Source organism: Streptomyces sp. NPDC052701 (assembly GCF_040678355.1).
Lineage (GTDB): Bacteria > Actinomycetota > Actinomycetes > Streptomycetales > Streptomycetaceae > Streptomyces.
The window spans coordinates 1-57671 of record NZ_JBFATO010000009.1 but is presented as its reverse complement, the minus strand read 5'-3'; the positions used below and the strand labels follow the sequence as shown (position 1 = coordinate 57671).

Genomic DNA, 57671 nt, shown 5'->3' with positions numbered 1-57671 from the left:
CCATTCCCCGGCACGGGCCGGCACGCCCGAGTCCGCGAGCATCCCCAGATGCGACGGGGTGAGCTTGACGAAGGCCAGGCCCGTGTCGGACTCGGCGCAGGCGCGCAGGCCCTGGCCCGGTGTGCCGGCGTCGTCGGCGAACAGCAGCCGCCGGCCCGCCAGCAGCGGTGCGAACAGGCTCGTCACGGTCAGGTCGAAGGACAGCGAGGAGTGCACCGGGACGGCGCCGTCGGCCTCCGGCGGCAGGAACGTCTCGACGGCCCACAGCAGGTAGTTGGCGACCTGGCGGTGGGAGAGCATGGCGCCCTTGGGCCCGCCCGTCGAACCGGAGGTGTACATCAGGTACATCAGGTCGTCGGGGCGGAAGTCGCCCTCCGGCGGGGTCCCGGCCTCCTCCCGGGGCGCCCCGTCCGGGTCCAGCGTGACCACCGAGGAGCCCTCGCCCGGCGCCAGGTTCCGCAGGCTCGCGTCGGTGACCAGCAGCCGGGCCCCGCTGTCGCGCAGCATGTGGTCGAGCCGGGCCTTGGGGTGGGCCGGGTCGAGCGCCAGGTAGGCGGCACCGCTCTTCAGCACGGCGAGCAGCGCGATCGCCGCCTCGGGCGCGCGCGGCAGCAGCACCGCGACCACGCCGCCGGGCCCCGCGCCGAGGCCCCGCAGCCGGTGGGCGAGCCCGTTGGCGCGGCGATCCAGGTCCCGGTACGTCAGGTCGGGGCGGCCCGCCGCGGACACGGCGACCGCCTCGGGGGTGGCCCGGGCCCGCTCGGCGAAGAGCCGCTCCACACGGACGTCCGCGGGGCGGGGCACCGGGGTGCCGGTCCCCTCGCGCAGCGCCTCCCGCGTCTCCTCGGCCGTCAGCAGCGGCAGGGCGCCGACCGGTGCCGCGGGGTCGGCGGGCACGGCGGAGAGCAGCACGCTCAGCGAGCGGGCCAGCCGCTCGCCGGTGGCGGCGTCGAACAGGTCCGCGGAGTGGATGAGCCGGCACTCCAGGCCGGCGTCGGTCTCCCAGACGTTCAGGTCGAGATCGAAGCGGGCGGCGTCGTGGTCGAGGTGGTCGAGCGGGGTGAGGGTGATCCCGCCCGGGAGGGTTCCGACCGCGCGCGGCGGGGTGTTGTGCAGGGTGAAGTTGACCTGGTAGACGGGGTTGCGGCCGGGAGTGCGCTCCGGGTGCAGCCGCCGGGCTACCAGGTCCAGGGGGACGTCCTGGTTCTCGTACGCCTCCAGGCAGGTGGTGCGGACCTCGGCGAGGACGTCCTCGAAGGATGCCTCCGGGCGGATCCGGGACCGCAGCGCGACCGAGTTGGCGAAGAATCCGACCAGGTCGTGGAAGCCCCGGTAGCGGCGGTTGGCGACGGGCGTGCCGACCACCACGTCGTCGTGGCCGCCGTAGCGGGCGAGCACGGTCTGGAACGCGGCGAGCAGCACCATGAACAGCGTGCTGCCGGTCCTCGCCGACAGTCGCCGCAGCTCGTCGCTCACCTCGGCGGGAACCGTGAACACGGTGGACGCGGCGCGGCCCGTGGGGTGCTCGGGCCAGGGGCGGTCGGCGGGCAGCGGCATCGGGTCCGGGGCACCGGCCAGGCGCCGCTCCCAGTAGTCCAGCTGGCTGGCGGCCTCGGCGCCCTGGGCCCATTCGTGCTGCCAGCGGGCGTATTCGGCGTACTCGACGGTGGGGGCGGGCAGTTCGGGCGCCCGGCCGTCGAGGCGGGCTCCGTAGGCGGTGCCCAGGTCCCTCAGGAAGACGCCGAGCGACCAGCCGTCGATGACCGCGTGGTGGAAGACGAGCACCAGGATCGCGTCGTCCTCGGCCAGGCGCAGCAGCCGGAACCGCACCAGTGGCCCCGTGGCCAGGTCGAATCGTCTCCCGGCGTCCGCCAGGGCGAGGCGCTCGGCCTCCGGGAGGCGGTCGCGCTCGGCGAGCGCGGTCAGGTCGACGACGGGCAGGGCCCGTCGCCGGTGCGGGAGGACCCGCTGGACGGTGCGGTCCTCCCTGACCGGGAGGACCGTGCGCAGGACGGCGTGGTGCCGCAGGAGGTCGTCGAGGGCGTCTTCGAGGGCCTTGTCGTCCAGCGGCCCGGTGAGCCGGTGGACCACGGGGCTGTGGTAGGCGGGGCTGTCCGGGTCGAGCCCGGACAGGAACGCCATCCGGCGCTGGGTGAAGGACGCGGGGGCCTCGCCGTCCTCGTCCAGGGCCGGCAGGCCGGTGGCGGCGCCCTTCTCCCACATGCGCTGGCGCAGCAGGGCCCGCTGCTCGGCGGGGAGCCGTTCGATCCTGTCGCGCAGGCCGGCGTCGATCGTGCCGGACGTCCTCGTCGTGTACGTCATGCTGCTCCCCCGCTCATCCCTCGGCGCGCCGGGTCTCGGCGAGCCGCTCCAGTTCGGCCACCAGGCCGTCGAGTAGGTCCGGGTCGTCGGCCGGACCGCTCCGGGTCCGTCCGGCCGTCGCCTCGCCGCCGGCGCGTTCGATCTCCGCGGCCAGTCCCGCGATGGTGGGCAGGTCGAACAGTGTCCGCAGCGGCAGGGCGACGCCGAGCCGTTCGCGGACCGCGGTGCGCACCACCGAGGCGAGCAGCGAGTGGCCGCCGATCAGGAAGAAACTGTCGTGGACCCCGAAGGCCCGCACGTTCAGGGCGTCGGCCCAGATGTCCCACAGGGCGCGTTCCGTCGCGGTCCTGGGCGGCACGGTGTCCGCGCCGGGCGGGCCGGCGTCGTCCTCGGTGATGCCGGGCAGCGCCCGCGTGTCGGTCTTGCCGCTGGGCGTCGTGGGCAGGGCGTCGAGCAGGACGACGTGGCCGGGCACCATGGGGGACGGCAGCCGGTCCCGCAGCCCGCCCAGCAGTTCGGCCGGGGAGGGCGGGCGCCCGGGCCCCGGGACGACGTAGGCGACCAGCCGCCGGTCTCCGGCGACGTCGACCGCTCGGACCACGCATTCGCGCACGTCGCCGCGGTCCAGCAGCGCCGCCTCGATCTCGCCCGGCTCGATCCGGTAACCGCGGATCTTCACCTGCTGGTCGGCTCGGCCGAGGAAGTCCAGCACCCCCTCCGGCAGCCACCGCACCAGGTCGCCGGTGCGGTACATCAACGCCCCCGGCCGGGTGGCGAAGGGGTCGGGCAGGAAACGTTCCGCCGTGAGGTCCGGGCGGCGCAGGTAGCCGCGGGCGACTCCCAGCCCGCCGACGTGGAGTTCGCCGGCCACCCCGAGCGGCACCGGCCGCAGGTCCTGGTCCAGCACGTACAGGGTGGTGTTGGTGATGGCGGTGCCGATGGGCACGCTCACCGCGTCGTCGGGCAGCCGGTCCACGAGGTGGGTCGTGGAGAACGTGGCGTTCTCGCTGGGGCCGTAGCCGTTGTGGAGGTGCGCGGGCGGTGCGCCGCCGCGCAGCACCGCGCGGGTGCGGCGGGGGTCCATCACCTCTCCGACGACGAACAGGTGGCGCAGCCCGCCGAAGGCCCGTGGGTCGATGTCGGCGACGCGGTTGAAGAGGGTGCCGGTGAGGGAGACGATCGTGGGCCGCAGTTCGCGCAGCGCGGCCAGCACCTCGTCGGGTCCGAGCGGCTCGTCGCCGGGCAGTACGGCGACCCGGGCGCCGTTGCAGAGCGCGCCCCACACCTCGAACGCGGTGATGTCGAAGGCGGGGTCGCCCAGGTGCAGCAGGACGTCGTCGGGGCCGATGGTCACGTAGTCGGTCGCGGTGATCAGCCGGACGACGGCGCGGTGGGGTATGCCCAGGCCCTTGGGGCGACCGGTCGAGCCGGAGGTGTGGACGACGGTGGCGAGGCTGTCGGGGTGGCTGCGCGGCGGCGGCAGCGTCCCGTCCGGGCCGTTCTCGGCGTCGGCGAGCCGGAGCACGGGCACGCCCAGGCCGCGCAGCCAGGCGGGCGGGTCGTCGCGGCTCAGCACGGCCGAGACCCCGGTGTCGTCGGCCATGGACCGCAACCGCTCGACGGGGTGGCCGGGGTCCAGGACGAGGTGCGCGCCGCCGGCGATGAGGACTCCCAGCATGCCCGCGACGAGGTCGGCGGAGCGCGTCATGTGCAGGGCGACGGGGTCGTCAGTGGTGACGCCCGCCTCGGTCAGCGACCGTGCGACGGCGGCGGCCCGGCGCGCGAGCGTGGCGTAGGTCCAGCTGCCGGTGCGGTCCGTGAGGGCGACGGCCTGCGGGGTCCGGGCCGCGCACGCCCGGAAGAGGCCGTCCACGGTGGCGGGTTCGGGCAGGGGCCGGCCGGTGGCGTTCCAGGCGTCGATCAGGGCCCGGTCCTCGGGCGGCAGCAGGGGGATGTCGCCGATCCGGCGGTCGGGGGTGTCGGCCAGGGCGGTGAGCAGCGCGTGGAAGGCCGAGGCCATGCGGTCCGCCGAGCGCGGCAGCCACAGGTCGGACGACAGGCGCAGCTCCACGCCGAGGCCGTCGCGCCCTTCGGGGTCTTCGGTGACCGTGCACAGCAGGTCGTACAGGAGGGTGTCGTCGTCCGGTTCGAGCGGGGACGTGGTGCAGCCCGCCGCGGTGAAGCCCGTCCGGGGCGGCCCGGTGGTGCGGAAGACGGCCTGGCAGAGCGGATGACGGCGCAGGTCCCGCTCCGGGTCGAGGAGCGTGACGAGCCGTGCGAAGGGGATGCCGGCGTGCCGGTGCGCCTCGTCCCGCGTCCGTCCCGTCCGGCGCAGCGCTTCCCGGAGGGAGGGGCGGCCCGTCAGGTCGGTCCGCAGGACGAGCAGGTCCTCGTACGGACCGAAGGCCGTCCGCGCGTCCGCCGGCGGGCGGCGGTCCACGGGGATGCCGAAGGCCACGTCGGACCGGCCCGTCCAGCGCGCGAGCAGGACGGCGAAGGCGAGCGCCGGCACGGTCCCGGCGGCGACGCCCTCCTCGCGGGCCAGTCGTCGCAGGCCCTGGGCGTGCCGGGCCTCGACGTGCAGCCGGCGGACGGTGCCGCGGTGGGCCGTGGCCCTCGGCCGGGGCCGGTCGGCCGGCAGGTCGAGCGGCTGGAGTTCGCGCAGCCGCCGCTGCCAGTACGGCAGGCCGTCGTCCCGATCCTCGCGCTCCCGGGCCGCCCGGTCCGCGTACGCGGGCGGCGTCTTCGCCCCCGCGGCGGCCGGTTGCGCGTAGTACCGGGCGAGTTCGCTCTCCAGCAGGGTGAGCGAGGTCCGGTCGGCGATGATGCGGTGTGCCGTGAGCAACAGGACGGAGCGCTCCTCGCCGGCCCGCACCAGGACCGCGCGCAGCGCGGGCGCGGCGTCCAGGGCGAACGGGCGGGCGCTCTCCTCGGCGAGGGCGCGGCGCAGCGCCGCCTGAGGCACGGGCGCGGGACCCAGGTCCACCTGGCGCAGCGGCAGTTCGGGGCCGGGGTGGACGATGCCGTACGGGGCCTCGTCCCGGGTGCTGAAGGTGGTGCGCAGGAGGTCGTGGCGGGCCGCGCAGATCCGCAGGGCCGCCGCCAGGCGCTCCGCGTCGAGGGGGCCTTCGACGAGGGTGGCGGAGGAGAGGTGGTGGACGGGGTCGCCGGCGGTGATCTGCTCCAGGTACCACAGCCGTTCCTGGCCGTGGGAGAGCGGCTGCCGGACCGTTTGCCCCGACAGGGCCACCGGTGGTGTTTCCAGGTCGTCGTGCACGAGTGCCTCCCCTGGTTCGCGGTGCGGCGGTGCGGTGGCGCGGCGGTGCGGTGGCGCGGCGGTGCGGTGACGGATGGAGGGCTCAACCCGCGCGGTCGGTGTCCCGGGCCGCCGGTCCGGCCTGTCCGCCCGGCTCCAGGCGGCGGCGCAGGCTCAGCGGGCGCATGTCGGTCCACACGTCCTTGATGTGGGCGAGGCAGTCGCTCTTCGGGCCGGTCCTGCCCGCGTCCGACCAGCCGGCGGGGTTGTCCCGGTCGGCGGGCCAGATGGAGTACTGCTCCTCGTGGTTGACCACGACCTTGTACAGCCGGTCGTCGTCGGGCTTCGGCGTCATCCCGGTGACTCCTTCCTCGGTGGTGTCGGCTCGGTCCGTGGTGGGTGTGCGGGCTATACGGCGGTGCGCTCCGGGTGGTGCTGCCGGATCGGCGTGAAGGCGGCCGCGACGGCGACGGCCAGGAAGACCAGGGCCACGCCGGTCAGCGGGCCGCGCGTGCCCAGCCGCCCGACCAGGACGGTCAGCAGGGCCGCGCCGAGGGGTGCCAGGCTGCCGTGGATCGTCCAGAACGCGGAGGTGACGCGTCCGAGCAGGTGGTCGGGGGTGACTTCCTGCCGCAGGGACATCGAGCAGACGCCGGCCAGCGCCATGCCGAAGGAGTAGAGGAAGATCGTCGCGGCTGCCACGGACACCTGCCCGAAAGCGCCGAGGACCAGCGTCGCCACCGAGCACAGGGCCATCGAGCCGAGCCAGCAGCGGCCGAACCCCCAGGAGCGGCGCAGCCGGGCGGTGGCGGCGGCGGCCACGCAGGTGCCCACGCCGGCCAGGGCGAGGACGTAGCCGACCGTGCGTTCGTCCTGCCCCAGGCCGTGACGCAGGTGGTAGATGAAGACGTCGGTCATGCCCAGGCTGAGGAACGTGGTGATCGTCAGCAGCACGGTCAGCGCCCGCAGCACCGGCGTACGCCACAGGAAGGCGGCGCCGGTGCGGAAGCCGGTGCGCAGATCGTGCGCGCGCGTCGTGGCGCCGGCCGGGCCGCCGTCCGAAGGCCGCTCGACGGGCCTGAGCCTGATGAGGGCCAGCCCGAGGAGGGAGACCCCGAAGCTGCCCGCGTTGATCGCCACCGCGGCCGTGGGCCCGAAGAACCCGGAGACCACACCGGCCAGGGCGGGCCCGGCGATGTAGGCGATCGCGTTGGTGGCCTCCAGCCGGCCGTTCGCCGCGACGATCTGGTCCTTGTCGACGAGGTTCGGCACGGCGGTGACGTACGTGATCCTGAACAGCATCTCGAAGACCGAGGCCAGGCCCATGACCACGTACAGCAGCCAGATCTGCGGGCTCAGCGCCCAGCAGACCGGGATCGCCCCGTAGAGCGCCAGGCGGGCCGCGTCGCACAGCATCAGCAGCCGCCGCCGGTCCACACGGTCGGCCCAGGCGCCGCCCACGAGACCGGTGAGCAGGGCCGCGGCGCCGGCGACGGCGGTGAGCAGCCCCATCTGCGCCACCGAGCCGGTGGTGTGCAGCACCAGGAGCGGAACGGCCACCAGCGAGAAGGCGTTGCCGACCTCGGACAGCGCCTGTACGGCCCAGAAGACGGAGAAGTCCCGGTTGGACCGGAGCGAACGCGCGGGCATGGGAGAGTCTTCCGTCCGGGGGTTCATCGATGCGCGGTGTACGGCTCCGCCATGGCGACCGCGATCCGGCGCGGCCCGGTGAACGGTTCGCGGCCGTGGCAGACCAGCATGTTGTCGATCACCAGGACGTCGTCCGCACGGTAGTCGAAGCGGGTCGAGGCGGCCCGGTAGCACGCCCGGAGGTGGTCCATGACGTCGGCCGGGACCGCCTCCCCGTCGCCGTAGTACGTCTGGCTGGGCAGGTTCTCCTCGCCCAGCATCTCCAGCAGCCCCAGCCGGACACTGGCCGGCAGGGTGCTGACGTGGAAGACGGTCGCGTGGTTGAACCACACCGGCTCGCCCGTCACCGGATGCCGGTGCACGGCGTCCCGCACCGCCCGGGTGCGCAGCCCTCCGCCGGGCAGCCACTCGGTCTCGATGCCCTGGTCACGGCAGTAGCGATCGACGCCGGCGGGGTCGGTGGTGTTGAACGCCTCCTGCCAGGGCAGGCCGACGAGGTCGCCGTAGTTGCGGACCACCATCCAGCGGCGCCGCGTGAACTCCCGGCGCACCTCCTCGTCGACGGCGGCGAGCACCCGGCGGGTGTCGGCCAGCGGGGTGGCGCCCCCGGTCAGCGGCGGCCGGACGCAGTGGAAGAACAGTGTCAGCGGCCAACTCGCCTGGTAGGAGTTCTCGTTGTGCAGGAAGATCTCTTCGCCGGGCGGGTAGTCGGTGGACGTGTAGACGTTCCCTTTGATCACGCTGCGCGGTGAGGATCGCTCGGTGTACCGCAGGGGCTCGCCGGACAGCGCGCGGACGATGTCGGCGAAGCCGTCGGGGCCGTCGACGTCGAAGCCGCGCAGCAGCAGCGCGCCCCGTTCGCGCAGCGCCGTGCGCAGTTCCTCCCGGTCGGCGCGCAGCCGTTCGGCGGCCGGAACGCCGTCCGGCTCGACGAGGAGCGGAAACAGCGGGGTCCCGGCGGTCATCGCGGCGCCTGTGTCAGCAGCGGAAGCAGACGCCGGGCGCCGGCCGCGGTGGGCTCCGCCCGGGGCGGCTCCTCCGGTTCGCCGTCCGCTCCGGTCAGCACCAGGCTCATCACGCGGCCGTTCTCCGTGAACAGGAACCGCTGTTCACGGAGGTGGTCCAGGCGCCGCCGCAGGTCGTCCGGGCCCTCCGGCCAGTCCCGGGCCAGTTGGTCGGGCTTGGCCGGGGACGCCAGGCGGCGCAGCAGCCGGGCGGTCACGGCGTCGACCGGGTGCACCCGCAGGGCACCGGAGCGGGAGTCGCGGACGGCGAGCCCGCTGTCGTCGGTGTCGGCCAGGCGCAGCTCGCGGCGGGGCCCGGCGGACTCGCCGTACCGGGCGGTGCGCCACTCGGCGATCAGCCGGCTCAGCTCGTCGTGCCACTCGACCGCGTTGAGCGTGTAGGGGGCGAGGTTCCGGTCCGCGAAGAAGTACGCGAGGTCGGCCAGCGCGTCCGCGTCGAAGGGGTAGGTGAGCGCGTAGTAGTCCACCGGTGTGAGGTCGAGGCCGTACTCCTCGCTCCGCTTGAAGTACGGGCTGAAGCGGTCGAAGCGCACCATGTACACGCCGTGCGGCGGTACGAGGTGGACGAAGTCGCGCAGTTCCTCGACGTACTTGTGGTAGACGGCCGGGTCCTCACCGGGGAAGCCGATCAGCAGGTTCCACTCCGGCTTGATGCCGAACTCCTCGCAGTTCTTGAGGAACTGCAGGTTCTGGAAGGCCGTGGTGCCCTTGCCCATGAGCTTGAGCGTGGACGACGCCAGCGCCTCGATGCCGGGCTGGACGACGGTCACGCCGGCCTTCGTCATGGCCCGCAGGTCCTGGCGGCTCAGGGGCAGCTTGACCTCGTAGAAGATCGACGTGCCGTCCGGTGGTTCGAGCCGTGGGAAGACCTCACGCGGGTAATTGCGCGGCATGACGTTGTCGGTGCAGAAGAGCGAGGTGTATTCGGGCGCGAACTCGAAAAGCCAGGTGAACTGCCGGACGGCGAGGTCGGGATTCATGGCCCGGAAGTCCATGCTTTCGCCGTTCAGCCCGCAGAAGGTGCAGTGCGAACGCTGCCCCCACCAGCAGCCGCGGGACGTCTCGAAGAACAGCATCGGCTCGCTGGTGCCTGTGCGGCGCAGTTCCGGATGACTGTCCAGGGCGGCGAAAAAGCTGTCGTAGTCGGGCAGGAAGAAATCGTCGATGTTCCGTTCCGTGCCGATGGCCTTGCGGAAGCGGGGATCCCGGCAGTTGCGGCGGGAGAGTATGCCGGGGATGGTGTCGATGCGTTCCGGTTCGCCGTCCAGCACGCACTGGAGGAATTCCCCGAAGGTGTTCAGCGCGGGCCCGGAGAAGACGAAGTCGACCGCCGGGACGTGCTCGGCGACCACCGCGCCCATGGGTGCCTCGCAGTTCGCGCCGCCGAGCACGACGAGGGTCCCCGGGCTGCGCTCCTTGATCAGCCGCGCCAGGGCCATGCTGGGCACGTGCTGGGCGAACATGGAGCTGAAGCCCACGATGTCGGCCTCGTCGAGCCGGTACCGGTCGATCAGCTCCTCGCAGAACCGCAGCAGCCCGTCGCGGGCCCGCAGGATCTCGGCCCGGAAGTCCTCCCAGCGGGCGCCCCGGTAATATCGCTGGAAGTATTCCGTGGCGGTGTCGGGCGTGCCCGGAAAGGCGAGGTGCCGGAACAGCCAGTCCCCGATACCCGTGTCGACGTGGTCGTGACTCACCGACAGGGATTCGTAGAGACGTGTTCCGAAATACTCGGCCATGTCCTGGTTGAGGTAGCACACGTGCGCCTGCGCCCGGCCGTTGAACTCCCGGTGTACGAGAGTCGACAACTGCCCCAAGGCGAATGATGGACGGTTCCAGTCGGCAAAAGGCATGTTCACCAGGGCGACACGCAACAACAACGACCTCCCGTGATCACTAAATGAAGCCTAAACCGAAATCCGCGCGCTCGGCAGAGGAGTTCTGGCCAACGGGAAATCATGATTCCGCATGCACGGGGTCCGGTCCCCCGGCGTTCCCGCTCGCTCCCGCGGGATGCGTTCGCCGTGGTCGGCCGATCCTTGACAGGAGATTCCGGAGGCCTGCCCGCACCGCTGCGCGGGCGGTGGGGGCGACCACCCCTACGTGGCCGGTTCCAAACGGTCACACCCGGGGCGACGGCGCCGGCGCGCGTCATGGGATCCGGCGGGGCCGGACAGGGGCCGTTCGGTCCCGACGTGACGCTCCTGGTCCAGCACGGCACCGTGGCGGGGCGGAGCCTCGCCGCCCCGCGCGCCACCCGGCCAAGGCGTTCACCGCGCCCGACGCCGCCCCTCCGTCCGAGGCCGCCCGTCGGCTGCTCACCGAGTGCCTGGACCTGATCACGCAGCCGGTGATCTTCGACGTGGAGGACCGCGAGCCGGCCGCCCTCGCCCGGCTCCGCGCCGCCGACGAAGCCCTGCGCACCCAGCGCGAGGACCGGCACCGGGCCGGCGCCCTGCACGCACTCACCGCCACGCTGGCCAGCAACTACGCGAACCGATGATCAACCAGCAGGGGCGAGCGGTTCGCCGGTGCGGGTTTCGTCCACCTCGAGCAGCCCGGCGGACACCCGGAGCGTCGAACGAGCGTCACGACCACGCCCCTCAGTGTCTGCCGCCGGGCCGCACCGGGCGGACGGCGGCCACGGCTCCTCGCCGGCCTCCACCACGTCCTGCCGGCAGGCAACCGCCGGCAGCATCGCCACGACTTGAAGGTCACCGGCTCCCGTGATCCTCCACCAGGTTGCCGATGAGCGAGCGCAGGGCGTCGGCCCGGTGCCGGTCCTCGCGCTGGGCGCGCAGGGCCTCGTCGGCGGCCCGCAGGCGGGCCAGTGCGGCCGGGGCCCCGTCCTCCACGTCGTGGATCACCGGTTCGGTGATCAGGTCCAGGCACTCGGTGAGCAGCCGTCGGGTGGCGTCGGACGGCGGGCCGGGGTCGGGCGTGGCGTACCCGGTGGTCAGGTAGCGCACGGGATCCGTGAGGCTCCAGCCGACGACGGTGCCGTGCTGGACGAGGAGCGCCACGTCGGGGGCGATGCCGACGCGAGCCTCCAGCGGCTCGTCGAGGACGTCGAGGTCGCGCAGCGCGGTCAGCACGGCGTCTCCGGGAGCGCGGCAGAGCACCGTGCACATCTCCAGCCGGAAGTTCCGCTCCTCGTCCGTGCGCAGCCCGCCCGGGCGCACCGCGGGGGCCTCGGGGACGCGGGCCGAGTCCTCGGCGGAGGCGGACTCGTAGGGCAGGTGGAACTCGACGCCCGCCAGCTTCCGGTCGGCCGGGTCGAACCGGACCTCGTCGGGTGTGTCCCACAGCCATGCCCCGCTGTCGAACGTGCCCACGGGGAACCGTTCCCGCTCCGCCTTGTCCACGTAGGGGACGACACGCACAGAGGTGCCTTCGAAGCGGGGAGTGAAGGCCAGCGGATCCTCCGTCACCGTCGCGGTCCAGTCGTCGTCGAGCGCCACTTTCATGGTCGAGGCCGCCTCACTTGATCTGCTCTGCCGGGGGCATGAATCCGTTCTTGCCCGGGATCTTGCCCTCCACGATGTCCTCGTGGGTAATCGGCCGACCAGGGTCGACGGATACTGTGTCGCCACCGCTGTCAGCATCTTTGGGGACTGCCCTGTAGATCGGTATACATAGATTTACCCCAGCATGGGCACCTCGAAAGCTGCTTTCAAAACGCACAGTAAGCACTGAGGGGGGTGAAAGATGAGGTACGGTTGTTCTATTGAAATAGAAGGCGATCCTGTACTGCCAAATGTGGAGCGAACTGAATGTCCATGGCTCCTGTGCACTCGCCCATATGGAAGTCGATACGGATGCTCCTGGTTGATTTTCCGGGAGTGAAGGACAGGCGCATAGCGCCTTCCCGGTAGACATCCATCACCTCGACTCCCTGAGTGTTCACCCAGCGAACTCTAACCGATCGTTCCAGTGTGTCGTAGGAAAATACCATGGATTGCCCGGAAGTATCTCGCAAGGTAACAACCCGCGCTCCATTTTCATCCATATCCGGCCATTCACCTGTGACCTCGTACACCTCTTCGTCGTCAGGGGTGACGAATTCTCGATACATTAGTTCGCTCCTTCGCTTTCACTTCCCGGCGTATGGTGGCCAGTGGTCCAGGCTGCCGTGGATGCTGACGTTCGGGCCGCTTCCCCGGAAAATGACCGTGGAGAGTCTACGTCCGCCATCCGGCAGTACTTCCCAGGTGCTTTCGACGCCGAGCGCCCCGCGAGGGCCATACAGAACGGATTCGGTCACGCCGAAGTTACCACTTCCGCCGGGCCACTCCTTTGTGAATGTGCGCCCGAACGGTTGCTGGGCGGCCTGGACCAGATGATCGCTGACGTGTTGCCGCATTTCTGGCGTGTCCGGTATGCCGATTCGGTGGAGTTGCAGCTCGTTCTGAAGCGCTCTCGGCGAGTTGTGCGAGTCTGGTTTGATGTCTTTGTTGAACAGGTAATCGAGCTTTCTGGGGTCAATCTCCGCACTTGTCCCCTTCGACTGTGCATAGGGGGAGAGGCCAAGCGGGTCCGTCCAGGTGTGCGGGTTGTGGACGTAGGCGACCGGGTTGGGAGCGGGTGCGAGTCCGAGTGGGTCCGGGGAGGTGTAGCGACCGGTCTCGGGGTCGTAGTCAGAGCTTCGGCGCAGTCAGCCCTGGTCCGGTTTGTGACGGTTCGTTGACCGGTGGGCGTCCCGGAGGCAGGACAGGCACGGATTTCCAAAATCATGGAGTCCTCTACGCCCCGTGACCTGCCTGGAAGACCGTGCCTGCCGACGCATCATTGCCGATTCCGCCTGCCCTTGACCAGCTCCGTGAGCAGCCCGGCGTCGGGCCCGGGGAGGTGGCGGCCTGCTGGAACGGCTGGCCGAGGTGCCGGACCCACGGGACCCTCGCGGTGTGCGGCACGCGTTCGCCGTTGTCCTCGCCCTGGCCGCGTGCGCGGTGCTGGCGGGGGCGACTTCGCTGCTGGCAGTCGGCGAGTGGATCGCGGACGCGCCGCCCCAGGTGCTGGAACGGCTCGGTGTACGCCCCGATCCGGTGCTGCCCAGGCGGCTGGTGCCGGCCGAGACGACAGTGCGCCGCCTGCTCGCGCGCGTCGACGGCGACGCGCTGGACCGGGCGGTGGGCGGCTGGCTTGCCGACCGCTGCCCCGCCGGCTCCGGGTTGCGCGGACTGTCCGTGGACGGCAACTCCCTGCGCGGCGCGGCCAGGGCGAGGGGACGGAAGATCCACCTTCTTGCGGCGGTGGAGCACAACACCGGCCTGGTCCTGGCCCAGCTCGACATCGGCGAGACCACCTGCTTCCAGCCGCTGCTGGACACCGTCGCCGACCTGGCCGGGACGGTCGTCACCAGCGACGCACTGCATACCCAGCGCGAGCACGCCAGCTACCTTCTGGGCCGCCGGGCTCACTACATCGCGATCGTCAAGGGCAAGCAGAAGAAACTGCGCAAGCAGCTGAAGTCCCCTCCTGGAAGGGCATCCCGCTCCAGGGCCGCACGAGCGGCAGCGGCCACGGCCGCGCGGAGATCCGCCGAATCAAGGTCGCCACCGTGAACAACCTGCTCTTTCCCGGCGCCTGCCAGGCCGTCCAGATCAAGCGCCATCGCACCGACCGCAAGACCGGCAAGACCACCATCACCACCGTCTACGCGGTGACCAGCCTGACCGCCGAGCAGGCCGCCCCCGCCCGGCTCGCACAGCTGGTCCGAGACCGCTGGAAGCTCGAGACCCTGCACCACGTCCGCGACACCACATTTGGCGAGGACGCCTCCCAACTGCGGGCAGGCAATGCACCCCGGGTGATAACGACCTGGCGCAATCTCGCCATCGGCGCCATGCGCCTGGGCGGCGTCAAGAACATGGCCGTCGGCCTCCGCTGCAACGCACGCAACGCCTGCCGACCCCTCGCGTTCCTCGGCCTCGCATGATCACAAGCCGGACGTCATCCAGTCTTTGCTGAAGCCTTGGGTCCGACGGCTGAGGTTCATCTACCCTGTCGTCATGGCATGCAGGGTATGTGGACTCGGTGGGCACAACAATCGCACATGTCCGGGTGAACACCCCACGTGTCCGAACTGTGGTAAGCCGACAGCCAACATGAGCGACTACTCCGAACGACACGACAGCGATTACTGCTCTCCGTTTACCTCCTCCGATTGCTGGGGTGACGCGCGGTGACAGCGCTTGTCTGTACAGGCTGTGACAATCCCGTCGAGAACGCGACTGACTGGGACGACGAGTCTCAGATGTGTAGCGCTTGTTATGAAGTCAGCGGCGGCCCCACGTACTGCTGCGGCGTTATGTACGACGATGGCGAAGACACCTGTAGGAGTTGCGGCGACCCGCTTTAAGAGACCGGTGTGCTCCAACATTGCGTCGCAGGCCTGCGACGCAACGCCCGCGATCCCCGATGGCCCCTCGCACTCCTCGGCCTCGGATGATCGCAAACCGGACGCAACGCGACTACGCCGAGGCCCTGGCTCCCGCTGGGCCATCGAGGAGTGTTTCCAGGCCGCGAAGAACGAGTGCGGCCTGAACGAGTACGAGGTCCGCCGCTATTCCGGCTGGTATCGGCACATCACCTTGGCCATGCTCGCCCACGCTGTCCTCACCGCCCCGGCCGCCCAAGCAGGCCGCCGGGAAACAGCAGAAACGAACCCAGCAGCCTCCTCCCGCTCACCGTGGCGGAGATCCGGCGACTGCTGGACACTCTTCTGCCTCACCCACGACCCGAACTCGACCAGCGTCAGTACGCTCTGAACTGGTCCCACTGGCGCCGACACCACCAAGTCATCGCCCGACGATGCCAATACCGAAGAAATGCCAGCTCAGGACACGAAGTCTCACTGGAGTACTAGGGTTTCCCCATACACGTTGCCTGTGACGTGATTTCGCGCTCTCTCGACACTCTCGGAGAGCACGGCGTCGGCGTCATCGATGGGGAGCAACCGGCCGCACCTCGAATCCGCTGACCGCAGAGATGGCGGTGTTCACGGGGTGGCCGTCAGGTGCCGCCTTCCCGTCACCTCAAGTCCGCAGCGCCCAAGGGTGTCCAGCCACTTTGGTGCCTGCCGGTCCTTCATGATCCCTGACCTCCCGTTCACTGTCGGCTCCGGTCGGTTCCGCGCTGACGAAACGCCTCCCAGGCCGCGCGTACGGCGGTCTGGAGTCCGGCGTCGTCGAGATCGCCGGGTTCTGCGAGGCCAGGGTCGACCGAGTAGTCCTCGAGGATCATGAACACCTGGTCGAAGAGATCGCCGAGCGCCCCTTGGACCCGCTCCCCGTTCGCCTGGGAGGAGCGCCGGGCCTCCCACCAGTCATGCGCGAAGTCCGGTGCGCTGCACGTCCCGTCGGTGAATGCGTCCAGCAGCTCGAGTTGCCGTGCTGCCGCACTGTCCGGGTCGACGTCGCCGAGGTGGGACCAGGCCCTGTGGCCGGGTGGGTAAGAGGTGGCCACGGACGCCAGTGAGAGGTGACGTTCCAGGAGACTGCGCGCGTAACGGCCGAAGCGTGCGCGCGCCGTGTCGGCGCCCTCGCTGACGGCGGCGGCCATGAAAGCGGCGGTTCCCGCGATCAGTGCGTAGCCTTCTTCCGGAAAGAGGACGGCTCCTTGCGCGTCGGGTGTACGCAGCAGGCAGGGCGGGCGGATGCCTGTGCAGTCCGCGTCGGCGGCTAGCCGGGATGTCGCACCGGGGGTGTCGACGAGGCTCGTGGCGATGATGTACGCGGCCCCGACGGCACGGCAGCCGGCCTTGATCCGGCGGGCCAGCGCCGCGTCGATCTGCGCGCCCACGGGCACCGGGGCCACCGATTTCTCCCGTAGCCAGGACGAGGCGAAGGTGCCGTCCGTATCGAGTACGTTCCCCAGGTCCGATGGCTTTCCGTGTTCTGGACTGGTCACCACAGAAACCCCTTGTCAATGATTCCCTGGAACTGTTTGTCACCCAGTTTCCAGGCCGACCAGAATCTACCATCGGCGTGCAGCATGACCATTTTCTGGGATGTGGGATCGATGAACCCGACCGCCGGTCCCTGATTTCTGTAGTCGAACCGGTAGATCTTCGTTCCATCTGCTGTCATGTGCTCACGCATGGCCTCTTCGAACCGTTGCAGGTTGGACTTGTTCAAGTTGCCGGGATTGTCGAGGAAGTCACCCGCGTGAGCGTGGAACTTCTTGCTCATCACCTTCTGGCTGGAGAAATCAGCCTTGTCCGCCCAAGCGCCCCGAGGGCACGGGGCGAGCCCCAGCGGGTCCGTCCAGGAATGCGGATTGTCGACATAGGCGGCAGGGTTGGGCGCAGGGCCGAGTCCCAGCGGGTCCTAGGAGGTGTAGCGGCCGGTCTCGGGACCGTAGTGGCGGAAGTAGTTGTAGTGGAGGCCGGTCTCGGGATCGTAGTACTGGCCGGGAAAGCGCAGGGGGTGCAGGCCGTACTTGCCCGTGCCCAGGCGGTGGTGCCCCAGAGCGTGGTGCGGGTGCGCCAGACGATCTCGCCGGTCTCGTCGACCAGTTCGGTGGGGGCGCCGATCAGGTCGGTGGCGATGGCGAAGAAGCGCCGGTCGATTTCCTCCTGACGGACGTCCGGGGCGAGGATGCGTTCTGTCTGGGCCAGGGGCACAAGGCCACGGTGGTCCCAGGTGATGGCCACCGGGTTCGGCAGGTCAGTGGAGACCGTGGTCTGCTCGCAGAGGGTCATGCCGTCCCAGCTGAAACGGATTTCCTCGGCGACCGATCCGTCGTCCGCCAGCCGCTGCTTGGCGGTGCGGCGACCCAACGGGTCGTAGAGGTAGCGCCACCGGGTGCCGTCCGGTGTGACCACGGCGGTGAGACGGTCCTCGGCGTCCCATTCGTAGCGCCAGGTATCGGGCTCGCGTGAAAGACGGGTCTTCCGGCGCAGGACGACGCGGCCGAGGGCGTCGTGTTCGAAGCAGACGTTGCCGGCCCGGGCGATGGTGGGGCCGGTGTAGGTGCGGGGATCGGTGGCCTCGTGGCCGGGGTGGGAGGTGGACCAGGCCGCCCCTCTCCGGCGGCGCCGTGGCGCCCGGCCGGGTAGTGCCGGGGTTGCGGGAGACGAGGCGGAGTGCATCGGAGTCCAGGACATCGCGGCTGCCGCTGAAGACGGTCATCGGCGGCGAGCCGGTGTGGTCGACGAACAGCGGGCTGACCTTGGGGTCACCGATCGGGACGTCCCGGGCCAGAGGGTGCCGACGCGGGGCAGGAAGTCGATCGTGAGGACCGGGTCGCGTCTTTCCTGAGTCGGCTGGTAATCACTGGTGACGCCGTCGAGGCGGCCCGCGCCCGCCTCGACGGCGCGGATGGCTCCCTGGACTACGATCCGCCGTCTGCCCTTGTGACGGGGGCACCGCTCGACGTGATTGTCGACTGGCTCAACAAGGACCTCCTTCGCAGCCCCGAGGCACTCGGTGCCCTGGTCTGGCCGCAGTGGGACGAGCCGCCCGTGGTCCGGGCCGGCTGAGGGAGTTTGCCGACCAGGTGATTCGGCCAGGTGTGGTCCTTGAAATCAGCAGGGAACCAGGGCCGTTCGCTGCCTTCGCTGGTGATCCGCAGGTCACGCTGGTCCCCGTGGGGCCACAGATGTGATGTTCAGCCGTTCCCTTCAGGGCCGCCGTTGCGGCTCGGTGCGGGGCCAGTTCGGGCAGGCCGGGGACGACGGTGTAGAGCCACACCGGCCGTACCAGAGCCATGTACTCCGCAGCCGGCTTGGCCTGCGGCACGTGCGGTACGGCCCCGGTCCTCCGTCCCCAGGAATGCAATGCTCCGCGGTCCCCTGCGAATTACTCGCCTTTGTTGATTCATTGGTCCGCGTAGTCGTCGACCAGCGTGGTGATGAGCGTGCGCAGGGCGTCGGCCCGGTGCCGGTCCTCGTCCTGGGCGCACAGGGCTTCGTCGGCGGCGCGGAGCCGGGCGAGGGCGGCCGGTTCGCCGTCCACCAGGTCGTCGATCACCGGGGTGGTGATCAGGTCCAGGCACTCGGTGAGCAGGCGGCGGGTGGCAGGGGAGGGCGGGGTGGAGTCGGGGGTGGTGAACCCGGTGGTCAGGTAGCGGGCCGGGTCGGTCAGGCTCCAGCCGACGACGGTGCCGTGCTGGACGAGGAGTGCCACGTCGGGGGCGATGCCGATGCCCGCTTCCAGTGGCTCGTCGAGGACGTCGAGATCGCGCAGACAGGCCAGTACGGAATCCCCGGGGGCACGGCACAGTACCGTGCACATCTCCTGCCGGAAGTCGCGGACCTCGTCTGCACGGAGTCCGCCGGGGCGTGTCCTCGGCAGGTCCGGAAGCCGGGAGACGGTTTCGGCGTCCGCGGAGACGTACGGCATCTGGAACTCGGCCCCGACCAGATTCCGGCTGTCCGGATCGAACCGGAGGACGTCGGGACTGTCCCACAGCCAGTCCCGGCTGCCGAACGTGGCCACCAGAAACCGCTCGCGTTCCTTCACGTCCGCGTGGTGAGAGAGGTCCACGGAGTTGCCCGTGAAGCGGGGCGTGAGGAGCAGCGGATCGTCCGTCACCGACGCGGCCCAGTCGCCGTCGAAGGTCAGTTTCATGGTCATTACCGCCTCATCTGATCTGCACGCCCGGAGCCATGTAGCCGTCCTTGCCAGGAATCCTGCCCTCCACGATGTCCTCATGGGTCACGGGCGCACCGGGGTCCGTGGGTTTGCCGCCGAGCGCCTCCGCCCCTGAGTCGCCCTTGATGCCCGATGGTCCGTACGCCGTGATGGCCTGGCCCTGGCTGCTGCCGGGCCCATGGAGCACGACGACGTCGTCGCCCTGCCGGAAAATGAGCTTCCCGGCCGTGCCCGTCGACTGGTACACCGCGTCCGGTTGTTTGAGGATCTCCAGCACTCGCTCGTCGGTGAAGGCGTGCATCTCGTCCCCGTGGTACTTGGCGTGCTTCTTGAACTCGCCGTTCTGCGCCCTGTCGATGACATCGTCCACGACCTTGTCGAGCCGCTTCCGGGTCTTCTCCTCCTTCGTGTACTTGGGCATGAGCCCCAGCGGGTCGCACGTCGTGTACGGGTTGTCCACGTAGCCGACGGGGTTGGGCGAGGGGGCCAGCCCGAGCGGATCCGGGGAGGTGTAGCGGCCGGTCTCGGGATCGTAGTGGCGGAAGCAGTTGTAGTGGAGGCCGGTCTCGGGGTCGTAGTACTGGCCGGGGAAGCGCAGCGGGGTGTAGGCGCCGCTGTCGCGGGCCCAGGCGGTGGTGCCCCACAGGGTGCTGCGGGTGCGCCAGGCGATGTCGCCGGACTCATCGATCAATTCGGTGGGGGTGCCGACCAGGTCGGTGGCGATGGCGAAGAACCGGCGGTCGATCTCCTCCTGGCGGTCGTCGACCGTCAGGAGACGCTCGGTCTGGGTCAGCGGGACGACGTCCCGGTGGTCCCAGGTGAGGGCGACCGAGTGGGGTGCGTCCGGCTGGTGGCTGGTTTGTTCGCACAGGGTGAGGCCGTCCCAGGTGAAACGGATCTCCTCGACCACGCTCTCGCCATCGGCCGCCAAGCGCTGCTTGGCGGTGCGCCGGCCCAGCGGGTCGTAGCGATACCGCCACCGGGTCCCGTCCGGGGTGGTGACGGAGGTGAGGCGGTTCTCCGTGTCCCACTCGTAGCGCCAGGTGTCGGGCTTGCGGGAGAGGCGGGTCCTCTGGCGCAGGGTGATGCGGCCGAGAGTGTCGTACTCGAAGCGGACGCCTCCGGCGTGGGTGATTCTGGTGCCGTCGTAGGCGCGTGGCCCGACGGCCTCGTGGCCCGGGTGCCGGTCCGGCCAGGACGCCGAGGTCTGGTTGCCCGTTTGGTCGTACGCGTACCGCTCCGTCCATCCGGGGGCATGGACAGCAGTGACCCGGCCCATTGGGTCCAGCTCGAAGGTGCGGGTGCCCGATAGCCGGTCCGCGACGGAGAGCAGACGCCCGTCGGCCCGGTAGGCGTAGGAACGGCTGTTGACGGCCCGGACTCCGGCGGTGACGTGCTGTTCGGCGAGCCGTCCGGCCTCGTTCCAGACCGACGTCATGGTGATCGCGTTCCCGAAGACGCGGGTCAGCTCACGGCCGGCGGCGTCGTGGGTGAAGTCGATCTGCCGGTCACCCGTGGTCAGCCGCGCGGGAGATCCGTCGGAGTCGTACGCGTAGGTGGTGACATGGCCGGTGGGGGTCGTCCGGCGGACGCGTCGTCCCAGTTCGTCGTACGAGTAGACGAGCGGGCGGCCGTCCACCAGCTCCGTCTTGACCTGGCCGCGGCGGTCGTACTGGTAGCGGAGCTGGCTCTCCGGTCCGACCGCTTCCAGGAGGCGGCCCGCCGAGTCGTACGCGTAGGTCGTCACCCGGCCGTCGACGTTCTTCCGGAGCACCTGGCCGAGCTGGTCGCGCTCGAACGAGATGGTCCCGCCGAGCGCGTCGACCCGCTCGATGAGCCGGCCAGCGGCGTCCAGACGGTAGGTCAAGGTGCGCCCGTCGAAGTCGGTCTCGGACACGATGTTGCCTACCGCGTCGTACTCGTAGGTCCAGGTCAGACCCCGCGGATCGGTGACCCGGGTGAGGCGCAGGTCGTTGTCGTGCTCGAACTCGTAGCGGCCGCCGTCGGGCCGGACGGTGGCGAGCGGGAGGTCGAAGTGGGTGTACTCGTAGCGTGAGGCGCCGCCGGAGGCATCGATGTAGGTCAGACAGTTGCCCTCGCCGTCGTAGCTCCATGACTCGGTGCTGTCGTCCGGGCCAGTGCGGCGGGCGAGCTGCCCGTCCGCATTCCATTCCAATCGGGTGACACCGCCCGTCGGGTCGGTGATACGAACCGGACGGCCGAGCCCGTCCCGCTCGGTGCGGGTGATGGCGCCGGACGGGTCGCTCACCTCCACGATCAGTCCCGCCGCGTCGCACACCACCGATGCCGTGTCCCCGAGGGCGTCCGTGACCCGGGTGAGGCGGCCGGCGTCGTCGTAGACGGAACGGGTCGTCTTACCGATCGGGTCGATGACCGCGATGCGGTTGCCGCGCTCGTCGTACGCGTAGGTCGTGCGGGCGCCGTCCGGCCCCACGACTTCCGTCGGCAGCCCGAGTGGGTTGCGCACGATGCGCAGTTCGGTGCCGTCCGGACGGACCACGGAGACCAGCCGGTCGTCCTCGTCGTAGGAGTGGGTGGTGGTGTGGCCGAGGGGGTCGGTGTGGGTGAGGAGGTTGCCGCTCGGGTCGTAGGTGTAGCGGGTGGTGTGGCCGAGGGGGTCGGTGGTGGCGATGACCCGGCAGCGGTGGTCGATGAGGTGGCGGGTGGTGTGGCCGTCGGCGGTGGTGAGGGTGGTGGTGCGGTGGCCGGTGTCGGGGTCGGGGTCGGTGTAGGTGAGGGTGATCTGGACGTGGCCGGCTTCGCCGCCTTCGGCGACGACGCGGTCGCGGTCGTCGTAGGTGTAGTCGTAGCGGCTGTGGTTGGAGTCGATCCAGGCGGTGACGCGGCGGCGGTCGTCGTAGACGAAGGTGGTGGTGGCGCCGGAGGGTTTGGTGACGGTGGTGAGGTTGCCGCCTTGGTAGCCGTAGGACATCAGCGGCAGGTCCGTGCCCGCCTCGCCGGCGCCGGTCAGGGACAGGGCGGTGATGTGGCCGTCGGTGCAGGTCAGCTTCAGCTGGTGGCCGGCGGAGTGGACCAGGGCCAGGGGCAGGCCGTCGTCGGTGCGGTCGACGGTGATGGTGTGGCCGTTGCGTTCGGTGAGGGATGCCAGCCAGGCGGTGCCGTCGCCGCCGGGTTCGGTGCCGGGCGGGGCGGTGAAGTGGCGTATCAGGCCGGTGTCGGGGTCGGTGAGGGTGTAGTCGCCGTCGGTGTCGCGGGCCAGCAGGGTGCGGGCGGTGCCGGACTCGGGGCGGGTGGGGGCGCCGGGGACGGGGTGCGGGTAGGGGATGAGCAGGCCGTCGGCGGTGACGTGGACGACGCCGACCGGGTCGATCTCCAGGCGCTCGTCGACGGTGCAGGTCCAGGACGGGCCCAGGAAGCGGCCGGCGGTCAGGCCGGACTCGGTGCGGCGGGTGAAGACCAGCGGCAGGATGCCGGGGATCGCCACATCCGTCTGGGGCAGGAACATCCGGCCGGAGGCGAGGTCGACGGGGTCGGTGCCGTCGGTGGTGCGGGCGGTGTCGGGCCGGTTGTGGGCGCCGTCGGGGGCGTCGTCGAGCAGCTTGCGCGCGCGGGCGGCGTCGGCGGCGTCGGCGGCGATCCGCACGCCCTTGACCGCGGCGCCGCCGCCGGCGGTGGCCGCGGTCAGCGCCAGGTCGGGGATCAGCCGGCCAAATCCCTCGGCCGGGTCCTTCATGAAGTCGCTGACCATCTGCTTGCCGGTGCCGACCGGGTCGTTGACGGCGACCACCAGCCCGGCGGCCAGGCTGTTGAGGCTGGTGGCGTACTCGGCGGGGTGGGTGATGTTGTAGGGGTCCAGCGGGTTGATGCCGCGCACGAAGTTGACCAGCCCGGCGGTGCCCTTGATGATCCCGCCGCCGACGTGGTCGCCCATGATCTGCAGCTCCCGCAGCCCGTCGCCCGCCTGCTGCGCGTACGAGGGTTTTTGCGGGGCCTTGTCGCGGGCGGCGCGCACCGCGGCGCGGGCACTCTCGGCGGCCGTGTTGCGCTGCTTGCGGGCCTCGGCCAGGATCTCCTGCGCCTGCTGCATCAGCTTCTTGCCCGGGTCCTGGAACGTGGCGGCCGGGCGCGGCGGCAGCGTGGCGGGGTCGCGCCGGTCGGCGGGCTGGGCGTTGTAGCGGTCGACCGCCTTGTTGTAGTCGTCGACCTTCTTGCGGTGCGCGTCGGCGGCCTCCTCCGAGGCCTTCACGCCCTCCTTCCACCTGTCGATCGCCGTCTGGGCCTGCCCCTGCGCCCAGGTCACGGTGGAGGCGAACGCCTCCAGCGCGGCGGCCGCCTTCTCGCACGCGTCCGCCCCCGTGAACCACTTCGGCGGCTGGGTGCCCACCGCCTTGCGCAGCGCCTCGGCCGCCTCGCCCTTGAGCTGCGAGGAGTCCAGCCCCTTCAGACCGCTGCCGGCGTCGTCGAACGCCTTCTGGAAGGCGCGCAGCTTCTGGGCGGTGGAGCGCAGCTTGTCCGCACTGCCGTAGATGAGCTTGGTCTTGTCCTCGGTCTGCCCGAGGTCCATCTCGTCGACCTCGGCGCCCATCCGGTTGGCGACCGAACGCGACTGCTCGCGCACCCAGTCCGCACCGGACTCCCAGCCGACATCGTCGAGCCGGTCCGCGGTCCACTTCCCGGCGTCCTCGACCCGGTTGCCGACCCACTCGACACCGTCCTCGACCGCCTTCTCCACCGAGTCCGGTGTGATGTCACTGATGAAGTCACCGATACCCACGCTCAGTTACCCCCGCCGCCGTCCTGCCCGCCCTGCTGCTGCGCCTGCCGGGCGCGTTCCTGCGGCGACGGACCGAAGGCGTCGTCCAGCGCCTGGTTCCACTGGTCGTCGGAGATGCCCAGCGCGTCATTGAGCACCTGCGACTGCCGGCCGCCCTGCCCCTCGGTCAAAACGGTGCGGCCGGTGTCCTTCCAGGTCTGCTCCATCTCCTGCCCGGCCCGCTCCCACGACTGCGAACTCCAGTCCGGGTCCAGGTAGTCAGGGGTGACCACCTCACCCCAGTCCTGCTGGGTGATCTCCTCCTCCGAGGCGTGCGGATTGCCGCCCATCAGCGAGTTGGCGCCCACCTTCAGCGCGCCCTCCACGTACTGGTCGTGCTCCCACTGGGTGCCCGCCGCCAGCCCCAGCCGGTCGGCGATCTCGCTGGCGTCGCTGACCAGCGCCCGCACGCCCCACTCCCAGCGCTCGCAGAAATCCTCGAAGTCGACCGACAGACCGTGGTGACCTGCCTCCATCCCCGTCATCGACAGCTCGGAAAAACCCTTGCCCATCACCGACCCCGTGGCGCCGCCCAGCTCACCGAGCTGGTCGATGACCGCGCCCACCCCCTGGATGAACTTCGCCACCGACGCCTTGTCGAAGCTGAGCTCCCCTGCCTCACCGCCCACGGCCGTCCCCCTCCTCGTGCACGTCGCGGTCGACGGCCACACCGTCCGCAACGATCCCCGTCACCGGCGGGAAGAACATCGCCCCCTCCTCGCTGGCGATGTCGACGGCCAGACCAGCGGGCTCACCCAGGGACGGCACGATCTCGTCCACGATCCGCGCACCCAGCAGCGCCGCGTACTCCATGGACCGACCACCGGGCGCGTGGCGCAGGGCGAACCGGGCCAATGCCGCCTCGTCGGTGAAAGCGCAGACCCACCGCACCCCACCCGAACGCGCCGACCACAAACCCCCACCGGCCACCGGCACCAACAGCACCGAACGCCGCATCTCACCCACCAGAGCCCGAGGATCACCAACCCCCGCCCTCCGCTCGGCAATCCGCCCGGCCAACGCCGTCCCGGCCCGCTCCACGGCCTCCCCCTCGTCCTCGATCACTGATGCCACCACCGGCACCGTAGAACAGACGCACGCCGAAGCACCGCTGGTTCTCATGAGGTTTCACAACGGAGCCCATCCCTCGCGCGTCCGTCGTCTGGCGCTGCCGCGACACGGACCCCGGCGAGTCGTCCCGGTGCTCCGAGCCGCGGTACGGAGAGCCGGGCCGGGCCGGAATCGTGGGCGAGTGCGAGGTCGGCGCCTCCCTGGAGACGAGGTCCGTGCACCGCTCGTCCGTGGCGGACCGCATACGGCAGAGGGCCCCTCCTCCGGACAGGGAGGGGCCTCTGATCATGGCCGTTTCCGCATACGCCGACGGCTACGCGGGATCCAGCACGGGCCGCGCGGGGAGCCCGCCGTTCTTCTCGCAGCGCAGTTCCTTGGCCATGGCCAGCGAGAAGGAGTGGGCCACGGTCGCGTAGGCGTCCTTCAAGGCCTCGATGTCGCCCTCGGGTTCCTTCGGCATACCCCCGCGCCGCACGTCGATGTCGATGTGGGTATCTTCCGACGAGTTGCCCAACTTGTCGCTTTTACACGCGAACTGGACGTACGCCTTGTCCGCCGCCGCCAGGGCCTCCTCCCCCATTTTCAGCACGGTGAACTCCGGGGCCACCGGGCCGTCCGTCGGGGCGCCGTCGGCCAGCCTCCAGGTGATTCTGAGCTCGAAATCCGGCGTGCCGATGGGCGTGTAAACACGGCAGACGTCCCCGCGATACACCTTGGGGTTCCCGAACGCCTCGACCAGGTCCGTCGCGGCCTGCGCGACGGTGTACTCCTCCGCCGACGCCTCGAACCGCGACGACCCCGTGATCACCTTCAGCGCCCGAGACGCGTCGGCGGACACGGCCCTGCCACCGCAGAGTTGTGTCCCCGAAACGACCTTGTAGTCCTTCGGAGTTTTCGGAGTTCCGTCCACGTCTCCGTCCCCTCCACAACCCGTGGCCCCGAGGAACAACGAGCCGGCCACGGCTGCGGCGAGGAGTCCCCCGCGTACCGACCTACGACTGATCACTGTCCGCATCCTTACCTGTCCTCGGCCGTCCAGCGGCCTCAGCCGGTCTCCGGGTCGTTGCCCTGCTGGTTCTCCCGGTCGTTGCCGACCCCGTAACCGATCAGCATCGATTCGTGCAGGTCCTGCGCGAACACGTCTTTGCCGGCGTCTATGCCGTTATGCCGCAGGAACTCCTCCATCGGGGCTTCGGCCATGCTCTCACCGGCGGAGTAGATCTTTTCCTTCTCCTTGTTGGTGAGCTCCTCCGTCTTCTCCTTGTGCTCGTCCACCGAGTTGTCGGAGATGCTGCCGACCACCTGGCTGATGACCTGTTCGGCAGCACCACTGGCGGTATCGGTCGCCAGCGGGACGAGCACCGCGGCCGTACCCACGGCCGCGGTCGCGGGCAGGAAGGCGACGCCCGCCGCGACGCCCACCGTGGCCCCGAACTCGATCCAGCCCGCCCGCTTGGCCACCGCCTTCTCGTAGTCCTCGTGGGTCTTGAGGTTCGTCGCCTCCACCTGGTCGGCCCGGGACTGGTCGAGCATGCCCTGCACCTCGGCGCCCACGCGCACGGTCGCCCTGGCCCTGGCCTCGACCTCCTCGGTGATCTTTCCGTCCGGGCCCACTGCCCCTTCCAGCACGCTGCGGGTGTAGACCTGCTCCGCGGTCGAGACCGTCGCGTAGGCGTCCGGGTGCTGGCCGAGGGTGCTGAGGAAGCCCCGGACGACGCTGCGCCCGTTCCCGTCCGCGGTGTCCGCGAAGTCGATGTGCCCCTCCGGGTTCTTGCCCGGCGCGAACACGCTGCCCGGATCGTTCTTGGCCAACGCCCAGTTGATGTCGTCGATGTAGCCGGCGCCCATGACGCCCAGGCTGTCGGCCAGCGCCTCGTGGTGCTCCTTGAGCAGACCTGGGTCCGCACCGTATTTCTCCATGACCTTCTGCATGACCGCGGCGTTGTCCGCGTCCCGCACCACGCCGGCGTCCGGGTGCCCCGCCGGGTAGCCGAGGGTCGCTGCCTCCAGGGCGTGGCCGAGGGCGTCGGGCATGTGGCCGAGCGACGCCTCGAGCTCCTTCGGATCGAGCGAGTTGACGTCGGGGAAGGACTCCCACTTCTCGTTGGTGAAGAAGTCGAGGTAGTTGTCGATCGCCTCGCCGTCCTTGTTCTTTCCGAGGGCGGCCGTGGCACCGTGGTTGACCGTGCCGTCCTCGTTGTACGCGGTCGGGGGGTCGGCGAAGAACTTCTTCGCCGCTTCCGGACTGTTGCCGAGCGCTTCCAGCATGGCGATGGCCGGGTCGTAGCCGGCCCCGTTCACGCCGGAGGGGTTGTACGGGTTCTTGAACGGACTGTTCACCACCTTGTTCTCGGCGAACATGTCCGGGTTCTTCCGTGCAGCTGCGCCACGTGTTCGGCGATCGGGTTGAGGAACTTCGCGTCGTAGTTCCCGTACCGCATGATCCCGCCGAGCAGCTGGTATCCGAACGGCCCGCCGTAGTCGTGCTTGGCCAGCGGAATACGCTCCGTACCCAACTTGCGGAGCTCCGGACCCCACTTGTCGGTGAATTCCTTGTCGTGGGAGGCGGTGGCCAGGTTGAGGCCGAGGTTCTTCTGGAGCTCCTGGACGTCCTTGAGGCGCTCCGCGTCGACCTTGCCGTACTCGTACGTGTCCGTGGAGAGCTGGCCGAAGAACGCGAGCGACTTCTCGGGGCCGAGCTTCTCGTAGAAGCCCTTGGAGAACTCCACCGACGAACTGTTGTCCTTCAGCAGCTCGTTGAGCTGCTGAAGTTCGGCGTGTGTGATGTCCCGGCCCTTGGCCGCCAGAGCGACGGCGCGGGCGACCTCCTCCTGGTCCAGCTTCGTGTACGTCGGAGCGCTGAAGTCCTTGCGGTCGGTGACGTTGGCCTCGAGGGTGTTCTTGAGGGCGAGGTCGGTGTCGTTGCAGTTGTCGACGATGAGGTCGATCCTCTTCTGCCACGACTCGATGTTCCGCCTCTCCTCCTGCAGGAGCCGGCTGTAGTCGGGGTCGTGCCGCGCCATGGGGATCTCGGACAACGGGTTCCGCGCCGTGACCTTGCCGGTGCCGTCCACGCGGATACCGGCCGCGGGCCCCTCGTGGTCCCGGATGTTGACCAGGTCGTCCTTGGCCTTCTTGATGGCCGCGTAACCCTCTTCCAGGATCAGCTTCACGCCCTTGGCCTCGGCCGCGGCGTCCGCGAACTCCTTGGCCGTCTTACCGATGAACTCCTTGGTGACCCCTGCGTTGACGCCCTCCCAGGCCGCTCTGTCCGCCTTCGCCTTCATCCCGCCGGCGGCGTCGGTGGCGAGCTTGTCCAGCTTCCCCGCCATCTCCGACCAGTCGTCGGCGGCGGCCTTCAGCTTCGCCACCGGGGCGTCGATTATGTCCTCGTACTTCAGCATGTTGCGCGCTCCCCCGAGCCCTATTTCATGTATTCCGTGAGCACGGATATCCGCATCAGATCCCCCTCGATCTTCGCCTCGTCCTTGGCGTGCTGGGCCTTGCTGTAATCGAGGTGATTCGAAATCTGCGCGCAGGCGTCCAGCAGTGTCTTCAGGTGGGTCCGCCAGAAGTCGTGCACCTTCAGCACGGCCGAACCGCTCACGAAGTTCCCGTTGGTCAGCGCCGTCGCCGCGTCGAACGTGGAGGAACGGGCGATGTCGCCATCCTTCGCCAGCCGGCCCAGCAGCTCGTACGCGTCATTGCCGATGGCGCCGAGGTCGTCCCGATTGACCACCAGGTCGCTCCCGCCACCACCTCCGCCGCCGTCGGCCGGAACGCTGTTGATCTGCATGGCAGTCCGCTTCGCCGCCGCCGCGCGCAGTTCGGCCCATTCTTGCTCGAACGTCATCAATTCCCCCAAGTCCATCCGGGCAGGCCACCCCACCGTACTCGCGCGGCCACCGACCTGATCACTTGTCTCTTGTACCATCACCTGCCTGCGGACGGACGGTAGTTGATTCCCCGAAGCCCGGACGACAACGATCGGATCCCGGCAGGATCATGTCCCGCGGCACCGGCCTCCCCGCCTGCCCGAAGCCGGCGGACGCTCCCCAGGAAACGACCACTCGCGATTCGTCGGCCCCCTCACGTGATCCGCCGGACGGCGCCCAGCCCGGTGGGATCGTCGTCTTCGACAGCGGCCGCTCGCCGGAACCCTCTTGCGGTTGTGGACATGAAGGTTCTTGACCCGATCCGCGACCGGTTCCTCGCGCTCCTGCCGGTGCACAAGACCGCAGAGGGCACCGACGGTCTCGGCGACGTCGGTGTCGGGCCGGCGCGGTGGACCCGGTGGAAACCGACGTGGTCGGCGCCGGGCCACACGTCCTCGCGGCGGTCCTTCGTGGCCTTGCCGGCGATCTCCTCCGAGACGCCGGCGGAGTACACGGGCCGCGGCGACGGCACCGGAGGCGAGAGGAACCCCGGCCGCGCACGACCGGGGTTCCCCGAGGCGGTGAGTGCCGGTCGGCCGGTGGAATCGCCCACGCCGTGAACCGCTCGCCCACCCGCCTGCGGACCGCACCACATCACGGTCCCCGTGCATCGGGAAGGTCAGCGCTGCAGGGTGAGGACACCCGGCCGCCACGGCAGCCGGTTGTAGTCGCCGCCCGCGGTGGGGGACTTGCCCTGGTAGAGGAACTGCAGGTTGCAGGGGTCGATGGTCATGGTCTGGTCGGGGTTGTTGCGGACCAGGTCACCGTGGCTGATGTCGTTGGTCCAGGTGGCACCGCTGTTGGCCTTGCCCGCGAAGGGGTTGCTCTCGGTGGCGGCCTGCGGGGTCCACGAGCCGCTCAGGCTGGAGGCCGTGAAGGAGCGGAAGTAGCGCCCGTTCGCGCCCATCGCCTCGACGATCATGAGGTACTGGTTCTGGTCCTTGACCTTGTAGACCTGTACGCCCTCGAAGAGGTTGGCCTTCGTGTCACTCATGATCGTCGTGTACGACGAGCCGAAGTTGCCCGGGAAGTTCCCGATCGGCATGCTCGCTCGGTAGATCTTGCCGTTGTCACCGGCGAAGAACAGGTACATGTTCTGGCCGTCGGCGATCAGGGTCTGGTCGATCGGGCCGGTGTCGGAGCCGGAGATGCTCCCGGTGAACAGCGGCTGCGGAGCGGACCAGCCGTTGGGGTTGGTGGGGTCGCTCGACGTGCGGTAGATGAAGGGCCACGCACCCCACTGGTACGCCAGCACCCATATGTTCTTGGGCGCGAAGTAGAACAGCGTGGGCGCCACCGCGGCCTGGCTCATGCCGGTCTGGCCGGCCGACGCCATGTCCGACCAGTTCGTGAAGGGGCTGAACATCATCGAGCCGTACGACGATCCCGAGAAGTTGGACGCGTAGACCAGGTGCTTGCCGTTGTGCGTCACGGTGGTGAAGTCCTTCACCGAGGCCCACCCGTTGGCCGGCTGCGCCAGTACACCCGTTGACGTCCACCGGTACGTCGACGGGAGGGAACACGTGCCGTCCGGCGGGGTCGGAGTCCCGGACAGGCCGGTCCACTTCTGGTTGCTGCCGCCGTTGCACGTCCCGATCTGCACCGCTGTGCCGTTGGCCGTACCGGCGCCCGCGGCCTCCAGGCACAGACCGGACTCCACGCCGACGACCGTGCCGTCGGAGTTGACCCGCCACTGCTGGTTCGCACCGCCGGAACAGGTCCAGATCTGCACCCGGGTACCGGCCGTGGTGGCGTGGCCCGGAACATCCAGGCACTTGTCGCCGTACACGGTGAGCTGGTTGCTGTCGGTCAGCGTCCACTGCTGGTTGGTCCCGCCCCAGCAGTCATAAATCTGCAGGTACGTGCCGTTGGTCTGGCTGGCGCCCGGCTCATCGAGACACCGGCCGGAACCGACACCGCGCAAGGAGCCGCTGGAAGCCGCCTGAGCCGGGGCGGCGACGAGCATCGCCGCCAGCGCGGCCAGGGCCGCGATCACGGCGGCGAGCACCACAGACGGATGCCTGCGGCTGGAACTTCCTCTGTGCATGGGGACTCCCTCAACCTTGAGTAGGTGGTTCCGGTCGGCCTCGTCGGAGGCTGTCCGGACTGTTGGTGTGGTGCGGTGTGCAGCGGTCCGTGAGCACCACGGCGGCCCGCTTGTGACGTCCCGGTCCTTCGCGGCCTTCTCCCGGGCGTCGTCAGGACTGTCGCGGCCGGCGCATCACCTGACGCGGACCGAACGGCCGAGCGCCCGGCCGGCGTGGCCGAAGAGGACGGCAAGGAAAGGATTGGCAAGGTCATGACATACACATGCAGTACGGCTCCTTGCGGCTCCGGCTTCGGACGGTGTGACCCGGAGTTGCCCTGCTGTGCGAGGGAGCGACTCGATGTGTTCGTGATGTCGAACAAGGGTCGGAGTGTCGAGCAACCTGAATGATAGGGAACCGGCGAACGGCGTCAACACCTCTCGCACGTATCGCCATCAACAGCGAAATATTTCGTAGCCCCTATGCGCGAAACAGCGCACGTCACACCGCCAGATGGCCGGGCCGTACGACACTTGACGCCGGAACGGAGCGATGCGCGGACGGTGCCGGCACCTGGTCGATCCTGTCTCCAGGGTCTGTGGCACACCCAACTTTCCGAATGCCTCCGGAAATTTCGACCCTTTCTTCATGTGATCGTGAAGGGGGTCCCGGGTGGCCTCGGCATGATCGTGCACCGCTGCCTCGCCCGCGGCTACGAGACCCGCCCGGCCGGCACGGCATCATGGATCCGCCGGCCGACGGCCGAGGTGACGATCCGCCGGCTCACCGGCCGCACCGCGCAGACCTGGCCGGGTCCACCGTCCTCCAGGGCCAGGGCGCCGACGTGCGGGGCGAGGCATTCGCGAGGAGGCCCCATCGGCACCGCCGTCCTCTGCGCCCCGCAGGTCTCGGCGGACGGTGACCTGGCCGACTGGATGATCCCCGGCAAGACGGTCAAGGGGACGGGCGGCGCCATGCACCTGGTCCACGGGGCGCGCGAGGTGATCGTGATGACGGAACACGTGACGAAGGACGGCTCCCGCAAAATCCTGGAGCAATGCACTCCGCCCCTCACGGGCGGACGCGTCGTGCACCGCATCATCACGGACCTCGCGGTCATCGACGTCACTCCCGATGGTCTGCTCCTGCTCGATGAGCATCTCCAGGAAGCCAGGTCGGGGGCCGACCCGGCCGCCAGGGCCGCCTGCAGCCGGACCGACGAGCCCTCGGCGCTCAGGACGCCGGTCACACGGGCCTTCCCGTCCGCCTGACGCCATCCGCGCCCCTTAGAAGGTGCCGGGAGGCGACCGGCCCGGTCAGGGCTGCCGCCTCCCGTGGGGATTCAGCGGACGCGCTTCATCACGCTCCGACCGCCGGTCCCGACGGCTGACGGCGGACCGACCCGACCGGTCCGTCGGCCGGGGACGAAGTGGAGTCCGGCTGTGGAGTCGGAGCCGTCGTCCACAGGTCGGGGACTCCGTCGCTGTGGGAGTCTCCTGTCGCGGTCATCAGCGGGCGGGCGGCAGCTGTCCGGCCGGTGGCGTACGCGGTGCGGTTGGCCGTGGTTCCCGCGGGAGGCCGGTTCGGTGCCGGCGGTGTCGGGAGTGCCGTCTCCGTCAGCGTCACCACTGCTGCGGCCGTGGTGCATCCAGAGTTCCCGTGGAGGTGTCCCGGGCGATGGGGTCGGTGAATCCGTCACCGTCGATGTCCCCGGACGGGGCGGTCTGCATCCGGGACCGGCCGCCGGTGCCGATGAGGCACCCGTACTGGAGCGTGTGGCCGGACCATCCGGGCAGGGACCCGAACCGGTCCGGGATCGGTGGAGGCTCTGATGTGCCCCGGTTCTGGTGTCGAGCGTCGTGGTTGGTCCCGTGCTCGCGGGGCGGGATGTCGCCGATCGCCGTGTGGGAGTGCTGGTTGTCGAACCGGTCGGCCCTCCCCCAGCCTTCGGCCGGGGGTGCCCCCACCGCGGTGGCGAGTTCGCCACGGCTGCGGGACCCGCCACGAGGACGGAGCCCGCAGCCGGTTGTCCGCCGGACAGGGGTCAGCCGCTGACCGTGATGTTCGAGCTCCCGCTGCTCTGGTAACCCTCGGTGGCCATGATCATGTAGTACCTGAACTGGCCCAGGTTCATGCCCGCGCGCGCCCAGGCGTCGAAGTGGTTGCCGGTGGTGATGGTGCCGGAGCCGCTGGTCACCTTCGACTGCCGGACGCTCCAGTACTGGTCGAAGGTGCGGGTGCCCTCGACGGAGGGGGCGTTGTACCGCGTCGTCTTGTAGATGTCGTACGTGCCGCCGTCGCTGTAGACGGTGCCCCTGTGCTCGCCGGTGGGCCGGTAGCTGCCCCAGTTGTCGACGATGTAGTACTCCACCAGCGGGTTCGACGTCCAGCCGTAGAGGCAGCCGTAGCCGTTGCCCGACGGGTTGAAGTAGCCGGTGTAGCGGACCGTCCTGCGCCCGCCGGTGTTCCAGCCCTTGCCGGCAACGAAGTTGCCGCAGTTGGTCCACCGGGTGCTGTAGCTGCCGCCGCCGTTGAGCGTCATGGAGACGGAGCCGCCGCCGTCGGTCCAGAACGAGTAGTACATGCCGTCGTAGCCGGTCTGGTTGGTGGTGATGGTGGTGGCGGCGTGGGCGGTGCCGGGCAGCAGCAGTCCGGACGCGGTGGCGAGCGCGACGGTGCCGGCGCCGCCGAGGAAGCCTCGTCGGCTCAAGCCGCTGAAGGGAGCGGGGTTCTGCTGGATCTGGTCCTGCTGCGTGCCGTCCTGCTGCATGTGTCCTCCCGATGAAGGCTGATGGGGGGCGGGCGGCTTCTGCTGCCCGTGGCCTTGCATGGAACGCGGCGGGGGCCGCCCGTCGTCGTGCCGCAACGACCGACCGCCATACCCGGTCACATGACGCGAGGGGAACGACGGTCTCCTGTCGTTCGGTGGCCACAGTTTTCGTAGACCGCCATGCTCCTGTCAACACTTTCGACAGTCTTTCGGAAACATTCCTTTAACCAGAGGAGACCTTGGCGAACGCGTCTTCGCTGGTCAAACCGCCTCTCAAGCGAATCGTCACGAGAGATGGAAGGAGATAAGGGAGGGATACAACGCAAGCATGTGCGCAATCTTCGAAACTTTCGGGCGAACGGGGACGCGACTGCGGCGGCCCTCGCTGGGAACGACTGCGCGCGAACGGCCTGGCCCGGGCCACCGCGTACGACGCGGCGAGATCCGCGACCGTCGCCTACGTCGAGGTGCGGTGCCGCGCGCGGACCCTCGAATCCGTCAGCCTCGCCCTGACGGACGCCTGGGCTCCCTCGACCGCGGGGCGGCGGCCGGGATGAGCGAGCACACCACCCGTCGCCGGCTTCAGCGGATGGCCCGGGACGGTGTCGTCACCGTCCGCTGCGACCTGGCCCACCCCCTCGCGGGGCTCTCGGCGTGTGTTCCACCGCACGGTGCTCCCCCGCACGGCGGTCCCCCGCACTCCTCTCGCGGCACGGGCGACGCACCGGCCCGGAAGGAGGAGGTCCGCCTCGCCGTGTCCGTCAGCGGCTCCGACAGCCTGCTCGTGAGGGTCCGGCTCGACCTCAAATCCCAAGCCACATAAGAAGAATCAGGGCGCACCCCGCTCAGACCCTCTTGTCAGGGCCGAGGCGGTCGCGTACGCCGCAGTCGGTGACGAGGAGCGCTACGGCCCGCCGACGGCCACCTGCTCTCCGTCACCGACCAACTGTCGGGCACCCGCACCTTCGACCTCGACCCGGCCGGCTACGACACCACCGCACCCTACGCCGGCACGTCCTGCTAGATCCAGAGAGGCAGCAAATGGACAGTTCCGGAAAGTTGGTGAGGGACCGGATCCCTGAAATCATCCGCGTTGAGGGACGCGAGCCGATCACGTACGCCGCCTCACCCGTCGAATACCGCAGAAGGCTCCGGGAAAAGTTGACCGAAGAGGTCGCCGAGTTTCTATCGGCGGACGACGCTGCAGCTCAGGGAGAGCTTGCTGACGTCTTGGAAGTCGTGCGCGCCCTCGCGACGAACCCCGGCATCGACCCGGCGGGGCTAGAAGAGTCGCGCCGGGCAAAGTATCGGGAGCGTGGCGGTTTCACGCGTCGGATCGTCTGGACGGGCAACCACCCATCTGCAGAATAGGCACCCCACCAAGCACGGCCGAATCAGAAGATGAAGTGATAGGCAACGCTGACTCGGCGGTCGCGACCCGGGCCCCGTGGAGCGCAGCGACCCAAAGACGGCACGGAGCGCCGGCACGGCAACGGCCACCATCGTCGAACGGGCGCGCGGTCGGCTCTGCAGGACACCAATTCTCACGTCCGCGGCGACACCAGCGGAGGGACGGGCAGCAAGTGTTGATCTACCCGATCGAGGACACCTGACAGCCCATCAGAACGAGCGTCACGAGCGTCATTTCAGCGTCAAGACATCGCCCGTAACGCCCGCACCGCACATCATGCGTATGCACAAAACCGCAGGTCAGGAGCCCTTTGCGGCCGGTTCAAGGATCGCCACGCACTCAACGTGGTGGGTCATCGAAAAGCTATCGGATTGAGCAAGTCTCGGAAAGTCGCAGGTCAGAGGCCATTTCTCGGCTCGTTATCCAGTCGGCAGGAGCCCAGAGCGTCAAACGAGCGTCATGACGCACAGCACATCCCTCCTCTCCGGAACGGAACAGGTTGCCACGGCCAAGTGGCCCAGCAGGGCCCATTGGCTCGGCAGGCGCGCTTGTGGGCTTTCGGGCTGACCGGCTGGCGCACCCGATGAAGCCGGGCCCTCTGCAATCCATCGACAACGCTAGGGCCTCGGTCTAGTCACTGGAGTCCCGCTGACCTGCGCCGACCTGGATCGGTCGGCAAACGAAGTTGCCGGGTGTGCTTACGAGTTGGTGCAGTCCGCACGCTGCAACACCGCAGTATCTGCAGGTTGAAACGCTGCTTGGTGTGCGTCGGGCTGAAGGAGGAACTTCACGCCGTCCCGAAGATCACGTGTGTCACGCGCTGGGTCCCGGCGGAGCTAGCCGCCGGGGTCTCCGACCCGGAGATCATCGAAGCTGCCCAGAGTGACGGACGCATTTCCATTGCCTTGTGTCCGTCCCTCCACGCCAAGCTCTACCGTGCCGACGGCCGCTGTCTGGTCAGCTCCGCCAACCTGACCGGCAAAGCCACTGGACGCGTACCGAACGCCAACGTGGAACTGTCGTTGAAGGTGCCGATCGACCACCCCGAAGTACAGCGGCCCGGTCCAGTAGGTCGCCTCCGCACCCCAGGCGCGCAGCTAGGAGACCGAGCGGTCAGTGCTCGAACCCGTCCTCGCCGAGGCAGGCGGCTGGCTCGCCCAGGACCTCGCACGGCTCGAACGGGCACTGGTGGCGGGCGCCCACCCCCTGATCACGGTGCCCCTGCGAGCACGCGGCGTGACCCTCGGGGTCGTCAGCTTCTACCGCTCCGAGCAGCCCGCCCCGTTCGAGGACGACGACCTGTCCCTGGCCCAGGAACTGGTCGGCCGCGCGACGATCTGCATCGACAACGCCCGCCGCTACACCCGCGAACACGACACCGCCCTCGCCCTGCAGCGCAGCCTGCTGCCCCGAGGCCGCCCCGGCCAGAGCGCGGTCGAGGTCGCGTACCGCTACCTGTCCGCGCAGGCGGGGGTAGGCGGCGACTGATTCGACGTGATCCCGCTCTCCGGCGCCCGCGTCGCACTGGTCGTCGGGGACGTCGTCGGCCACGGTCTGCACGCCGCCGCGACCATGGGCCGGCTGTGCACCGCCGTCGACAACTTCTGCTCCTTGGACCTGCCCCCGGGCGACCTGATCGCACGTCTCGACCGGGGCGAGGGCTGGGCGGTGGAAAACACCCACCAGGACTCCAGCATCATCGGCGCGACCTGCCTGTACGCCGTCTACGACCCGGCGTCCCGGCACTGCACCCTCACCCGCGCCGGGCACCCCATGCCCGCGATCGTCGGCCCCGACGGTGACGTGGACTTCGTCGACCTGCCCTCGGGATCGCCGCCCGGCCTCGGCGGCATGCCCTTCGAGACGGCCGAGCTGGAACTGGCCGAGGGCAGCCAGCTGGTCCTCTACACCGACGGCCTCGTCGAGGACCGGCACCGGGACATCGACACCGGCCCGGACCAGCTCCGTACCGTCCTGGCCTGCGCCGGCCGGGCCGTGGAGGACACCTGCGAGGCGGTCCTCGACGCCCTGCTGCCCACCCGCCCGAGCGACGACGTAGTTCTCCTCGTTGCCCAGCTCACCGCACGCTGGGGACCCGCTACACCTCCGACTGCAAGATCATCTGGACCGAACAGCCACTGCTCTGACGACAGCCGCCCCACCTTGGCGTCCATGATCCAGCCGTGATCCACGGCCCCTGGCCCCGCCTCCGAGGCCCCGCCCGCACGTCGACTTCTCTCCCGCACGGAAGGCCCGGCGACCGTATGCAACGGGACCCCTTACGGCCTTGGTTTGCCTTCCCCGCCACGTAGTGACGACAGGACCAGGCGCCCGTACCGGGTGGTGAGTACTGCCGCTGTGACGGCGATCGAGAGGGCGAGCGCGATGTACAGGTGTGCCACGGAATGGTCATCGAGGACCTCGTCACGAAGACCAGCGACCGCCCAGACGAACTGAAGCGCTCCGGGATGGGCGGAGGCTCTATGCGTTGACTCCAGCCGCCGGTTGGGGCTGGTGTTGAGCGTAGTGGTTGGTCTCGTGTTCGTGGGGCGGGATGTCCCCGATGGCGGTATGGAGGCGCTGGTTGTTGAACCAGTCGACCCATTCTGCAGTGCCGAGTTCGACGTCGGCCAAGCCGTACCAGGGCTTGCGGGCTTGATCAGATCCGTCTTGTAGAGGCCGATCTGAGACTCCATGAGCGCGTTGTCCAGGGCGTCGCCGACGGTGCCGATCGAGGCGTCGATGCCAGCCTCGATCAGGTGGGCGGTGAACGCGAAAGACGTGTATTGACTGCCCGCGTCCGAGTGATGAATGAGTCCAGGACCTGCAGGAATGCCAGCCCGGTCGCGGCGCCACAGGGCCATGTCGAGGGCGTCGAGGACGAGCTTGGCCCGCTTGCTGGTCGCGGCCGACCAGCCGACGATCGCTCGGGAGAACACGTCCACCACGAAGGCGACGTAGACGATGCCGGACCAGCTTGCGACATAGGTGAAGTCGGCGACCCACCGCTCGTTCGGACCCGAAGCAGTGAAGTCGCGTCTGAGCAGGTCAGAGGCTCGCTCATGGCCGTCATCGCGGATGGTGGTGCGGATCCTCTTCCCACGTCGGGCACCCTCAAGACCGAGGTCACGCATCAGCCGGGCGACCGTGCAGCGGGCCACAGGTACGCCTTCGCGGTGCAGCTGCCGCCAGACCTTCCGCACTCCGTAGACACCGAAATTGTCGGCGTGGACGCGGCTGATCTGCGACTTCAGCCGCGCGTCGCGGAGCGACCGTGCACTGGGGTGCGGTTCTTGGCAGCGTAGCAGGTGCTCGTCGCGATCTTCAGTCCGTCGCTGGTCAGGACCTTGCAGATCGGCTCGACTCCGAACACCTGCCGGTGGGCGTCGATGAACGCTACGAGCGCTTCGACGGCCGGTCGAGCTCGGCCGCGAAGAAAGCCGAGGCTGCCTTGAGGATCTCATTCGCCCGGCGCAGCTCGGCATTCTCGGCCCGCAGCCACTTGATCTCCGCGGCCTCCTCCGAAGTCACCCCGGTACGCTGGCCGGCGTCGACCTCGGCCTTGCGGACCCATGTCCGTACCGTCTCAGCGGAACCGATGCCCAGCTTCGCAGCGACCGCCTTCATCGCGGCCCACTCAGTTGGGTAATTGGAGCCGACCTCCGCGACCATGCGCACCGCACGCTCACGAAGCTCAGCAGGATAAGGGGACGGACGGGCCATGACTCGATCCTCTCAGGGAATCGAGCCTCCATCAGACCCGGAGCGCTTCACTTGGCGATAGCCGGTACTCAGGACCATCCCTGGTCCTGCAGGCTATCCTTCGTTTACACCGCTAGGCTGCGGACTCGTGCCCTGGTGAGTGCGACGTAGAGCGAGCGGTGAGCCTCATCGGCAGGGTCGAGCCCCTTTCGGAGCACGGCGGCGTCAGACTCTTCCAGTCTCACCCCGACCCTGTCCCACTCCCTACCCTTCGCCTGGTGGCACGTTAGGCCGGGAACAAGTCGCTCGTGCGCGTCCTCCAGCCGTAAGCGCAGGTTACCGAGCGCCTTGCGTGGTGTCCGCTTCTGGCTTTCCGACGGCTCGAAGTGCGTCTTCGCGACAACGCTCTCCGTCAAGGCGGTCCATACTTCGCCGACGTCGTCCTGGCTCGCCAGTCGCTGAAGAGCAGTCTCTAGGTCCGGACGCAGCCCCTCGAACGTTTCAGCCTCTTCGATGCCCAGCGTGGACCGAGCATCGCTGATAAATGCAGCTGGCAGGCCAAAGGAACTTTGGGTCAGCTCATTCAGGAGCAAGGTGCACACTGCCTCCTGGAACGGTCCTGATGGCTGCTTGACGGCCAGCGGGAGGACGTGAGGGCTCCCGTCCCACAGCGTCTTCCAGCGCCGTGCGAGGACGACTTGGACGTCTCGTGCCGCACCCGCGGGAAGGACCACCCGCTCCCTGCGGCGCAGTCGACGTGCCAGTGACGTCTGGTCGGTACTGTCCTGCCACCTGAACGACGTCTGGAGTTCGCGGCGCTCGAAGGCCAGTAGCTCGATGAGCCGGCGCACGCTCTGCGGACGGGCGCCACGAAAGGCGTAGAGGGCTTGCCAGGGGTCTCCCACCAGAGTGACGGCCAGTCCTGCTTCCGCCGCGATGCGAATGATCTCCACGTCCAGGTCGTTCGCGTCGTAGACCTCGTCGACGAGTAGCGACCTGATCGTCATGGCGAAGTAGGTCGTCACATGGGCGCGGATACGGTCGATGCGGAGGGCCGCGTTCAGGACCTCACGTACGTTCTCGTGCGTGCACCTTCCTTCGTGGACCGCAGTTGCGAAGTCCGCTGGCTTTATGTAGTTGTCCGGCGTCGGCTCAGCTAGGTAGGTGGTGCTGACCTGGGTGCCCATGAGGCGGAGAGCGGGCTTCGCGGTAGTGCGGATGGTGGGGAAGTGTGTTCGCCATGTGTCCAGTACCTCCAGTTTCTCGTGGCCACCTGGCCACTGGAGGACCTCAGACCGCAGGAGGTGGGTGAGCAGGTCGTTCAGGACGGTGTCGAGGGTGATGATGCGATGGGGCCACGCCAGGGCTGAAGGACCCCACTGTCGAAGCACGCGGCTACGTATCTCCTCAGTGGCCGAGCGTGTGAAGCTGACCGCCACGACCGCCCGGTGATCGGTCGTGCGCGCGAAGCGGTGCAGGCCAAAGCGCCGTTGGGAGACGGTCGTCTTCCCGGATCCGGGAATCGCCTCTACGTAGACGAGACGGTGAGGGCTTGCGGCGGTAAGGAGTTGCTCCGGCGTGAGACCGCGCATGCCAGGCCAGCGACTACCCATCGGAAACCGTCATTCGACGTGTGGCTGTCGGCCAGCCCCCAAAGGAGGGCTGCCAGTGCTGGAGTTCCTCCCATGGTGGTGCATCCGGATCCGGCGCGGCAGGGTCCGGCGGCTCAGGGGCCGGATCGTGCCCGGTTGCCTCCGCCCACTCCCGCTCTTCCTCCTGCCAATCGTCCGGCCAGTAGAACTCCACCGTGTCATTGACCTGTTGCTCATCCATATCCCTTTGGTCGTCCAGCACGAGCCAGTCCGGCTCATCAGTGAACTCACAGAGGTCGGTCTCATCGGCCGGCATGGGCGGGTACAGGAACTCGAAGAGCCGCCGCATGTGGTCGGGCACGGTCGGAAGGCGCGACGCCTGCTCGGGACCTGCTTCGTTGGCCTCTGCCAGGAGACCGGCGAAGGCAAGCGCGAAGTCCCCCTTCTTACTGGAACCCCGCCCTGCTGGGACGCCGGACTCCCCGTCCTTGCCCCTCCGAGCACTGCGGAACAGTTCGTGGACCGTCCGGGCCGTTACGAGCGGCTTGTGCAGGTCCACTTCGCGTAGGGCCGCCTCGATCAAGTCCTCGTTACCCTCGGTGATCGACGGCTCCAAGGTCGGATGGCTGACGAAGGCATCAACGACCGATGGATCGTGCTCAGAAAGCCAGGTCGGCTTCTTGCGCTCGTTGCTCTCGAACGGTAGGTCGCTGTCGACCAGGATCGCCAGCTTGGTACACAGTTCCTTACCCGGAGTCGCCAGGAGATGCGCCGGCCACTGCCCGACCTTCCACCCCATGTGGACAATGCTGAGCGCATCGATGAATGCCTGCTTGCGCGCGTCCTCTCCGGCCCAAGTCCTGCCGAACTCCCGAAGCACGGCGGCGTCGGTGACCCCCTCGACCAGGACGAGGCGGTCAGCGAAGAGGGCGGCGGACCGACTGGCGTCCAGATGGAGCCGTGTCTTCCGCAGTGTCACGTCGCGGTGCTTATCCGGCACAACATCGGCAACAGCACGACACACTCTCCCCTGCGCCGTCTGACGTACGACGACGACCTCCTCGGGGGAGCAGGACGTGATGACGTCCGTCGCATGGCTGGAGAGGATGACCTGCAGTTCCGGCCGCTTCTTGACGGTTCTGCGCAAGTACCGAACGAGAGCGTGCTGCAACTGCGGGTGAAGGTGCGCCTCAGGCTCCTCGATGACGACCGTCGCGTGGAAGGGCTTCGCACCGAAGAAGGAATCCTCCTCCGACTCGGCATCGGCCTGCGCCTGTTCAAGGTTCCTGGTCGCCTGCTCGATCTGCTGAACATCCGTGAGGGGCGGCTGGTCACGAGCATCCTGGGGAAGTTCAGTGGAGTCCGGTATCGCCGCCAGGATCACGGCGATGTGCAACAGGTTGACGTATCCCAACCCGGACACTTCAAGCGGCCGAGCGAATCTGCGTCCCTCCATGACAGCGAGCATGACTTCCAGCACGCGAGCCAAGTAGGTGTCGTCAATGACCTGCCCACGTATGTACGACCACTGGTGACTCACCCCAGCCGACAAGTCCGTGAGGTACCCGCCGATCCTCTTCTCGACGGCGTCGATGATGCTCTCCTTGGCCAGTTCCTCAAGCAGCTGGGAGGCCCGCGCCCGGAGTCCCACAAGGTTCCGGGTGCCGTTCAGACGCTGCTGTTCAGCACGGAGCAGCTCAACCAGGATCCGTGCCTCGCGGCGAGCCAGTTCGTCCAGAGGACTACGCAAGGCCGGCAGGTAGATCAGCTTGTACGGGTCCAGATCCAAGGACCTACCATGCGTCGTCTCAATCTTCGAGGTAACACTGCCGAGCCTGCGACCCAGCGTGACACCCCAGCTCTGAGCAACACTCCCAAGGCGCTGGTGGCTGACCTCATGCAACTGGCGTCCGAGACGGCCTTCCCCGTCGAGGCTATCGCCCAGCCGGTACTCCACCATGATGGTGCGGGTGGACCTCTCGGGTGCGAGCGTGGCGGATCCGTACCTCGGCAGGACCGGGAAGCGAGAACCGGGATGAGCAAGGTAGAGCGCATCCGTGAGCGTCGTCTTCCCGACCCCGTTGGCTCCGATCAGCACGCTGAAACGGCCCGGTAGATGGCAGACCATCTCACCGTCTACGCTCGCCCGAAACCCACTCACCACGATACGACTCAGGTGCATCATGCCCCCCATGGACAAGAAGTACGTGAAGTCATCATCACCCCCAGCACTGACAACACTGCTTCTCCTTTGATCGCTTGCGGCCTGGGGGTGCCTGGGTTCGATCGAACGCCGGACGACTCCTCGCCCTCTTCAAGACTCCGACGGGAGAACCCTTCCCGCGTCCGGGCAGGGCAGAGGCGGTCGCGTACGCCCCAATCGGTGACGAGGAGCGCAACGGCCTCCATGGTCGTCCAGGCCGAAAGCCAGCCGAGTTGGCAGGTGCGCGGTGGGTGTCGGTCACACCACTCTCGGGGCGCCATTTCCGCGCCGAGCGGACTCGCTGCTACGTCTCGCGACGGCAAACGCATCAACCCGCTGAATGAACTGATCCAAGGAAAGCGGAATGTGTGGAGCCAGCACCGCTTTCCAGACCTCTTTTCGTCCCGCACCACACGATGCCGAACGTCAGGAAATGGGGAACCAGATCGAGAGGCGCTTGGCAATGGCCGGTACATCGATGTTGTCCTGCGCGACGTCCTCGACGAACGGGCCGGCAACGGGGACGGGCGGCGGGACAGTACTGGCACTGACGCCGTTGAAGCGCAGGAAGACACGCATGGCGAGCCAGGCGGTGCGCTTGTTGCCGTCGATCAGCGCGTGATTGCGGGCGACGGAGTGCAGCAGTGCCGCAGCCTTCTCGTGCAGCGTGGGATACAACTCAGCCCCGAACACGTTCGTCCGGGGACGCTCGATCGCCGACACCAGAAGGCCTAGGTCACGCACACTGTGGTCGGTCCCGTTGACCGCGCGGGCGATGGCCAGGATCTCGTCGATCTGGACGTAGCGGACGCCGGTCACTTCAAGTAGTCCAGGATCTCTGCATCGCTGTCCATGAGCTCGGCCAAGACGTCATCGACCTTCAGCTCGGCCCGGTTCTGAGCGTCACGGATGGCCTCAATGGCAAGTTCCTGCTTGCTGCGGCCCTCCCGGCGAGCCCGCTCGGTGAGCTTCGCGTCAAGGTCGTCGGGGAGTCGGAGAGTCATCGCCATACAGAGATGATACCTGACCGGTATCAAAGTGGTGCGGTCGGGCCGCGTTCTCGGCCTCCAAGGAAAGTGGGGCCGGAATGGTCACTCGCATCGCCTGCGGCGGTGCAGCAGAGACTTCCGCTTCGAGCGTCATCCGAGCGTCACGAATCTCCGAACGACCCTCTGAAGGCGTCGCCGATGCAGGCACCTCGCTCACGAATCCGCAGGTCAGCGAGCTACAAGAGTGATCCGTCCGCTCGAACCCGCTGCACGGAGGGAAACAGGTCGAGCAACCCACCACAGCAACAAAACCGCAGGTCAGGCACCATTGCCCGCGGGCTCGAGGATCGCGACGCACTCCACGTGCGACGTCATCGGAGACATGTCACGTGGTGTCGAGGCGCAAGGAAGTGCAGGTCAGGCCAGGTTTTCGGGTCCGCCAACGCGCTTCCGGGAGCCTAGAGCGTCAAACGAGCGTCACGGCCGCTGAGCGGTGAGTCGTACGGCGGACTGCAGTGGCCGCTCGGGCTCCACTCGGAGCATCACTGCAGTAGCTCATAGAGGTCGTTCGTGGTCGGTGAGTGGCTGGAAACCCAACCCTCACCGCCTGCCCCACCGCCGCCTGCGCCTGTCTTGGCGCCGCCTCCGGAGAGGAGGACTTGGGGTCGGTCATCCACGCCGACGAGACGGAAGAACGCCGCGCTGATGTGTTGGTCGGCGTCAAGATCATCCACCCGGAAGTCCAGGAAAGGGCGCCGGTCCCCGATCGGCGGGCGGGGACGGTTCGTGGGAGGGTATGCAGTCTTTCTGGTCAGCATCGGCATCGCTGCGCTGGAGCGGACGGCCACGCTCCCGGCCGCGCCGCCGACAACGAATCCGCATCGGGGAGTTCGGAAGAGACGCAGACCCGGGCTCTCTGGCCGCATGCCTCTGGCACCTCGCGACGCTCGCGTCCCGGGCACGGTCGGCGGGCCACCGCCTCTACTGCCTTGTGCGGCTGTGATCCCACAGTGCGGGAACGCCGACCGCCTCAATCCGCAAACCCCCCTCCCACACGGACGGGTGCTGCCGGCTCCCGCTGGCGAACGGCTCCCGCGTCCACCCGTCACCACTCCCGCAGCCTGTCCCGGCCAGCCGAGCCGTGAGGCTCAGCTCGGCAAGCCATAGAGACCAACTGATAGTACGTCAAGCATGTTGGCTACCATTCGTCCACACGAGTGACAGCACGCCTGATCGATCAACCGGGGGGAGCACGGGGGATGGGCTACACGATCCCGGGCTGGCTGGACGAGATCCTCGACGTCATCGGGATCAACTTCCCGAACGTCGACGAGGACGACTACCGCGAGATGGCCACGTCCATGCGGGAGTTCGCCGACAACTTCGAGGGCAAGGGCGGGGACACCCACAAGGCGGTGACACGCATCCTGTCCTCCTCGCAGGGCTGGGCAGTCGATGCGCTGGAGAAGCACTGGTCGCACGTCAAGGCCGGCCACCTGGACAAGATCCCGGAGCTGGCACGGCTCTTCGCGGACGCGTGCGACGTCGTCGCCGACATCATCTACGGGATGAAGGTCAAGGCGGAGATCGAACTCGGCGCGATGGCCGCCTCGGTGGGCATCTCCCTCGGCCTCGCCGCCTTCACCGGCGGCCTGTCCGCGCTGCTCGGCGCGGCGGAGATCACAGCGATGCGGCAGGCGGTCAAGCGGATCGTCGACGAGGCCGCCGACCGGATCGTGGACGAGCTGGTCGCCCGGCTGACCGAACCGGTCAACGCCAAGCTGGAGAAGATGGTCGAGGACGCGGTCCTGGACCTGGCCGAGGGCGCGTTCTCCCTGCCCCCGGAGCCCACGAACGGCGGCGGTGGCGGCTCCGGCAAGCACGGCCACGGCGGCGGCATGCAGCTCGCCTCGGCCGGCGGCGGGGCGATGGTGTTGGCTTCCGCGGGCGGCGGACCCGGCAGCAACCTGCACATCGACCACGTCGAGTTCGAGGACGGCGCCGACAAGGTCTCCCGGCACGGCGGCGACCTGCACACCGCCGTCACCGCCCCGCTGGAGCGGGCCAAAGGCCACTTCGGCCGCACCAAGGGCAAGGACGCCTTCACCGCGCCCTTCGAGTCGGTCCTGGAGGGCGCCCTCAAGGGCTCGGACAAGGCGGTCAAGAAGATCGTCAAGCACCTCTCCGAAACCGTCCCGGACCGCGTGAAGGCCACCTCCCGCCTCCACAAGGGCAACGACATCGACGCCGGCCGCCGCGCCAACAGCGTCCAGGTCAACAGCAGCACGTCGGACGGAGGTGCCGGCCACCACGGCCCCCCGGCATCCGGCCGCAAGCCCGACCCCGGCCTGAAGATCGACTCCTCGAAGCTGTCGCAGCAGGCCCGGGAGCTGAACAACAGACCGCTGTGCGGCGACCCGATCGACATGTCCACCGGGCAGATGGTCCTCTCCCAGACCGACACCGACGTGCCCGGCATCCTTCCCCTGACCCTGCGCCGCACCCACCTCTCCGGCTACGACGCGGGCCGCTTCTTCGGCCCGTCCTGGGCCTCCACCCTCGACGAACGGATCCAGCAGGACGACGCTCTGGGCGGATACTGGTGGCACCGGGAGGACGGGTCCGCGCTCGCCTATCCGCGTATGCCCGACCTGCCCGGTGACCGGGTGGGGCCCGCCGAGGGCGTCCACCTTCCGCTGACCTATGTGAGCCGCGGCAGCGGTTACGTCCTCACGGTGGAGGACCCATACTCAGGACTCACGCGCCAGTTCGAAGCCGGCACGGCGCACGGCGGACCGTGGTGGCTGGTCGGCATCGAGGACCGCAACGGCAACCGCATCTCCATCGAACGTGACGAGGACGGTGTGCCGCTCGCCGTCACCCACAGCGGTGGTTACCGCATACGTGTCGACCACGACGACCAGCAGCGCGTCACCGCGCTGTGGGCCCTCACCGACGACGACCCGGTACGCCTGCGCGCCTTCGGCTACGACGCCGAGACCGGGAGCCTGGACGAAGTCCGCAACGCGGTCAACGCGCCCACGCGGTTCACCTACGACGGCGCCCACCGCGTGACGGCGTGGCGGGACTCCAACGACACCGAGTTCACGTACGTCTACGATGCCGGCGGACGGGTGATCGAGACCCGCGGGACCGACGGCATCCTCAACTCCCGCCTGACCTACGGCGAGCGCCAGGCCGACGGCACAAGCACCGCCACGTACACCGATTCACTCGGCAACACCACGATCTACCGCGCCAACCGGCGTGGGCAGATCGTCGCGATCACCGACCCGCTCGGGCACACCACCACCCAAACCTGGGACCGCCACGACCGCCTGCTCTCCCGCACCGACCCCCTGGGTCGTACCATCCGCTGGACGTGGGACGACGCGGGCGACCTGGTTTCGGTCACGGCTCCCGACGGCACGAGCAGCCACGTCACCTACAACGCGTTGCACCTGCCGGTCCGCATCACCGATCCGCAGGGGGCCACGTACGTCCAGGACTTCGACTCACGGGGCAACTGCACCGTCCTGACCGCACCGGACGGATCGGTTCACCTGTTCACCCACCATTCCACGGGCGCCGTCGCCACGGTCAGCGGTCCCGCGGGCGACACCCTCCGTTTCGACACCGACCCGGCGGGCCTGGCCACCGTCGTGGAAGACGCGCAGGGGAACCGCACCCGCTATCTGCGGGACACCTTCGGGCGCCCGACGCGCATCACCGACCCGCTCGGGGCGACCACCACGCTCGTGTGGGACGCCGAGGGCCGGCTGCGGGAACGTACCGCGGCCAACGGCGCCACCGAAGTCTGGTCGTATGACGGAGAGGGCAACTGCACCGGCCACACCGATGCTGTCGGGGGGCGTACACGGCTGGTCTACGGCCCCTTCGACCTGCTGGTCGCTCGTATCGCCCCGGACGGCGTGGAATACCGGTACCGCTATGACACCGAGCGCCGGCTGACGGAGGTGCTCAACCCCCAGGGACTCGTCTGGAGGTATGTCTACGACGCCGTCGGACAACTGGTGAAGGAGAGCGATTTCGACGGGCACGAGACGACATACCACTACGACGCGGCGGGCGACCTGACCGCGCGGATCAACGCAGCGGGGCAGACCGTCGGTTACCGCTACGACGCGTCCGGCCAACTCGTCGAGAAGGTCGTCGACGGGCGCAGGACCGTCTTCCGGAACGACGCGTGCGGGCGACTCCTCTCGGCAACCGGCCCCGACGGGACTCTGGCCTACGCGTACGACGAGGCGGGGCGTGTCATCGCGGAGACCATCGACGGCCGGACGCTGACCACGGCCTGCGACGCCTCGGGGCGCCGGACACTCCGCAGGACACCCCGGGGCGTCGAGACGGCGTACCGCTACGACGCGTCCGGCCACTACGCCGAGCTGTCGCTTTCGGGCCGTATCCTCTCCTTCGAGCACGACGCGGCGGGGCGGGAGGTACTGCGGCACCTCGGTGACCGCTTCACCCTTGCCTTCGCCTGGAATCCCGCCGGCAGCCTCAGCGGCCAGACACTCACCGTCCACGGCACCGCGCAGCCGTCCATCCAGCGCAGCTACACCTACCGTCATGACGGGCTCCTGACCGGCATCACCGACCGGGACGCCGGCCGACGCTCGTTCCACCTGGACCGGGCGGGACGGGTCAGCGCCGTCGAGGCCGGACGCTGGAGTGAGAGCTACGCTTACGACGAAACCGGCAACCAGACGCGGGCGACCTGGCCGGAGAAGCATCCCGGCAGCCAGGCGCGAGGAACGCGCAGCTACGCCGGAACGCGCCTGATCAGCGCCGGCAACGTGCGCTACGAGCACGATGCCGCCGGCCGGTGCGTGGTCCGGCAGGTCAAACGTCTCTCCCGCAAGCCCGACACCTGGCGTTACACCTGGGACGCCGAGGACCGGCTCATCTCCGTCGTCACCCCGGACGGCACTTGCTGGAGGTACCTGTACGACCCTCTCGGGCGGCGCATCGCGAAACAGCGTCTGTCCACGGACGGCGACATCGCCGAGGAAACCCGGTTCGTCTGGGACGGTTCCACGCTGGTCGAGCAGACCACCCGGGTCAGTGGCGCGGCCGAACTGGTCACGCTCACCTGGGACCACGACGGCCAGGCACCTATCGCGCAGACCGAGACCAAGTCCCTTGCGGACGCTCCGCAGGACATCATCGACCAGCGCTTCTTCGCCATCGTCACAGACCAGATCGGCACTCCGACCGAACTCGTCGACGAGGAGGGCAGGATCGCGTGGCGCACCCGCACGACCCTCTGGGGCTCAACGACCTGGAATCACGACGCCACCGCCTACACGCCGCTCAGGTTCCCGGGGCAGTACTACGACCCCGAGACGGGACTGCACCACAACTACTTCCGCCATTACGACCCGGAAACCGCGCGCTACCTCACTTCGGACCCCCTCGGTCTGGCCCCCGCACCGAACCCCTTCGCCTACGTCGACAACCCGCACACGCTGTCCGATCCGCTGGGTCTCACTCCCTGTGACGAGAACGACGTCACGTGGAGAGGCCGGGTCCGCTACGGTGCGCCCGGTCCCGGAGGCCGCGCCACCACCATGCGCGCGACGATCGAGTCCGACATGACCGGCGGCAAGACTGACCCCCGGGTGAATGTGCCCGGTTACCAGAAGTACAAGAAGCTCAACAAGACCCACTTGCTCGGCGCGCAGATCGGCGGCTCCAACCGGGACCCCCGAAACTTCGTCACCATGCACCGGTTCGCCAATTCACCGGTCATGCGGAAGATCGAGGACCAGATCAGGGAAGCGGTCGACAAGCGCGGTGAGACCATCGAGTACACCGTCACGCCCATCTACCGCACGAACGACCCCACCGACGTCATTCCGCTGGGGCTGACGATAGAGGCCCGAGGCAACAAGGGATTCGCCTTCACTCCCTACGAGGGCGGCAGCACCACGAACATCGTCACTATCCTGAACGTCCCCAAACGGATATGACGCCTCCAAGGAGACAAGCGCCTCATGCATCCCGCGGTAGCCAGGCTCATCGAGATCGTTCCGCCGGGCAGCCCCCGGCGGACCCGTGACTGGAACGCTGTCGAACGGGTCCTCGGCACGCAGTTGCCGGAGGACTACAAGGAACTGGTCGAGGTCTACGGGGGCGGCGTCTTCGACGAGACGGTATGGCTGTTCGACCCGCAGTGCCCTGACGAGGACTACAACCTCGTGGCCCAGTCCGCGGAACGGGAGGAGGTGCTGGCCCGGCTGTGGCAGTCCGAGCCCAAACCGGCGGAACTCGACGGGCCGGGTACGCGGGTCCTGCCCTGGGCCTCCATCGAGGACAGCGGAGCGATGCTCTACTGGCTCGCCGGACCGGGGCAGAGCCCGGACGAGTGGACCGTGCTGTTCAACGAGGGGCGCGGTCCCGAGTGGGAGCACCACGCCACTCAGTGCGCCTCCTTTCTCCTGGCCGTCCTGACGGGAGAGTCCGAGAGCTCGTACTTCCCCGACCTGCCCGCCGACAGCCATCAGTTCGACTCCAACGACGAGATCCTCGACGAGGGGGACTGAGGGACCCCGGCTGGCGGGTCCCGGCGGCCGGGGCCCGCGACGCCCGGCTCAAGGACGGATCCCGGCCTCCACGCCCGCGATCCGCCCGGCGGCGTCGAAGGTGACCTCGACCGCCCCGCCACCGGGCAGTTCGGCGACGATCCGGTCACCCTCCGTACGGTGCGGGACGCCGTGGTGGTCGAAGTACCCGCTGACTACGTGCCGAGCCGAATGCCCGATCAGCTGCGCGCCGGTGAGCAGCGTCCGCGGCAAGGCGACCGCGTCCAGGCCGGCGCGCGGCACCTGGGGGTCGTCCGGCAGGAAGTACACCTGAGTAGCCGGTCCCGCCGGGGCGCCGATGTATCCGGGTGCATCGGCCACCCCCATGCCGGTGAAGGCGAGCGTCTCGGCGGCCCAGCGCGGATCGGGGAAACCGGATAGGTCCAGGACCTCCTCGGTCAGCTCGGTGATACCGCGCGCCCGCCCGTACCGCTCGACGGTGGCGGCCAGGGAGACCACCTCCGTGTCCTGGAGCCCCGGGTTCGCCCAGCCCCACATCCAGGACTGCTCCGAGGTGTCGTACGTCCCCAGCACACCCACGCGCAGCACCAGGTCTCCCTGCCGGTACAGGCATGCCTCCAGGTCGGCGGTCCAGGGCCCCTCAGGCAGAAACGCGGTCAGAGTCTCCAATTGGACAGCGCCCCATGCGGCATGCCGCTCGGCCTCGCGGAGGAAGGCATCGCTGAATTCACTCGTCATGACCCAACTCTAGGGGGTTCCACGGCGACCGCTTCGAGGCCCTGCGTGAGACAGTCACAGTGGAAGTCGTCGAGAACTCGATAGGCTGGGAGCACCTGGGGTGACCCTCCGTGGCCTCACGCAGTTCGTCTGCCAGGAGGTCTCTCACCTGCTGTACGAGCAAGACCCACCACCGGCTCTTCGGAACGATCCGTTGAGGTATCTCGTGCGGGAGATGCCTACGCAGTGGTGGGGTCAGAGACGTGCTACGAGAGCCTTGCTCGTCAACTAGGGCATCGCCAGGGCCAGAACGTCCGGCAACCGTACGGGACTGCCGTTGTGGGCGACGAGGAGTTCCCGTCCCCTCATCAGAATGCGTACGTCCGTGACGCCGAGATCCTCGGCCTTCTGCACGATCTCCGAGAGTCCCTGGAGACGGTCGCGCGACAAATTCCCCGCGTGATCTCGGGTACGTCTCAGCGCGTGCCCTACTTGACCGTCCAGTCGCGCGAACCGGCTGCCGAGTCGCTCGACCGCCGCCTCAGTCGCCGCCTCAAGTCGATTGACTCGCGCTATCTGATCCAGGACGACCACCTCACGCTCCGTCAGAAACAGCGTCGACCGAGCGTCAAGACATTTCCCGAACCCATCTCTCACGGAGTTGAGGCAGACCGTTCTGGACCCACACCCCGGCTGCGAAACCGCAGGTGAGACACGTGGCGGGAACGTACAACATGCTCCACGCGGTGAACTTCGGGAAACAGGTCAAGCACCGTCGGCCGCATCTGAAGAACACGAGAAAACCGCAGGTCAGATTGCCTTTTGGGCAGGCTCCAGAATCGCCACGCACTCCACGTGCGACGTCATCGGAAACAGGTCGAACGCCCTGAGCGTCCGCACCCGGTACCCCCCGTCCCGGAAGTACGCCAGGTCCCGCGCCAGCGCCGCCGGATCGCACGCCACGTACGCGATCCGCCGCGCCCCGAGCGACGCCAGGTGCGCCACCGTCCCGCGGCCGGCGCCCGAGCGGGGCGGGTCGAGGACGATGAGGTCGACCTCGGTGATGCCGGTGCGCGGGAGGACGGACTCGACCTTGCCCTGCTCGATCCGCACCCGGTCGAAGCCGGCGAGGTTGTGCCGGGCGTCCTCCACCGCGCGCTTGCCCGACTCGATGCCGAGGACCGCGCCCTTCTCGCCGAGGCGGTCGGCGAGCGCGCCCGCGAACAGACCGACGCCGCAGTACAGGTCGAGGGCCGTCTCGCCCTTGCGCGGCAGCAGGCCCTGCATGACCGCGGTCACCAGGGTGTCCGCCGCCTTCGGGTGGACCTGCCAGAAGCCGCCGCCGCCGACGCGGTGGGTGCGGCCGTCCGCGCGTTCGCGGACGAAGGGTCGGCCGTGGACGCGGTGGACGCCGCCGGAGCGCTCGTCCACCCGCATCACCGACACCGGGCGGTCCAGTTCCACCAGCGGCAGGCGCGCGCCCGGCTTCGGCGTGAGGATCACCTGGCGGTCCTGCGAGCCGGTCGCCGCGATCGCCTCGACGGAGTCCATGCCGGTCCAGTCGCGCTTCTCGATGCCGAGCTCGCTGACGCCCTCGGCGGCGATCAGGCAGTGGTCGATCGGCTCGACCTCGTGCGAGCGGTGTCGGCGCAGGCCCGCGCGGCCGTCGGCGGTCACCGCGTACTGCACCCGCGTCCGCCACGCCGGGACCTCGCCCGCGGGCACCTTGTCGCCCTCGGCCGGCACCACCGTGCCGTCCCAGCCGGCCTCCTCGGGCGTGAGTCCGGCGAGCCGCCGGAGCTGCTCGGCGACGACCTCGCCCTTCAGGCGCCGCTGCGCGCCCGGCTTGGCGTGCTGCCAGTCGCAGCCGCCGCAGCGGCCGGGGCCGGCGAACGGGCAGGGCGCGTCGATGCGGTCCTTGGAGGCGTCCAGGATCCTGACGGCGTCGGCGCGCAGGAACCGGGCCCCCTCCTCGCCCTCCGTCACCCGCGCCACGACCCGCTCACCGGGCAGCGCGTGCCGCACGAACAGCACCTGCCCCTCGGACGTACGGGCGATGCAGTGACCGCCGTGGGCGACGGGGCCGATCTCGACCTCGTACTCCTCCCCCACCAACGACTTCCTCGGTTCTGCCTGCATGGCGGGGTGACTCCACAACTTCGTGAGGGAAAACGGGCGGACAACAGCCCACCAGTCTACTGGGACGGCGAGGAGTCCTTCGCCCGCTCCTCCGCCGGACCGCGCCGCACCGCGCCCGGCGCGCGCTTGCTCCACTCCTGCTCCCTGCGGGCGCGCCGCTTGGCCGCCTCGGAGGACTGCAGCTGGTACGGCACCGAGGTCACCATGACGCCCGGCGTGAACAGCAGCCGGCCCTTGAGCCGCAGCGCGCTCTGGTTGTGCAGCAGGTGCTCGTACCAGTGGCCGACCACGTACTCGGGGATGATCACGGACACCGCGTCGCGCGGCGACTCCTTGCGCAGGCTCTTGACGTACTCGATGACCGGCCGCGTGATCTCGCGGTAGGGCGAGTCCAGGACCTTCAGCGGTACGTCGATGCCGCGCCGCTCCCACTCCTCGCGCAGCGCCCTGGTCTCCACCGGGTCGACGTTGACGCTGAGCGCCTCCAGGGTGTCCGAGCGCAGCAGCTTGGCGTAGGAGAGCGCGCGCAGCGTCGGACGGTGGATCTTGGAGATCAGCACGACGGAGTGGACCCGGGACGGCCGGACGATGTCGTCGCTCGGGCCGTCCGGGGCCGCGATCTCCTCGGCGACGCGGTCGTAGTGCTTACGGATCGCCGTCATGGTCACGTAGAAGATCACCATGCCCAGCAGCGCGACCCACGCGCCGTGCGTGAACTTGGTGACCAGGACGACGACCAGCACCAGGCCGGTGAAGAAGGCGCCGAAGGCGTTGATGGCCCGCGAGCGGACCATGCGGCGGCGCTCGGCCTGGTCCCTCTCCGTGGCCAGGTGGCGGTTCCAGTGCCGGACCATGCCGGTCTGGCTGAGCGTGAAGGACACGAACACGCCGACGATGTAGAGCTGGATGAGGCGCGTGGAGTCGGCGTCGTAGATCCACACCAGCAGCACGGCCGCGCCGGCGAGGAGCACGATGCCGTTGGAGAACGCCAGGCGGTCGCCGCGGGTGTGCAGCTGGCGCGGCAGGTAGCGGTCCTGGGCGAGGATCGAGCCGAGCAGCGGGAAACCGTTGTAGGCGGTGTTGGCGGCGAGGAACAGCACCAGCGCGGTGGCGGCGGCGAGCACGATGAACAGGAAGCTGCCGTCGCCGAAGACGGCTTCGGCGACCTGCGAGATCACCGGGTTCTGGACGTAGTCCGGGCCGAGCGGGACGCCGTCGTGGACCAGGTCCTTGGCGGGGTTCTCGGCCATGCGCACGCCGGTCGCCGCGGCCAGCGCGATGATGCCGCAGAACATGGTGACGGCGAGCAGGCCCATCAGCGCCAGCGTGGTCGCCGCGTTCCTGGACTTGGGCCTGCGGAAGGCCGGGACGCCGTTGGAGATCGCCTCGACGCCGGTGAGCGCGGCGCAGCCGGAGGAGAAGGCGCGCAGCAGCAGGAAGACCAGGGCGAAGCCCGCGAGGCCCGGGTGTTCCGGTTTGATCTCGTAGTCCGCGGTCGGGGCGTGCATCTCGTCGCCGAGCACGACCGCGCGGAACGCGCCCCACGCGATCATGGTGAAGACGCCCGCCACGAAGACGTAGGTCGGGATCGCGAAGAGGGTGCCCGATTCCTTGACGCCGCGCAGGTTCATCAGCGTCAGCAGCACGATCACGCCGACCGCGCAGGCCACCTTGTGCTCGACGACGAACGGGATCGCGGAGCCGAGGTTCTCGATGCCGGAGGAGATGGACACGGCGACGGTCAGGACGTAGTCGACGAGCAGGGCGCTCGCCACCGTCAGCCCGGCCTTGGGCCCGAGGTTGGTGTTGGCCACCTCGTAGTCGCCGCCACCGCTCGGGTAGGCGTGCACGTTCTGCCGGTAGGAGGCGACCACCGTGAACATGAGCACGACGACCGCGACCGCGATCCAGGGGCTGAAGTGGTACGCCGACACGCCCGCGATGGACAGCACCAGCAGGACCTCTCCGGGCGCGTACGCCACGGAGGACAGCGGGTCGGAGGCGAAGACGGGGAGTGCGATGCGCTTCGGCAGGAGCGTTTCCCCCAGCCGGTCGCTGCGCAGTGCGCGCCCGATCAGGATCCGTTTGGGCACGTCGGTCAGTTTGGACACAACAGAGGATCGTAAGCGTTCGAACGCCGGGGCGCCCACCCGCCACCCCTCATCCGCGGCCGTCTGCCCTCCGGGTGAAATCCCGGGGCCGTGCGGCTGCGGATTCCGTAGCCGGCGGGGCTGCCATGCCTATATGACAAAATCCGCCCGTTTCCCCGGCCGTTGCCGTCCTCAGGAGGTTCCATGCACGCGACCGCAGAGCTGATCGGCGCCACGGCCACGCTCCTCGGCCTCGGATTCCTGACACTCGCCAGCGTGCGCAGCATCAGCCGCCGCTGAGTGCTCCCGTCTCGTCTTGCCGATACGTTGGACACGGGCACGGGACCGAGGCCGCCCCGGGGGACGTCATGGCCGGATCACACCGGCATGATGGTGCCCGGCGGCCCGCACGGAGGCCGCGACGTGTTGCCCGGCGAGCCGAGAGAGAGACATGAGCAGAACTGTGACGCGGGCCGGCAGGCCTGTGGGAAGCGTGGTGTGAGGCCGTGCACATTGTCATCATGGGGTGCGGAAGGGTGGGTTCCGCCCTTGCGCAGACCCTGGAGGAACAGGGGCACACGGTCGCCGTGATCGACCAGGACCCCACCGCCTTCCGCCGTCTGGGCTCCTCGTTCGGCGGCCGCCGGGTCACCGGGGTCGGCTTCGACCAGGACACCCTGCGCGAGGCGGGCATCGAGGAGGCCGGCGCCTTCGCCGCCGTCTCCAGCGGTGACAACTCCAACATCATCGCTGCGCGGGTGGCCCGCGAGATGTTCGGCGTGGAGAACGTGGCGGCCCGCATCTACGACCCCCGCCGCGCGGAGGTCTACCAGCGCCTGGGCATCCCCACCGTCGCGACCGTCCGCTGGACCGCCGACCAGATGCTGCGCCGTCTGCTCCCCTCGGGTGCCGAGCCGCTGTGGCGCGACCCCACCGGCGGTGTCCAGCTCGCCGAGGTGCACGCCTCCACCGCCTGGGTCGGGCACAAGATCAGCAGGCTGCAGGAGGAGACGGGGGTGCGCGTCGCGTTCCTCACCCGGCTCGGCGAGGCGATCCTGCCCACCTCGCAGACGGTGCTGCAGGAGGGCGACCTGGTGCACGTGATGATGCGCACCGACGAGGTCGACAAGGTCGAGGCGGCGTTCGCCAAGGGTCCCGAGGAAAGGGGCGGTCACTGATGAGGGTCGCCATTGCCGGAGCCGGCGCGGTCGGCCGCTCGATCGCCGGCGAACTGCTGGAGAACGGTCACGAGGTCCTGCTCGTCGACAAGGCGCCGACCGCCATCTCGGTCGAGCGCGTCCCGCAGGCCGAGTGGCTGCTCGCCGACGCCTGCGAGATCACCTCCCTGGACGAGGCGGCCCTGCAGCGCTGCAACGTCGTCATCGCCGCGACCGGCGACGACAAGGTCAACCTGGTCGTCTCGCTGCTCGCGAAGACCGAGTACGGCGTCCCGCGCGTCGTTGCCCGGGTCAACAACCCCAAGAACGAGTGGCTGTTCAACGAGTCCTGGGGCGTGGACGTCGCCGTCTCCACGCCGCGCCTGATGTCGGCCCTGGTGGAGGAGGCGGTGAGCGTCGGCGACCTGGTCCGCCTGCTGCGCTTCAGCCACGGCGACGCCAACCTCGTCGAGCTGACCCTGCCCGAGGAGTCGGCCCTGGCCGGCACCCAGGTCGGTGACGTGGAGTGGCCGGAGGACACCTCCCTGGTCACCATCATCCGCGGCACCCGGGTGCTGACCCCGACCCGGGACGACTCCCTGGAGGCGGGCGACGAGCTCCTCTTCGTGGCCGCCCAGGCCCGCGAGGAGCAGCTGGAGGACCTGCTGTCCGTGCGGCGCGAGGACACGGCGGACTGATCCGCTCCACGCGGACGGCTGCACGGAAAAACTGCCCCTTCGTGTTGACTTCATTCACAGGGTGGAGTTCGGAGAGGTGTCCGGGCATCGGGTTCTTATCAAGAGGGGACCGGGAAATCGGGGTCCTACGGAATGTGGAACCACCCACGAGGCCACGTCTGGAATGTCTTCGTGAGACCGGCCTCATCCTGAGGTGCGACCGGAAGGTCGGGAACCCCTTCCAGACAAAGCAGGGGAGTCGACCCTCCTGTCCAGATCAGGAGGGGAGAAAGGGCTCAGAGGAGGGGGTGCCGGAAAACCTCAGTGTTCCTCTCGAGGGAGACCGGGATTTCGGGGAACTTTGTGGGTCGCATCAAGGGTGCCAAGTGCCCTTTCGACCTCCAATTCCTAACGTGGGACTTCTCCTGAGGCGCTGTAGCGGGAAAGGGCTTCATCTTGCGATGACGGGGGAGCCACGTGGTTTTTCTCGAGTTACGGCGGGATTCTCGAGTTACGACGGGGAATTCAGGCTGCCTCTTGTGTTGGCCCAGGCAAGTCCAATCTTCCATTCGAGTTGCGAAGGAAAGCTGGGGATTGCTCTCGAGTGACTGCAGGGCCAATAGACCTCATCTAGGCTTGTGTCCAGAAGCCAATGTTCCTCTCCAGGGGCGACAGGGATCTCGGGGTTGCATTCCAGACGCACCCGGGGAGACAGGCATTCATCTCGAGTGGAAGCAAAGAACCCCGCTCTGCTCTCGAGTCGCGACGGGTATCTCTTGGAGCTCACTGGGTGGACTCAAGGGAGTCAAGCCTCCTGAGGCGTTTGGAGAGAGGTCGCGAGATTGGTCTCTAGGCCATGCAGGAGACGAAGGCCCTCATCTCTCGATGACGGGGGAATCTCGGGGTTGTTCTCGAGCGGCGGCCTCGGCTCCTACGCCACCCAGTTCGCCCTCGCCGGCGGCGCCACCCCGGTCTGCGT

General features: G+C 68.9%; 37 protein-coding genes and 5 pseudogenes (1 of these 42 running past the window's edge). 12 read left to right on the top strand and 30 right to left on the bottom strand.

The features are described from left to right. From AB0L29_RS13265 to AB0L29_RS13240, 6 genes are all read right to left on the bottom strand, one after another. Positions 1-2322, bottom strand: the 5' portion of a protein-coding gene (locus tag AB0L29_RS13265; RefSeq protein WP_365826451.1) for an amino acid adenylation domain-containing protein. The gene continues 4635 nt to the left of window position 1, outside the view; 2322 of the gene's 6957 nt are visible here — the first part of the coding sequence; it begins with the start codon at positions 2320-2322; the stop codon falls past the left edge of the window. A 13-nt stretch (positions 2323-2335) separates the two neighbouring features. After that, positions 2336-5599, bottom strand: coding sequence for an amino acid adenylation domain-containing protein (locus AB0L29_RS13260; protein ID WP_365826450.1), 3264 nt, complete (start codon positions 5597-5599; stop codon positions 2336-2338). A gap of 82 nt (positions 5600-5681) precedes the next feature. Then, complete coding sequence (locus AB0L29_RS13255) at positions 5682-5933, bottom strand: MbtH family protein (RefSeq protein WP_365826448.1); 252 nt, start codon at positions 5931-5933, stop codon at positions 5682-5684. A gap of 53 nt (positions 5934-5986) precedes the next feature. Further along, complete coding sequence (locus tag AB0L29_RS13250) at positions 5987-7228, bottom strand: MFS transporter (RefSeq protein WP_365826446.1); 1242 nt, start codon at positions 7226-7228, stop codon at positions 5987-5989. A 23-nt stretch (positions 7229-7251) separates the two neighbouring features. Further along, positions 7252-8193, bottom strand: coding sequence for a TauD/TfdA family dioxygenase (locus tag AB0L29_RS13245; protein ID WP_365826444.1), 942 nt, complete (start codon positions 8191-8193; stop codon positions 7252-7254). Beyond that, positions 8190-10109 (bottom strand): RiPP maturation radical SAM C-methyltransferase, encoded by a 1920-nt coding sequence (locus tag AB0L29_RS13240; protein WP_365826442.1) that lies wholly within the window; start codon positions 10107-10109, stop codon positions 8190-8192. Before AB0L29_RS13240 ends, AB0L29_RS13245 begins: the two co-directional genes overlap by 4 nt. A 491-nt stretch (positions 10110-10600) precedes the next feature. On the opposite strand from AB0L29_RS13240, the gene AB0L29_RS13235 reads away from it, so the two are divergent. Then, positions 10601-10753 carry a hypothetical protein gene (locus tag AB0L29_RS13235; RefSeq protein WP_365826440.1) on the top strand — a complete coding sequence of 51 codons (153 nt, stop codon included), beginning with the start codon at positions 10601-10603 and terminating at the stop codon, positions 10751-10753. 211 nt (positions 10754-10964) lie between these two features. On the opposite strand, the gene AB0L29_RS13230 is transcribed toward AB0L29_RS13235, so the two are convergent. The 3 genes from AB0L29_RS13230 to AB0L29_RS13220 all read right to left on the bottom strand — a co-directional run bounded on the left by AB0L29_RS13230 (position 10965) and on the right by AB0L29_RS13220 (position 12904). Further along, positions 10965-11717: a hypothetical protein gene (locus AB0L29_RS13230; RefSeq protein WP_365826438.1), complete on the bottom strand. Its 753-nt coding sequence runs from the start codon at positions 11715-11717 to the stop codon at positions 10965-10967. A gap of 257 nt (positions 11718-11974) precedes the next feature. Continuing rightward, positions 11975-12325 carry a hypothetical protein gene (locus AB0L29_RS13225; protein ID WP_365826436.1) on the bottom strand — a complete coding sequence of 117 codons (351 nt, stop codon included), beginning with the start codon at positions 12323-12325 and terminating at the stop codon, positions 11975-11977. 18 nt (positions 12326-12343) lie between these two features. Continuing rightward, entirely contained in the window at positions 12344-12904 is a 561-nt protein-coding gene (locus AB0L29_RS13220) for an RHS repeat-associated core domain-containing protein (RefSeq protein WP_365826699.1), read from the bottom strand. 250 nt (positions 12905-13154) lie between these two features. On the opposite strand from AB0L29_RS13220, the gene AB0L29_RS13215 reads away from it, so the two are divergent. The 3 genes and pseudogenes from AB0L29_RS13215 to AB0L29_RS13205 form a co-directional block, all read left to right on the top strand. After that, positions 13155-13814 (top strand): ISAs1 family transposase, encoded by a 660-nt coding sequence (locus AB0L29_RS13215; RefSeq protein WP_365826434.1) that lies wholly within the window; start codon positions 13155-13157, stop codon positions 13812-13814. After that, positions 13811-14188, top strand: a complete 378-nt coding sequence (locus AB0L29_RS13210) for a hypothetical protein (protein WP_365826432.1) — start codon at positions 13811-13813, stop codon at positions 14186-14188. Before AB0L29_RS13215 ends, AB0L29_RS13210 begins: the two co-directional genes overlap by 4 nt. 550 nt (positions 14189-14738) lie before the next feature. Further along, positions 14739-15020: pseudogene (locus tag AB0L29_RS13205) on the top strand (IS701 family transposase); the annotation flags it as partial. Between the two features lie 340 nt (positions 15021-15360). Here the strand turns inward: AB0L29_RS13205 and AB0L29_RS13200 are convergent. Further along, positions 15361-16161, bottom strand: coding sequence for a hypothetical protein (locus tag AB0L29_RS13200; protein WP_365826430.1), 801 nt, complete (start codon positions 16159-16161; stop codon positions 15361-15363). Continuing rightward, positions 16158-17260 (bottom strand): annotated as a pseudogene (locus AB0L29_RS13195) (RHS repeat-associated core domain-containing protein); the annotation flags it as partial. The pseudogene AB0L29_RS13195 and the gene AB0L29_RS13200, both read right to left, overlap by 4 nt. A 348-nt stretch (positions 17261-17608) precedes the next feature. Between AB0L29_RS13195 and AB0L29_RS13190 the strand changes: the two are divergent. Then, entirely contained in the window at positions 17609-17734 is a 126-nt protein-coding gene (locus tag AB0L29_RS13190; protein WP_365826428.1) for a hypothetical protein, read from the top strand. A gap of 337 nt (positions 17735-18071) precedes the next feature. Here AB0L29_RS13190 and AB0L29_RS13185 read toward each other — a convergent pair whose 3' ends face one another. The 8 genes and pseudogenes from AB0L29_RS13185 to AB0L29_RS13150 form a co-directional block, all read right to left on the bottom strand. Continuing rightward, a complete protein-coding gene (locus tag AB0L29_RS13185; protein WP_365826427.1) occupies positions 18072-18830 on the bottom strand; it encodes a hypothetical protein in 759 nt (252 codons plus the stop codon). A gap of 7 nt (positions 18831-18837) precedes the next feature. Beyond that, on the bottom strand, positions 18838-23604 hold the full coding sequence (locus AB0L29_RS13180; protein WP_365826425.1) for a putative T7SS-secreted protein: 4767 nt from the start codon (positions 23602-23604) through the stop codon (positions 18838-18840). A gap of 2 nt (positions 23605-23606) precedes the next feature. After that, positions 23607-24272 carry a hypothetical protein gene (locus AB0L29_RS13175; protein WP_365826423.1) on the bottom strand — a complete coding sequence of 222 codons (666 nt, stop codon included), beginning with the start codon at positions 24270-24272 and terminating at the stop codon, positions 23607-23609. Then, positions 24262-24684: an SseB family protein gene (locus tag AB0L29_RS13170; protein ID WP_365826697.1), complete on the bottom strand. Its 423-nt coding sequence runs from the start codon at positions 24682-24684 to the stop codon at positions 24262-24264. The genes AB0L29_RS13175 and AB0L29_RS13170 overlap by 11 nt, the downstream gene beginning before the upstream one ends. A gap of 343 nt (positions 24685-25027) precedes the next feature. Next, positions 25028-25552 carry a hypothetical protein gene (locus AB0L29_RS13165; RefSeq protein WP_365826421.1) on the bottom strand — a complete coding sequence of 175 codons (525 nt, stop codon included), beginning with the start codon at positions 25550-25552 and terminating at the stop codon, positions 25028-25030. A gap of 206 nt (positions 25553-25758) precedes the next feature. Continuing rightward, positions 25759-28118 (bottom strand): annotated as a pseudogene (locus AB0L29_RS13160) (hypothetical protein). Between the two features lie 20 nt (positions 28119-28138). After that, complete coding sequence (locus AB0L29_RS13155) at positions 28139-28567, bottom strand: hypothetical protein (protein ID WP_365826419.1); 429 nt, start codon at positions 28565-28567, stop codon at positions 28139-28141. A gap of 701 nt (positions 28568-29268) precedes the next feature. Beyond that, on the bottom strand, positions 29269-30696 hold the full coding sequence (locus tag AB0L29_RS13150) for a non-reducing end alpha-L-arabinofuranosidase family hydrolase (RefSeq protein ID WP_365826418.1): 1428 nt from the start codon (positions 30694-30696) through the stop codon (positions 29269-29271). 630 nt (positions 30697-31326) lie between these two features. Here AB0L29_RS13150 and AB0L29_RS13145 point away from each other — a divergent pair. Next, on the top strand, positions 31327-31947 hold the full coding sequence (locus AB0L29_RS13145) for a CoA-transferase (protein WP_365826416.1): 621 nt from the start codon (positions 31327-31329) through the stop codon (positions 31945-31947). 351 nt (positions 31948-32298) lie between these two features. Here AB0L29_RS13145 and AB0L29_RS13140 read toward each other — a convergent pair whose 3' ends face one another. After that, positions 32299-32643 carry a hypothetical protein gene (locus tag AB0L29_RS13140; RefSeq protein WP_365826414.1) on the bottom strand — a complete coding sequence of 115 codons (345 nt, stop codon included), beginning with the start codon at positions 32641-32643 and terminating at the stop codon, positions 32299-32301. 77 nt (positions 32644-32720) lie between these two features. Next, on the bottom strand, positions 32721-33446 hold the full coding sequence (locus AB0L29_RS13135) for a glycoside hydrolase family 11 protein (RefSeq protein ID WP_189218866.1): 726 nt from the start codon (positions 33444-33446) through the stop codon (positions 32721-32723). A 1041-nt stretch (positions 33447-34487) separates the two neighbouring features. On the opposite strand from AB0L29_RS13135, the gene AB0L29_RS13130 reads away from it, so the two are divergent. Beyond that, positions 34488-34817 carry a nucleoside triphosphate pyrophosphohydrolase gene (locus tag AB0L29_RS13130; RefSeq protein WP_365826412.1) on the top strand — a complete coding sequence of 110 codons (330 nt, stop codon included), beginning with the start codon at positions 34488-34490 and terminating at the stop codon, positions 34815-34817. A gap of 1102 nt (positions 34818-35919) precedes the next feature. Continuing rightward, positions 35920-36933, top strand: a pseudogene (locus AB0L29_RS13125) (GAF domain-containing SpoIIE family protein phosphatase); the annotation flags it as partial. Positions 36934-37338: 405 nt separating this feature from the next. Here the strand turns inward: AB0L29_RS13125 and AB0L29_RS13120 are convergent. From AB0L29_RS13120 to AB0L29_RS13100, 5 genes and pseudogenes are all read right to left on the bottom strand, one after another. Beyond that, positions 37339-38580, bottom strand: a pseudogene (locus AB0L29_RS13120) (IS3 family transposase). Positions 38581-38684: 104 nt separating this feature from the next. Further along, the gene (locus AB0L29_RS13115; RefSeq protein ID WP_365826410.1) at positions 38685-40151 is read right to left on the bottom strand and encodes a UvrD-helicase domain-containing protein; all 1467 of its coding nucleotides are present in this window, start codon (positions 40149-40151) and stop codon (positions 38685-38687) included. A 13-nt stretch (positions 40152-40164) separates the two neighbouring features. After that, positions 40165-42336 carry an AAA family ATPase gene (locus AB0L29_RS13110; protein WP_365826408.1) on the bottom strand — a complete coding sequence of 724 codons (2172 nt, stop codon included), beginning with the start codon at positions 42334-42336 and terminating at the stop codon, positions 40165-40167. Between the two features lie 444 nt (positions 42337-42780). Then, positions 42781-43173, bottom strand: a complete 393-nt coding sequence (locus tag AB0L29_RS13105; RefSeq protein WP_365826406.1) for a type II toxin-antitoxin system death-on-curing family toxin — start codon at positions 43171-43173, stop codon at positions 42781-42783. Then, entirely contained in the window at positions 43170-43364 is a 195-nt protein-coding gene (locus AB0L29_RS13100; protein ID WP_037672007.1) for a ribbon-helix-helix protein, CopG family, read from the bottom strand. The genes AB0L29_RS13105 and AB0L29_RS13100 overlap by 4 nt, the downstream gene beginning before the upstream one ends. A 1238-nt stretch (positions 43365-44602) precedes the next feature. On the opposite strand from AB0L29_RS13100, the gene AB0L29_RS13095 reads away from it, so the two are divergent. Both AB0L29_RS13095 and AB0L29_RS13090 read left to right on the top strand, forming a co-directional pair. After that, a complete protein-coding gene (locus AB0L29_RS13095; protein ID WP_365826404.1) occupies positions 44603-49339 on the top strand; it encodes an RHS repeat-associated core domain-containing protein in 4737 nt (1578 codons plus the stop codon). 24 nt (positions 49340-49363) lie between these two features. Continuing rightward, positions 49364-49912: an SMI1/KNR4 family protein gene (locus AB0L29_RS13090; protein WP_365826402.1), complete on the top strand. Its 549-nt coding sequence runs from the start codon at positions 49364-49366 to the stop codon at positions 49910-49912. Between the two features lie 48 nt (positions 49913-49960). On the opposite strand, the gene AB0L29_RS13085 is transcribed toward AB0L29_RS13090, so the two are convergent. From AB0L29_RS13085 to AB0L29_RS13070, 4 genes are all read right to left on the bottom strand, one after another. Beyond that, the gene (locus AB0L29_RS13085) at positions 49961-50650 is read right to left on the bottom strand and encodes a DUF6882 domain-containing protein (protein ID WP_365826400.1); all 690 of its coding nucleotides are present in this window, start codon (positions 50648-50650) and stop codon (positions 49961-49963) included. Positions 50651-50917: 267 nt separating this feature from the next. Continuing rightward, on the bottom strand, positions 50918-51079 hold the full coding sequence (locus tag AB0L29_RS13080; RefSeq protein ID WP_365826398.1) for a hypothetical protein: 162 nt from the start codon (positions 51077-51079) through the stop codon (positions 50918-50920). Between the two features lie 360 nt (positions 51080-51439). Further along, a complete protein-coding gene (locus AB0L29_RS13075) occupies positions 51440-52768 on the bottom strand; it encodes a class I SAM-dependent RNA methyltransferase (protein ID WP_365826396.1) in 1329 nt (442 codons plus the stop codon). A gap of 56 nt (positions 52769-52824) precedes the next feature. Then, entirely contained in the window at positions 52825-54879 is a 2055-nt protein-coding gene (locus AB0L29_RS13070; RefSeq protein ID WP_365826394.1) for an APC family permease, read from the bottom strand. 485 nt (positions 54880-55364) lie between these two features. Between AB0L29_RS13070 and AB0L29_RS13065 the strand changes: the two genes are divergently transcribed. Beyond that, positions 55365-56036, top strand: coding sequence for a TrkA family potassium uptake protein (locus AB0L29_RS13065; protein ID WP_365826392.1), 672 nt, complete (start codon positions 55365-55367; stop codon positions 56034-56036). Further along, entirely contained in the window at positions 56036-56713 is a 678-nt protein-coding gene (locus AB0L29_RS13060) for a TrkA family potassium uptake protein (protein WP_365826390.1), read from the top strand. Before AB0L29_RS13065 ends, AB0L29_RS13060 begins: the two co-directional genes overlap by 1 nt. Positions 56714-57671 lie beyond the last annotated feature (958 nt).

Coding starts and splice junctions, on each gene's coding strand:
- AB0L29_RS13245 (WP_365826444.1), bottom strand. CDS start 8,193: ATGACCGCCGGGACCCCGCTGTTTCCGCTCCTCGTCGAGCCGGACGGC.
- AB0L29_RS13250 (WP_365826446.1), bottom strand. CDS start 7,228: ATGCCCGCGCGTTCGCTCCGGTCCAACCGGGACTTCTCCGTCTTCTGG.
- AB0L29_RS13135 (WP_189218866.1), bottom strand. CDS start 33,446: ATGCAGCAGGACGGCACGCAGCAGGACCAGATCCAGCAGAACCCCGCT.
- AB0L29_RS13110 (WP_365826408.1), bottom strand. CDS start 42,336: ATGATGCACCTGAGTCGTATCGTGGTGAGTGGGTTTCGGGCGAGCGTA.
- AB0L29_RS13255 (WP_365826448.1), bottom strand. CDS start 5,933: ATGACGCCGAAGCCCGACGACGACCGGCTGTACAAGGTCGTGGTCAAC.
- AB0L29_RS13095 (WP_365826404.1), top strand. CDS start 44,603: ATGGGCTACACGATCCCGGGCTGGCTGGACGAGATCCTCGACGTCATC.
- AB0L29_RS13225 (WP_365826436.1), bottom strand. CDS start 12,325: ATGTATCGAGAATTCGTCACCCCTGACGACGAAGAGGTGTACGAGGTC.
- AB0L29_RS13075 (WP_365826396.1), bottom strand. CDS start 52,768: ATGCAGGCAGAACCGAGGAAGTCGTTGGTGGGGGAGGAGTACGAGGTC.
- AB0L29_RS13230 (WP_365826438.1), bottom strand. CDS start 11,717: ATGAAAGTGGCGCTCGACGACGACTGGACCGCGACGGTGACGGAGGAT.
- AB0L29_RS13150 (WP_365826418.1), bottom strand. CDS start 30,696: ATGCACAGAGGAAGTTCCAGCCGCAGGCATCCGTCTGTGGTGCTCGCC.
- AB0L29_RS13090 (WP_365826402.1), top strand. CDS start 49,364: ATGCATCCCGCGGTAGCCAGGCTCATCGAGATCGTTCCGCCGGGCAGC.
- AB0L29_RS13100 (WP_037672007.1), bottom strand. CDS start 43,364: ATGGCGATGACTCTCCGACTCCCCGACGACCTTGACGCGAAGCTCACC.
- AB0L29_RS13130 (WP_365826412.1), top strand. CDS start 34,488: ATGGACAGTTCCGGAAAGTTGGTGAGGGACCGGATCCCTGAAATCATC.
- AB0L29_RS13155 (WP_365826419.1), bottom strand. CDS start 28,567: ATGACGTTCGAGCAAGAATGGGCCGAACTGCGCGCGGCGGCGGCGAAG.
- AB0L29_RS13115 (WP_365826410.1), bottom strand. CDS start 40,151: ATGCGCGGTCTCACGCCGGAGCAACTCCTTACCGCCGCAAGCCCTCAC.
- AB0L29_RS13085 (WP_365826400.1), bottom strand. CDS start 50,650: ATGACGAGTGAATTCAGCGATGCCTTCCTCCGCGAGGCCGAGCGGCAT.
- AB0L29_RS13185 (WP_365826427.1), bottom strand. CDS start 18,830: ATGACCATGAAACTGACCTTCGACGGCGACTGGGCCGCGTCGGTGACG.
- AB0L29_RS13060 (WP_365826390.1), top strand. CDS start 56,036: ATGAGGGTCGCCATTGCCGGAGCCGGCGCGGTCGGCCGCTCGATCGCC.